General features: G+C 67.7%; 55 protein-coding genes and 2 pseudogenes (2 of these 57 only partly in view). 19 read left to right on the top strand and 38 right to left on the bottom strand.

Going from position 1 to position 55903, the window contains the following annotated elements:
• The 3 genes in view from ACFMRZ_RS16585 to glpX are tightly spaced (at most 50 nt apart) and all read right to left on the bottom strand, a layout consistent with a single transcriptional unit that may run on beyond the window.
• Positions 1 to 137, bottom strand: partial view of a zf-TFIIB domain-containing protein gene (locus ACFMRZ_RS16585; RefSeq protein ID WP_280272653.1) — the 5' portion only. 109 nt of this gene lie to the left of the window's left edge; only the first 137 of its 246 coding nucleotides appear in the window; the start codon lies at positions 135 to 137; its stop codon lies off the left edge, out of view.
• A 50-nt stretch (positions 138 to 187) separates the two neighbouring features.
• Entirely contained in the window at positions 188 to 1129 is a 942-nt protein-coding gene (locus ACFMRZ_RS16580; RefSeq protein ID WP_400179850.1) for a phosphotransferase family protein, read from the bottom strand.
• A 10-nt stretch (positions 1130 to 1139) separates the two neighbouring features.
• Positions 1140 to 2183 carry a class II fructose-bisphosphatase gene (gene glpX, locus ACFMRZ_RS16575; RefSeq protein ID WP_280272655.1) on the bottom strand — a complete coding sequence of 348 codons (1044 nt, stop codon included), beginning with the start codon at positions 2181 to 2183 and terminating at the stop codon, positions 1140 to 1142.
• Between the two features lie 286 nt (positions 2184 to 2469).
• Between glpX and ACFMRZ_RS16570 the strand changes: the two genes are divergently transcribed.
• Together ACFMRZ_RS16570 and ACFMRZ_RS16565 are read left to right on the top strand one after the other, a co-directional pair.
• The gene (locus ACFMRZ_RS16570; RefSeq protein ID WP_400179849.1) at positions 2470 to 3036 is read left to right on the top strand and encodes a DUF4245 domain-containing protein; all 567 of its coding nucleotides are present in this window, start codon (positions 2470 to 2472) and stop codon (positions 3034 to 3036) included.
• Between the two features lie 321 nt (positions 3037 to 3357).
• Complete coding sequence (locus tag ACFMRZ_RS16565; RefSeq protein WP_400179848.1) at positions 3358 to 4245, top strand: phosphotransferase family protein; 888 nt, start codon at positions 3358 to 3360, stop codon at positions 4243 to 4245.
• A gap of 15 nt (positions 4246 to 4260) precedes the next feature.
• On the opposite strand, the gene ACFMRZ_RS16560 is transcribed toward ACFMRZ_RS16565, so the two are convergent.
• From ACFMRZ_RS16560 to ACFMRZ_RS16545, 4 genes are read right to left on the bottom strand one after another with little or no spacing between them, the layout of a single operon-like run.
• Positions 4261 to 4605, bottom strand: a complete 345-nt coding sequence (locus ACFMRZ_RS16560; RefSeq protein ID WP_280272658.1) for a VOC family protein — start codon at positions 4603 to 4605, stop codon at positions 4261 to 4263.
• Complete coding sequence (locus tag ACFMRZ_RS16555; protein ID WP_280272659.1) at positions 4602 to 4835, bottom strand: exodeoxyribonuclease VII small subunit; 234 nt, start codon at positions 4833 to 4835, stop codon at positions 4602 to 4604. Before ACFMRZ_RS16555 ends, ACFMRZ_RS16560 begins: the two co-directional genes overlap by 4 nt.
• A complete protein-coding gene (gene xseA, locus ACFMRZ_RS16550) occupies positions 4822 to 6117 on the bottom strand; it encodes an exodeoxyribonuclease VII large subunit (protein ID WP_400179847.1) in 1296 nt (431 codons plus the stop codon). The genes ACFMRZ_RS16555 and xseA overlap by 14 nt, the downstream gene beginning before the upstream one ends.
• Positions 6114 to 6782, bottom strand: a complete 669-nt coding sequence (locus ACFMRZ_RS16545; RefSeq protein ID WP_400179846.1) for a lipid droplet-associated protein — start codon at positions 6780 to 6782, stop codon at positions 6114 to 6116. The genes xseA and ACFMRZ_RS16545 overlap by 4 nt, the downstream gene beginning before the upstream one ends.
• Before the next feature lie 208 nt (positions 6783 to 6990).
• On the opposite strand from ACFMRZ_RS16545, the gene ACFMRZ_RS16540 reads away from it, so the two are divergent.
• Positions 6991 to 7995, top strand: coding sequence for a 4-hydroxy-3-methylbut-2-enyl diphosphate reductase (locus ACFMRZ_RS16540; RefSeq protein ID WP_400179845.1), 1005 nt, complete (start codon positions 6991 to 6993; stop codon positions 7993 to 7995).
• A gap of 161 nt (positions 7996 to 8156) precedes the next feature.
• Here the strand turns inward: ACFMRZ_RS16540 and ACFMRZ_RS16535 are convergent, their stop codons facing one another.
• Positions 8157 to 8960, bottom strand: a complete 804-nt coding sequence (locus ACFMRZ_RS16535) for a DUF6542 domain-containing protein (RefSeq protein WP_400179844.1) — start codon at positions 8958 to 8960, stop codon at positions 8157 to 8159.
• 58 nt (positions 8961 to 9018) lie between these two features.
• Positions 9019 to 10155 (bottom strand): DNA recombination protein RmuC, encoded by a 1137-nt coding sequence (locus ACFMRZ_RS16530; RefSeq protein ID WP_280272666.1) that lies wholly within the window; start codon positions 10153 to 10155, stop codon positions 9019 to 9021.
• Positions 10156 to 10299: 144 nt separating this feature from the next.
• Here ACFMRZ_RS16530 and ACFMRZ_RS16525 point away from each other — a divergent pair, with 144 nt between their 5' ends.
• The 4 genes from ACFMRZ_RS16525 to ACFMRZ_RS16510 all read left to right on the top strand — a co-directional run bounded on the left by ACFMRZ_RS16525 (position 10300) and on the right by ACFMRZ_RS16510 (position 16310).
• Positions 10300 to 11475: an exonuclease SbcCD subunit D gene (locus ACFMRZ_RS16525; protein ID WP_280365581.1), complete on the top strand. Its 1176-nt coding sequence runs from the start codon at positions 10300 to 10302 to the stop codon at positions 11473 to 11475.
• A complete protein-coding gene (locus ACFMRZ_RS16520; protein ID WP_400179843.1) occupies positions 11472 to 11708 on the top strand; it encodes an AAA family ATPase in 237 nt (78 codons plus the stop codon). The genes ACFMRZ_RS16525 and ACFMRZ_RS16520 overlap by 4 nt, the downstream gene beginning before the upstream one ends.
• Positions 11708 to 15424 carry an SbcC/MukB-like Walker B domain-containing protein gene (locus ACFMRZ_RS16515; protein ID WP_400179842.1) on the top strand — a complete coding sequence of 1239 codons (3717 nt, stop codon included), beginning with the start codon at positions 11708 to 11710 and terminating at the stop codon, positions 15422 to 15424. Before ACFMRZ_RS16520 ends, ACFMRZ_RS16515 begins: the two co-directional genes overlap by 1 nt.
• A 349-nt stretch (positions 15425 to 15773) precedes the next feature.
• Entirely contained in the window at positions 15774 to 16310 is a 537-nt protein-coding gene (locus ACFMRZ_RS16510) for an NUDIX domain-containing protein (protein WP_400179841.1), read from the top strand.
• Between the two features lie 226 nt (positions 16311 to 16536).
• Here ACFMRZ_RS16510 and ACFMRZ_RS16505 read toward each other — a convergent pair whose 3' ends face one another.
• The 9 genes and pseudogenes from ACFMRZ_RS16505 to ACFMRZ_RS16465 form a co-directional block, all read right to left on the bottom strand.
• Positions 16537 to 17046: a methylated-DNA--[protein]-cysteine S-methyltransferase gene (locus ACFMRZ_RS16505; RefSeq protein ID WP_280272670.1), complete on the bottom strand. Its 510-nt coding sequence runs from the start codon at positions 17044 to 17046 to the stop codon at positions 16537 to 16539.
• Entirely contained in the window at positions 17043 to 18542 is a 1500-nt protein-coding gene (locus ACFMRZ_RS16500) for a DNA-3-methyladenine glycosylase 2 family protein (protein ID WP_400179840.1), read from the bottom strand. Before ACFMRZ_RS16500 ends, ACFMRZ_RS16505 begins: the two co-directional genes overlap by 4 nt.
• A gap of 102 nt (positions 18543 to 18644) precedes the next feature.
• Positions 18645 to 18884: a YbdD/YjiX family protein gene (locus ACFMRZ_RS16495; protein ID WP_400179839.1), complete on the bottom strand. Its 240-nt coding sequence runs from the start codon at positions 18882 to 18884 to the stop codon at positions 18645 to 18647.
• Positions 18881 to 21175: a carbon starvation CstA family protein gene (locus ACFMRZ_RS16490; protein WP_400179838.1), complete on the bottom strand. Its 2295-nt coding sequence runs from the start codon at positions 21173 to 21175 to the stop codon at positions 18881 to 18883. The genes ACFMRZ_RS16495 and ACFMRZ_RS16490 overlap by 4 nt, the downstream gene beginning before the upstream one ends.
• Positions 21176 to 21463: 288 nt before the next feature.
• Positions 21464 to 23116 carry a tetratricopeptide repeat protein gene (locus ACFMRZ_RS16485; protein WP_400179837.1) on the bottom strand — a complete coding sequence of 551 codons (1653 nt, stop codon included), beginning with the start codon at positions 23114 to 23116 and terminating at the stop codon, positions 21464 to 21466.
• Positions 23117 to 23341: 225 nt separating this feature from the next.
• Positions 23342 to 23713 (bottom strand): annotated as a pseudogene (locus ACFMRZ_RS16480) (hypothetical protein).
• An 11-nt stretch (positions 23714 to 23724) separates the two neighbouring features.
• Complete coding sequence (locus ACFMRZ_RS16475) at positions 23725 to 24216, bottom strand: roadblock/LC7 domain-containing protein (protein ID WP_280272676.1); 492 nt, start codon at positions 24214 to 24216, stop codon at positions 23725 to 23727.
• Entirely contained in the window at positions 24213 to 25001 is a 789-nt protein-coding gene (locus tag ACFMRZ_RS16470) for a hypothetical protein (protein ID WP_400179836.1), read from the bottom strand. Before ACFMRZ_RS16470 ends, ACFMRZ_RS16475 begins: the two co-directional genes overlap by 4 nt.
• On the bottom strand, positions 24991 to 25467 hold the full coding sequence (locus ACFMRZ_RS16465; RefSeq protein ID WP_400179835.1) for a hypothetical protein: 477 nt from the start codon (positions 25465 to 25467) through the stop codon (positions 24991 to 24993). Before ACFMRZ_RS16465 ends, ACFMRZ_RS16470 begins: the two co-directional genes overlap by 11 nt.
• Before the next feature lie 649 nt (positions 25468 to 26116).
• Here ACFMRZ_RS16465 and ACFMRZ_RS16460 point away from each other — a divergent pair.
• The gene (locus ACFMRZ_RS16460) at positions 26117 to 26353 is read left to right on the top strand and encodes a hypothetical protein (RefSeq protein WP_400179834.1); all 237 of its coding nucleotides are present in this window, start codon (positions 26117 to 26119) and stop codon (positions 26351 to 26353) included.
• Positions 26354 to 26397: 44 nt separating this feature from the next.
• Here the strand turns inward: ACFMRZ_RS16460 and ACFMRZ_RS16455 are convergent, their stop codons facing one another.
• Positions 26398 to 26853 carry a PaaI family thioesterase gene (locus tag ACFMRZ_RS16455; protein WP_400179833.1) on the bottom strand — a complete coding sequence of 152 codons (456 nt, stop codon included), beginning with the start codon at positions 26851 to 26853 and terminating at the stop codon, positions 26398 to 26400.
• 349 nt (positions 26854 to 27202) lie between these two features.
• Between ACFMRZ_RS16455 and ACFMRZ_RS16450 the strand changes: the two genes are divergently transcribed.
• From ACFMRZ_RS16450 to ACFMRZ_RS16435, 4 genes are all read left to right on the top strand, one after another.
• A complete protein-coding gene (locus ACFMRZ_RS16450) occupies positions 27203 to 28435 on the top strand; it encodes an SGNH/GDSL hydrolase family protein (protein WP_400179832.1) in 1233 nt (410 codons plus the stop codon).
• Between the two features lie 12 nt (positions 28436 to 28447).
• Positions 28448 to 29527 carry a redox-regulated ATPase YchF gene (ychF, locus tag ACFMRZ_RS16445; protein ID WP_400179831.1) on the top strand — a complete coding sequence of 360 codons (1080 nt, stop codon included), beginning with the start codon at positions 28448 to 28450 and terminating at the stop codon, positions 29525 to 29527.
• A 327-nt stretch (positions 29528 to 29854) separates the two neighbouring features.
• Positions 29855 to 30457, top strand: coding sequence for a Fic family protein (locus tag ACFMRZ_RS16440; protein ID WP_400179830.1), 603 nt, complete (start codon positions 29855 to 29857; stop codon positions 30455 to 30457).
• Between the two features lie 163 nt (positions 30458 to 30620).
• Positions 30621 to 31505 (top strand): hypothetical protein, encoded by an 885-nt coding sequence (locus ACFMRZ_RS16435; RefSeq protein WP_400179829.1) that lies wholly within the window; start codon positions 30621 to 30623, stop codon positions 31503 to 31505.
• Between the two features lie 310 nt (positions 31506 to 31815).
• On the opposite strand, the gene ACFMRZ_RS16430 is transcribed toward ACFMRZ_RS16435, so the two are convergent.
• The 7 genes from ACFMRZ_RS16430 to ACFMRZ_RS16400 form a co-directional block, all read right to left on the bottom strand.
• Positions 31816 to 32433 carry a hypothetical protein gene (locus ACFMRZ_RS16430; RefSeq protein ID WP_400179828.1) on the bottom strand — a complete coding sequence of 206 codons (618 nt, stop codon included), beginning with the start codon at positions 32431 to 32433 and terminating at the stop codon, positions 31816 to 31818.
• A gap of 118 nt (positions 32434 to 32551) precedes the next feature.
• Positions 32552 to 33469, bottom strand: a complete 918-nt coding sequence (locus ACFMRZ_RS16425; protein WP_400177742.1) for an IS3 family transposase — start codon at positions 33467 to 33469, stop codon at positions 32552 to 32554.
• On the bottom strand, positions 33469 to 33792 hold the full coding sequence (locus ACFMRZ_RS16420; protein WP_280330709.1) for a transposase: 324 nt from the start codon (positions 33790 to 33792) through the stop codon (positions 33469 to 33471). The genes ACFMRZ_RS16425 and ACFMRZ_RS16420 overlap by 1 nt, the downstream gene beginning before the upstream one ends.
• 170 nt (positions 33793 to 33962) lie before the next feature.
• Positions 33963 to 34778 carry an IS21-like element helper ATPase IstB gene (gene istB / locus ACFMRZ_RS16415; RefSeq protein ID WP_400178805.1) on the bottom strand — a complete coding sequence of 272 codons (816 nt, stop codon included), beginning with the start codon at positions 34776 to 34778 and terminating at the stop codon, positions 33963 to 33965.
• Positions 34778 to 36019: an IS21 family transposase gene (istA, locus tag ACFMRZ_RS16410; RefSeq protein WP_400178804.1), complete on the bottom strand. Its 1242-nt coding sequence runs from the start codon at positions 36017 to 36019 to the stop codon at positions 34778 to 34780. The genes istB and istA overlap by 1 nt, the downstream gene beginning before the upstream one ends.
• Before the next feature lie 75 nt (positions 36020 to 36094).
• On the bottom strand, positions 36095 to 36367 hold the full coding sequence (locus ACFMRZ_RS16405; protein WP_400179827.1) for an exonuclease domain-containing protein: 273 nt from the start codon (positions 36365 to 36367) through the stop codon (positions 36095 to 36097).
• A complete protein-coding gene (locus ACFMRZ_RS16400; protein WP_400179826.1) occupies positions 36367 to 36849 on the bottom strand; it encodes a hypothetical protein in 483 nt (160 codons plus the stop codon). Before ACFMRZ_RS16400 ends, ACFMRZ_RS16405 begins: the two co-directional genes overlap by 1 nt.
• A gap of 1353 nt (positions 36850 to 38202) precedes the next feature.
• Between ACFMRZ_RS16400 and ACFMRZ_RS16395 the strand changes: the two genes are divergently transcribed.
• Positions 38203 to 39132 carry an alpha/beta fold hydrolase gene (locus tag ACFMRZ_RS16395; protein WP_400179825.1) on the top strand — a complete coding sequence of 310 codons (930 nt, stop codon included), beginning with the start codon at positions 38203 to 38205 and terminating at the stop codon, positions 39130 to 39132.
• Between the two features lie 128 nt (positions 39133 to 39260).
• Positions 39261 to 40481: an FAD-dependent monooxygenase gene (locus ACFMRZ_RS16390; protein ID WP_400179824.1), complete on the top strand. Its 1221-nt coding sequence runs from the start codon at positions 39261 to 39263 to the stop codon at positions 40479 to 40481.
• Here ACFMRZ_RS16390 and ACFMRZ_RS16385 read toward each other — a convergent pair.
• Together ACFMRZ_RS16385 and ACFMRZ_RS16380 are read right to left on the bottom strand one after the other, a co-directional pair.
• The gene (locus tag ACFMRZ_RS16385; RefSeq protein WP_400179823.1) at positions 40478 to 40906 is read right to left on the bottom strand and encodes an SRPBCC family protein; all 429 of its coding nucleotides are present in this window, start codon (positions 40904 to 40906) and stop codon (positions 40478 to 40480) included. The two genes, ACFMRZ_RS16390 and ACFMRZ_RS16385, sit on opposite strands and share 4 nt — an antisense overlap.
• A gap of 40 nt (positions 40907 to 40946) precedes the next feature.
• The gene (locus ACFMRZ_RS16380; protein WP_400179822.1) at positions 40947 to 41624 is read right to left on the bottom strand and encodes a DUF2306 domain-containing protein; all 678 of its coding nucleotides are present in this window, start codon (positions 41622 to 41624) and stop codon (positions 40947 to 40949) included.
• Positions 41625 to 41705: 81 nt separating this feature from the next.
• On the opposite strand from ACFMRZ_RS16380, the gene ACFMRZ_RS16375 reads away from it, so the two are divergent.
• Positions 41706 to 42431 (top strand): TetR/AcrR family transcriptional regulator, encoded by a 726-nt coding sequence (locus tag ACFMRZ_RS16375; RefSeq protein WP_280360748.1) that lies wholly within the window; start codon positions 41706 to 41708, stop codon positions 42429 to 42431.
• Here ACFMRZ_RS16375 and ACFMRZ_RS16370 read toward each other — a convergent pair.
• The 3 genes from ACFMRZ_RS16370 to ACFMRZ_RS16360 all read right to left on the bottom strand — a co-directional run bounded on the left by ACFMRZ_RS16370 (position 42396) and on the right by ACFMRZ_RS16360 (position 45419).
• Positions 42396 to 43112 carry an MBL fold metallo-hydrolase gene (locus ACFMRZ_RS16370; protein ID WP_400179821.1) on the bottom strand — a complete coding sequence of 239 codons (717 nt, stop codon included), beginning with the start codon at positions 43110 to 43112 and terminating at the stop codon, positions 42396 to 42398. The genes ACFMRZ_RS16375 and ACFMRZ_RS16370 overlap by 36 nt on opposite strands.
• A gap of 94 nt (positions 43113 to 43206) precedes the next feature.
• Entirely contained in the window at positions 43207 to 44529 is a 1323-nt protein-coding gene (locus ACFMRZ_RS16365; RefSeq protein ID WP_280273071.1) for a helix-turn-helix domain-containing protein, read from the bottom strand.
• Positions 44530 to 44789: 260 nt separating this feature from the next.
• Positions 44790 to 45419, bottom strand: a complete 630-nt coding sequence (locus ACFMRZ_RS16360; RefSeq protein WP_280273070.1) for a TetR/AcrR family transcriptional regulator — start codon at positions 45417 to 45419, stop codon at positions 44790 to 44792.
• A gap of 197 nt (positions 45420 to 45616) precedes the next feature.
• Here ACFMRZ_RS16360 and ACFMRZ_RS16355 point away from each other — a divergent pair, with 197 nt between their 5' ends.
• Positions 45617 to 46987 (top strand): ABC1 kinase family protein, encoded by a 1371-nt coding sequence (locus ACFMRZ_RS16355; protein ID WP_400179820.1) that lies wholly within the window; start codon positions 45617 to 45619, stop codon positions 46985 to 46987.
• Here the strand turns inward: ACFMRZ_RS16355 and ACFMRZ_RS16350 are convergent.
• A complete protein-coding gene (locus ACFMRZ_RS16350; protein WP_400179819.1) occupies positions 46984 to 47682 on the bottom strand; it encodes a respiratory nitrate reductase subunit gamma in 699 nt (232 codons plus the stop codon). The genes ACFMRZ_RS16355 and ACFMRZ_RS16350 overlap by 4 nt on opposite strands.
• A 219-nt stretch (positions 47683 to 47901) precedes the next feature.
• On the opposite strand from ACFMRZ_RS16350, the gene ACFMRZ_RS16345 reads away from it, so the two are divergent.
• The gene (locus ACFMRZ_RS16345; RefSeq protein WP_280273068.1) at positions 47902 to 48417 is read left to right on the top strand and encodes a hypothetical protein; all 516 of its coding nucleotides are present in this window, start codon (positions 47902 to 47904) and stop codon (positions 48415 to 48417) included.
• Between the two features lie 4 nt (positions 48418 to 48421).
• On the opposite strand, the gene ACFMRZ_RS16340 is transcribed toward ACFMRZ_RS16345, so the two are convergent.
• The 5 genes and pseudogenes from ACFMRZ_RS16340 to ACFMRZ_RS16320 form a co-directional block, all read right to left on the bottom strand.
• Positions 48422 to 49144, bottom strand: a complete 723-nt coding sequence (locus ACFMRZ_RS16340; RefSeq protein ID WP_400179818.1) for a helix-turn-helix domain-containing protein — start codon at positions 49142 to 49144, stop codon at positions 48422 to 48424.
• 32 nt (positions 49145 to 49176) lie between these two features.
• A complete protein-coding gene (locus tag ACFMRZ_RS16335; RefSeq protein WP_400179817.1) occupies positions 49177 to 50190 on the bottom strand; it encodes a glycine betaine ABC transporter substrate-binding protein in 1014 nt (337 codons plus the stop codon).
• Positions 50187 to 50945 carry an ABC transporter permease gene (locus tag ACFMRZ_RS16330; RefSeq protein ID WP_280273065.1) on the bottom strand — a complete coding sequence of 253 codons (759 nt, stop codon included), beginning with the start codon at positions 50943 to 50945 and terminating at the stop codon, positions 50187 to 50189. The genes ACFMRZ_RS16335 and ACFMRZ_RS16330 overlap by 4 nt, the downstream gene beginning before the upstream one ends.
• Positions 50942 to 52125 (bottom strand): annotated as a pseudogene (locus tag ACFMRZ_RS16325) (ABC transporter ATP-binding protein). The gene ACFMRZ_RS16330 and the pseudogene ACFMRZ_RS16325 overlap by 4 nt, the downstream one beginning before the upstream one ends.
• Positions 52118 to 52768 (bottom strand): ABC transporter permease, encoded by a 651-nt coding sequence (locus ACFMRZ_RS16320; RefSeq protein WP_400182883.1) that lies wholly within the window; start codon positions 52766 to 52768, stop codon positions 52118 to 52120. Before ACFMRZ_RS16320 ends, ACFMRZ_RS16325 begins: the two are co-directional and overlap by 8 nt.
• A 475-nt stretch (positions 52769 to 53243) precedes the next feature.
• On the opposite strand from ACFMRZ_RS16320, the gene ACFMRZ_RS16315 reads away from it, so the two are divergent.
• Positions 53244 to 53834 carry a CHAP domain-containing protein gene (locus tag ACFMRZ_RS16315; protein ID WP_400179816.1) on the top strand — a complete coding sequence of 197 codons (591 nt, stop codon included), beginning with the start codon at positions 53244 to 53246 and terminating at the stop codon, positions 53832 to 53834.
• 167 nt (positions 53835 to 54001) lie between these two features.
• Positions 54002 to 55126 (top strand): hypothetical protein, encoded by a 1125-nt coding sequence (locus ACFMRZ_RS16310; RefSeq protein WP_400179815.1) that lies wholly within the window; start codon positions 54002 to 54004, stop codon positions 55124 to 55126.
• Between the two features lie 63 nt (positions 55127 to 55189).
• Here the strand turns inward: ACFMRZ_RS16310 and ACFMRZ_RS16305 are convergent, their stop codons facing one another.
• Positions 55190 to 55903, bottom strand: partial view of a hypothetical protein gene (locus tag ACFMRZ_RS16305; RefSeq protein ID WP_400179814.1) — the 3' portion only. Its footprint extends 246 nt past the window's final position; 714 of the gene's 960 nt are visible here — the last part of the coding sequence; its start codon lies beyond the right edge, outside the window; the stop codon is at positions 55190 to 55192.

Genomic DNA, 55903 nt, shown 5'->3' with positions numbered 1-55903 from the left:
AAGCCGGAGCCGAGGCTGGTCAGATGCTCGAGTTCACCGTAGTCCAAGAAGATGCCGCGGCAGTTGGTGCACTGTTCGATCTGCACACCGCTGCGGTTGTAGGTCTGCATGAAACCGTGACATTTCGGGCATTGCATCCCATTCGCTCCCTAGCTTCGCGGCACGTATGCGGGCCGTGCCATATGCGTCACCCACCATACGGGAGCGCCGTCATACGCACGCACGCATTGATCAACGCGAGGTCGAGATCGTCCAGGCCCGCAGGGGACTTCGCCACCGCGAGGGCGGCGGCCTGCACCACCAGCGCCCGCGCCGGAACGTCGAGCGCCGCCCACTCGTCTCCGCGCGGCGGCACCGCCGGACCGCCGCCACGCCGATAGGCGTTCAGGAACCGCTGCCAGGCAAGGGGTTCGAGAATGCCCGCGGCGAAGTAGCCCGCGGGCCTCGCCAGATCCCACGCCGGGTCACCCACGCCCAAGTCGTCGACATCGATGAGCCGCCAACGGTTTTCGTCCAGACGTACCAGCTGGCCTAAGTGGAAGTCGCCGTGTACCAGCGTCTTCGGTGCGTTGTCCAGGGGCGGGAGGGTGTCGAAGGCGCGTAGCACGGCTTTGGTGGCGGCCGAGTCGGCGTGAGCGGCGCGCAGCCGGGCGATGGCACGGTGCACGCGGGCGGGCGCACCGGCTATCTGGGAACAGTGGGGCCGGTGCTCTGGATGCCCGGCGTTCTGTGGGTTTTCGTCGTCTACTCGTGTTCGGGTGAGTGCGATGCGGTGCAGGCGGGCGAGCAGGGTCGCGCTCTGCTCCCAGGGAGCGGAATCCGGGTCGCCGGGATCGACGGGGATGCCGTGGGGCCAAGCTGTGACCGGGCGTTCGTGGACGAAGCACAGCAGGTCACCGTGGATCGTCAGCGGTGCTACGAGGATGCTGCGTAACGGTGCGGCGCTTGCCGTTCGGAGCCGGGCGCGCAGGGCGAGCGGGTCGGTGTCGGCGGGGTGCGCCTTGACGACCAGCGCGCCTACGCGGACCACCTGGCCGTCGGCCCGGTCGGACAGCACCTCGGGAATCCCCTCGGCCCCGGCCTCCCGGGCCACGCGGATCAGTTCGGCGAACAGATCGCCCGTCGTCATCGCGGAGGGGTCAGGGCATCGGCGGGACGGCGTCCTCGTCGCCGCTGAAGTTGACCGAGGAGTATTCGCGCAGCTTGGTCAGGCGGTGGTAGGCGTCGATCATGCGGACCGTGCCCGACTTCGAGCGCATCACGATGGACTGGGTGGACGCGCCGCCGCTGAAGTAGCGCACGCCGCGCAGCAGGTCGCCGTCGGTGACGCCGGTGGCGCAGAAGAAGACGTTGTCGCCCGACACCAGGTCCTCGGTGGTCAGGATGCGGTCCAGGTCGTGGCCGGCGTCGAGCGCCTTCTGCCGCTCCTCGTCGTCCTTCGGCGCCAGCTGAGCCTGCAGTTCGCCGCCCATGCAGCGCATCGCGGCGGCGGCGATGATGCCCTCGGGCGTGCCGCCGACGCCGATCAGCATGTCGGTACCGGAGTCGGGGCGCGCGGTGGCGATGGCGCCGGCGACGTCACCGTCGGAGATCAGGCGGATGCGGGCGCCGGCGTCGCGCACCTCCTGGATGTGCCGGGCGTGCCGCGGCCGGTCCAGCACGCACACGGTCAGGTCCGACACCGAGGAGTTCTTGGCCTTGGCCACCCGGCGCAGGTTCTCCGCGATCGGGGCGGACAGATCGATCACGTCGGCGGCGTCCGGCCCGACCGCGATCTTCTCCATGTAGAACACGGCCGACGGGTCGAACATCGAACCCCGCTCGGCCACCGCCAGCACCGCGATCGCCCCGGGCGAGCCCTTCGACATCAGCGTGGTGCCGTCGATCGGATCCACGGCGAAGTCGACCTCGGGCCCCGTGCCGTCGCCGACCGCCTCGCCGTTGTACAGCATGGGCGCCTCGTCCTTCTCGCCCTCGCCGATCACGACGATGCCGCGCATCGACACCGTGGCCACGAGCTGCCGCATCGCGTCCACCGCGGCACCGTCGCCGCCCTCCTTGTCACCGCGGCCGACCCAGCGCCCCGCCGCCATCGCCCCGGCCTCGGTCACCCGGACCAATTCCAGCGCGAGGTTACGGTCCGGGGCCTCACGGCGGCTGGATGCGGGCGTAGGTGCCGTCATGTGGGATGCCTCCTAGAGTTGTGTCCTGCGCCCTGAATTGTCGCAGACCCCTCGAGCAAGAGTTCAGGTACTAGCGTCCAAGTGTCCGATGCCTCGACACGCGGGTCGCCACGGAGTGCCCATCCCTCTCTTTGCGGGTAACGACACAGGGGCGCGGCCCGGCTCGTTTCTGGACTGACGGAGCGGGGGAGCGAAGCGGAGGAGCGGAGGAGGGAAGAAGCGAGCCGAAGGGGCCGCGCCCCCGCCGGAGCGAAGCGGAGGCCGACAACACTGCATACTGGGGGGCGTGTCTTATCAGAAGCCGCGGATCATGCAGGACTATCGGGACTTGTTCTGGTCGCTGATTCCGCTGGTGCTGATCTGCCTGGTGATCGCCGCGATCGCCAGCCAGTGCAGTTTCTCCGCGGACGGTCCGACGCCGGGGAAGATTCCGAACTTCGACGTGCATGCCGCGTTGCGGGACGATGCGGGCACGCTGCCGTTCCCGATTCGCGAACCAGCCCTGCCGGAGGGCTGGCAACCGAACTCGGGCAGCCGTGACACGGTGTCGGGGAACGGTGGGGGAGCCGCCAGCACGGTCGGTTACATCACACCGCAGGGCACGTACATGCAGCTGACCCAATCCGCCGCCACCGCCGACGCGCTCGCCAACCACCTGTTGGGTACTCGGGCTCGCGGCGGCACCCAGCAGATCGGTGATCGGTCGTGGACGGTGTACCACGTCGAGGGCAGCGAGCCCGCCTGGGTTTCCGACTTCGGCGCGGTCCGAGTGCTGGTCAAGGGTGCGGGTAACCAAGAGGCGTACAAGACGCTGGCCGGCGCTGCCGGTGCGGCACAGCCTATCTCGCCTTAGTGCACCAGGTAGGTTGCGGCGCTAACCCCTTCGTGGTTCCGGCACGAAACCGTCCCTGCCATTCGGGCATGACCCCTTCCCGTCATTCCGGCATGTTCTTGGCCGGAACCCATCTGCATGGGTGTGGATCCCGGCCAAGAACATGCCGGGATGACGACGATTTCGCGAGGATGCTCTCCCTAAACGGTCGGCTCTTGCATTGGCGCCCAACCTTTTTCGCGCACCCGCAGCGGCCACCGGCACTGGGACGGCGCGGATCGGGACTGTCGCTCGGCACAGTTTCGTAGCGTCGGGAGGGGTACGCCCGCTAACGTCAGGCAAGTGGAACGCGCGGACGTCGGCTGGCTGGAGCGGGCAGTGGGTCAGCCTGTCAGCGAAGCAATGCCGGCCGAGTGGGGTGTTCAGAACCGCACCGAGCTGGTGACCCTCGCCGACGAAACCCGTGTGGTCCTGCAGCGTTACAGACGCCGCGCCGACGCCGAGCGCCGCGTACGGATCATGGAGGCCTTACGCGAACCCGCCGCGGACAAGGGCATTCCGATCCCGGTCATCCGCCGCTCCGACCTGGACGCCGACCCGCCGTGGGCCGTGTTCGAGGCACTACCGGGAGTCCCGGTGCCGGACAGCCCGGAGACCGGCCCGAAGAGCCCGCGGTTCCCCCTGGTGGCTTGGTCGATGGGCGCCCTGCTCGCCGATTTCTCCGAATTGCCCGGCGACGACCTGGATCTCGACGATTCCTGGGCCCGCCCGCGCTACCTCTCCGCCCGCGCCGACGCCTGGGCCGAATGCCTGGCCCCCGCGCTCTCGTCCCAGCAGAGCGACACCTTGGAAGAGGTGCTGGCCGACCTGCCCGAACTGTTCGACGGCCGCCCGACGGTGCTGGCGCACGGCGATTTCGCGCCGGTGAACGTGCTCGTCGAGGGCACCTCCATCACCGGCCTGCTCGACTTCGAATCGGTGCGGCTGGCCGACCCGCTCTACGACGTGGCCTGGTGGGCCTGGTCGGTGAGCTTCTCCGGCCCCGCCGTATTCACCGCCGCCTGGCCCGCCTTCCTGGACGGTGTGGGTATCGACCCGCGCGAACCCGGTCTGGTGCCGCGCGTTCGAGCCCTCCAGATGGTGTGCATGCTGGAGATGCTCGCCGAGCACGACCTCGGCCCCGACCTCTGGCGCACCGTGCACGAACGACTCGTGCGCATGCTGAGCTGAACCGGGCGGCTCCGGTCAGCGGTGGCTCACCACATTGACGACGGTGCCGTCCGGGTCGCGGACGAAAAACCGGCGCACGCCCCACGGTTCGTCGCGCAGCGCGTAGACGATCTCGGCATCGGCGGCGACCATCGCGGCGTGCGCGGCATCGACATCGTCGACCTCGACGCTGATATCCGGTTGCGGGCCTTCGGCATTCGCCCCGATGAGCAGGATCTGCGCGGTCGGGTTCGACGGCGACGCGAGCGTGACGACCCAGCCGAGGTCCATCACCTCCTCGAAGCCGAGCTGCCGATAGAAGACCCGGGTGCGTTCCAGGTCGGCGGGGCGCAGGTCCGGGACCACCCGGCGGATGCTCACGACTGCCCGCCCTCGGCGTCGCGGCGGGACAGGGCGTCCTCGACCCGCTTGCGGGCGCCGGCGAGATGCTCCTCGCAGCGGTTCGCCAGCGCCTCGCCGCGCTCCCACAGCGCCAGCGAGTCGTCCAGGTCCATGCCGCCCTGTTCCAGCATCTTCACGACGTTGACCAGTTCGTCGCGGGCGCGCTCGTAGCCGAACGTCTCGATTTCGGCGAGGTCACTGTCGGTCATTCTCGGCCTCCTTCGTCTTACCACCCAACCCTTGGCTGCCCAGTGCGGCCGCGTTGATCGCCCCGTCGGCGACCCGGATCCGCAGCTGGCTGCCGGGCGGTGCGTCGGCGACGGCGCGGATCACGTGTCGCTCCGTGCCCGAAACGCGCTGCACCACAGCGTATCCGCGGGCCATCGTGGCGGCGGGCCCGACGGCGGTGAGCTTGTCGCGCAGGTGCCGGGTGGTGGTGGACTGGGCGTCGAGGCAGTGTTCGACGGCCCGCCGCGCGGCGGTGCGCAATCGCTCGGCCTCGTCGTGCCGCTGTTCGAGCAGCCGCAGCGGATCGGCCAGCACGGGCCGGGAACGCAGCTGGCTCAGGGCGCGCGACTCCCGCTCGACCCAGCCGCGCAGCGCCGCCGCCGATCGCTCTCGCAGCTCCCGCACCAGCGCCAGTTCGGCGGCGGCGTCGGGAACGACGCGTTTGGCGGCATCGGTCGGGGTGGCCGCGCGCAGGTCGGCGACGTGGTCGGAGATCGGGTTGTCCGGCTCGTGGCCGATCGCGCTCACGATCGGCGTGGTCGCGGACACGATGGCGCGGCACAGGGCCTCGTCGGAGAACGGCAGCAGATCCTCCACGCTGCCGCCGCCGCGGGCCAGCACGATCACCTCGACATCGGGGTCGCGGTCGAGTTCGGCCAGCGCGTCCAAGATCTGGGGGACCGCGGTCGGTCCCTGCACCGCGGTGTTGCGCACCTCGAACCGGACCGCGGGCCAGCGCTCCCGCGCCACCGTCAGCACATCGTGTTCGGCGGCACTCGCCCGGCCGGTGACCAGGCCGATCACCTTGGGCAGGAACGGTATCGGGCGCTTCAAACGCGGATCGAACAGTCCCTCGGCGGCCAGCAGCGCCTTCAGCCGCTCGATCCGGGCGAGCAGTTCGCCGATGCCGACCGGGCGAATCTCGGTGACGCGCAACGAGATCGTGCCACGGCCGGTGAAATAGGTGAGCTTCCCGTACACCACGACCCGGCTGCCCTCCTGCAACGGCACCGCCGAACCGCGCAGCAACTGCGGATCGCAGCTCACCGACAGCGACATGTCGGCGGCCGGATCACGCAACACCAGAAACGCGGTGCGGGTGCCGGGGCGCAAGGAGATCTGGGTGATCTGCCCCTCCACCCAGATGCTGCCGAGCCGGTCGATCCACTGCGCGACCTTGACGGCGATGCTGCGCACCGGCCACGGGTGCTCGGGCGAGGCGCCGGGGCGGTCGCCGTCGGGCGTCGTCCGGGGTTCGGTCACTTCGCCCGCACGGTGGCGATCCGGTTCGTCAGCATGGTCACGAACGGCGCCCGGTCGCGGGTCTGCTGCTCGTAGTCGAGCAGGGCGGTGAGATCTTCGACACTGAACACGCGCAGGCGGGCGCGCAGCTGCGCCAGCGTCATGTTGGTGTAGTCGTAGCGGGTGGCGACCTCCGGTTCGATCACCTCGACCGCGCCGTTGCTGGAAGCCGTTGCGGCGAGCGTTGTTTCGGGCTCGGGCTCGGGCTCCGGTGTCACCGCCGCCTGCGCCGGGGCCGTTTCGTCCGCCGGTTCCGCGACTGTTTCGTCCGCCGGTGCGGCGGTCGCTTCGGGAGCAGTTTCCGGCTCCGGTTCGGAATACCGATCGAACGCGCTCACCCGGGCGGCCTCGGCGATATCGCGAAAGGTTTGCTCGAACTCGGTGTCCTCGTCGAAAGTGGCCCACTCGGGCTGTTCGACCGGACGGTTGGCGAGGCGGTCGAACACGGCGTCGCCCTTGAGAGCGAGGCTGGTCACGAACTGCTGCGCGTGCATCGTGGTCTGCAGCAGCTGACTGATCGCGGTGATCGGGAAATTCGCTGCCGCCGTGGGTAGCCGACGGGTTTCTTCGATGGCGTACACGGCGGCCCCGGCAGCGACACGGGCGAGAAACGGCGGTCGAAACATGCTCATAGCGTGCCCGAAACGCGGTGTGATGCAAAGAGTGGGGCCGCGTGAGTTACCCATGTGACCACTTAATCAGCCGATGTGACGGGTAGTGCCGCCGGGGTGCGCCCGGCCGCGCGGCCGATGCCCTCGTCGGCGGGCGTGTCGTACCCGCGTGGCGGTGCCGTCGCCTGGGCGCGTCGTTTTGCACGCACGTAAGCTGTGGGGCATGTCCTCGGCTATCCCGTTGAATGTCGGAATCGCCCGGTCGGCCGGCTCCGGCGCGTCCGGTGCGGCCAAGCGCGTGCTGCTCGCCGAGCCGCGCGGCTACTGCGCCGGGGTGGATCGCGCGGTGGAGACCGTGGAGCGCACGCTGGACAAGCACGGCGCGCCGGTCTACGTCCGCAAGGAGATCGTGCACAACCGGCACGTGGTGGAGACACTGCGCGAGCGCGGCGTGATCTTCGTCGACGAGACCGACGAGGTGCCCGAGGGCGCCGTCGTGGTCTTCTCCGCGCACGGCGTGTCCCCGGCGGTGCACAAGGCCGCCGCCGAACGCAGCCTGCACACCATCGACGCCACCTGCCCGCTGGTCACCAAGGTGCACCAGGAGGCCAAGCGCTTCGCCCGCGACGATTTCGACATCCTGCTCATCGGCCACGAGGGCCACGAGGAGGTGGAGGGCACCGCCGGCGAGGCCCCCGACCACGTGCAGCTGGTCGACGGTCCCGACGCCGTGGACACCGTCACCGTCCGCGACGAGAACAAGGTGATCTGGCTGTCGCAGACCACCCTCTCGGTCGACGAGACCATGGAGACGGTCCAGCGGCTGCGCGAGCGCTTCCCCAAGCTGCAGGATCCGCCGTCGGACGACATCTGCTACGCCACGTCCAACCGTCAGACCGCGGTGAAGGCCATGGCGCCGGAGTGCGATCTGGTGATCGTGGTCGGCTCGCGCAACTCCTCCAACTCCAAGCGCCTCGTCGAGGTCGCCCTGAACGCCGGCGCCCGCGCCTCCTACCTGGTCGACTTCGCCGCCGAGATGGACCCGGCCTGGTTCGAGGGCGTCCGCACCGTCGGCGTCACCTCCGGCGCCTCGGTCCCGGAGATCCTCGTCCGCGGCGTCCTGGACCTGCTCGCCGAGCACGGCTACGGCGAGGTCCAGCCGGTCACCACCGCCAACGAAACCTTGGTCTTCGCCCTCCCGCGCGAACTGCGCGCGGCCCGCAGCTGAGTGGGGTCGTAGCTGAGTGGGGGCGCCGCCGTCAATCTGACCGGGTGCGGCTCAGTGGTGACCAATCGGGTTGGTAGGTAACGACTTCGGAGGTCGCCGCGATTGCTGTGGCGTGGGGACGAAGCATGCGGGCGTTGTCGCGGGGCGCGGTGTGCCCGTCGTCAGCGCTCGATGCGCCCGGAGTCGCGGTAGCGCACGTTCGGGCGCGGGTGGGGCGGGACATCTCCGTTGCGCTGTGCTCGGGATCGGCGCGCGGCCGGGTCGGGCGTGGCGCGGTCCGAATTGGCGCGCGGATACGCCGCTTTGGCGGGGGAGACGCGCGGCGGCCGTTCCGCCACACGACCCGAGGCGCGACGGCTCGCGCGTGGCGCAGGTTCCGGGTCGGCATCGGCGGCCGACGAACGGGCTCGGCGACGCAGGGTGTCCGACGAACTCGCGGCCCGGCTACGGCGCGTGCGTTCACCCGACCGCGGATTCCGGCTCCGGGACGAGGATTTACGGGTCCGATCGCCACCGGTACGCGCGGCCTCCTGCCGGTGCATCAATACGCGACCCCCGCCGATCAGCAGCACCAGCACCGTGGCCACCGCCATCGTCGGAAACCTGTTCACCAGCGGGATCGCCAGATTCAGCAGCACGTCCTTCACCGACGTGGAACTACGGCCGAGCAGTTGCTGATACGCCAGCGGGACCGACACGAACAACAGCAGCGGCGGCGTCACCATCGTGGTGAACAGACCGCGATAACGCACGACCAGCGCGGCCAGCACGCACCCCACGACGTAGCAGATCGCGAAGGTGCCGGTCAGCTCCTTGCCGCTGCTGCCTGCATCGATGAAGAACCCGATGAACGTACACGCCACCGCGATCAGCACCGCCGCACCGGCGGCAACGCCGGGCACCGATGGAATGATCGAGCGGTGCGATGCCGGTACCTCGGATCGCTCGCGTTGGGTAGCTGCCACGTAAAGCACACTATCTGCCCCGGCCGAGACGTGTCTCGAGGCCGGGCGGATGGGCACGTTACTCGCTGGTTTCGACCAGTCCGACGGCCCGCGGCCAGGACTCCACCCGGGCGATTGCCGGGACCTCCCGGTCGCCGATGTCCAGCTCGTGCAGTCGGCGGGCGGTCACCATCACCCGGGACTCCACCGCGGCGACGGTGTGGTTGAAAGCATCCACGGCCTTTCCCAGTTGAGCGCCGAGGCGGTCCAGGTGGCGACCGGTGGTGCCCAGCCTCGTATACAACTCCCGCCCCAATTGCTGCACCGTTGCCATATCTCGTGACAGGGCCTCCTGCCGCCAGCCGAAGGCGACCGTGCGCAGCAGCGCGATCAGCGTCGTCGGCGTGGCGAGAATCACATTCCGGCCGAAGGCATATTCCAACAGCCCGGAGTCCGCGGTGAGCGCGGCGTCCAGGAACGGGTCACCCGGCACGAACAGCACCACGAATTCCGGCGACGGGTCGAATGCCGTCCAATACGCCTTGTCGGCCAGTTGGTCGACATGCGCGCGTAGGTGTTTGGCGTGCCGGGCGAGATGTTCGCCGCGCGGTCGCGGCTCGGTCTCTGCGGTGGCGTCCAGGTAGGCGGTCAGCGGGACCTTGGCGTCGACGACGATCTGACGGCCGCCGGCCATTCGCACCACAAGGTCCGGGCGCACGCCGCCGTCCTGACCGGACGCGCTGACCTGGGTGTCGAAATCGCAGTGCCGCGACATCCCGGCCAGCTCCACCACCCGTTCCAACTGGATCTCGCCCCAGCGCCCGCGGACCTGCGGCGCCCGCAGCGCCGACACCAGTTGGCCGGTCTGCGTGGACAACTGGTGCGACACCCGCTGCATCCCCGCCACCTGCTCCCGCAGTCCGGAATAGGCGTCGACGCGGTTGTGCTCGACCTGCCGCAGATGCTGATTCAGCGCGCCCACCGCCTCGCGCAGCGGGTCCACCAGACTGCCCACGGCCTGCGAATTGCGCCGCGCCGCATCCTCGTTCGCGGCGCCGAGCGACTGCCGGAGCAGTCTCTCGTTGTCGCGCAGCGCGGCCAGCTGGGCCTCGGCGGCCGCCGCACGCCGCCCCGATCGCGCGGCATGCCCCAGCCACCCGAGCCCGGCTCCGGCGGCGAATACCAACAACAACGCACACAGCATCGATGCGGTCATGGGTGCAGATAGTGCCCCATGCCACCGACAACTACGGGAATCCGGGCAATCCGCCCGCGCCGCGTCGGGTCCGGTGGCGTTTCAGGGACATCTTCGGCCAGCCGGTTTCGGATCTGTCGGTGGGAGCGTCTACGGTTGCGCGGCATGCGGATGCTGCATACGTCGGACTGGCACATAGGGCGCACGTTCCACGGCGTGGATCTGCTTGCCGACCAGGCACGTTCGCTGGAATCGATCGCCGAGATCGTGGCCGCCGAGGGCGTCGAGGCGGTGCTCCTGCCGGGCGATGTGTACGACCGATCGATTCCGAGTGCCGACGCGATCGCGGTGTGCAATCGGGGATTCGAGGCGATCCGGGCGGCCGGCGCGGTGATCGTGGCAACCTCCGGCAACCACGATTCGCCCACCCGTCTGGGCGCGCTGGGCAGCTTCGCCGCCGCGGGCGGGCTGCATCTGCGCACCACCGTCGCCGACGTCGAGCGGCCGGTGCTGCTCTCCGACGAGTTCGGTGAGATCGCCTGCTACGGCATCCCGTATCTGGAACCGGAGATCACCCGCGCCGAGCTGGAGGTGCCGCAGGCACGGTCGCACGCGGAGATCCTGGACGCGGCGATGGCGCGCATCCGCGCCGATGTCGAGCGACGCGGGCGTCCGCGGTCGGTGGTGCTGGCGCACGCCTTCGTCGTGGGCGGCGAGGCGACCGGTTCGGAGCGGACCATCTCGGTCGGCGGCGTCGAGACGGTGCCGATGGGCGCCTTCGACGGCATCGATTACGTGGCGCTGGGACACCTGCATTCGCCGCAGGCGCTGTCGGATTCGGTGCGTTATTCCGGTTCGCCGCTGCCGTACTCGTTCGCCGAGCGTTCGCATCGCAAGGCGGTGTGGATCGTCGACATGGACGCCGATGGGCTGAAAGACGTGGTACGGCGAGATCTTCCGCGGGTGCGCGGCCTCACCCACCTCACGGGCGCACTCGAGGAACTGCTCGACGACCCGGCGCACGCCGCGGCCGAGGACGACTACGTCTCGGCGACCCTGACCGACCATGCCCGTCCGGTCGACGCGCTACGGCGGCTGCGCGGCCGATTCCGACACGCCGTGCACGTGGAATGGGTTCGCCCCGAAGGTAATCCGGAGTTGCGCTACCGTGAGCGGGTGCAGGGCCGACGCGACACCGACGTAGCGCGCAGCTTCCTCGCCGACGTCCGCGGCGAGCCGTCGCCGGGCGAGCTGCAGTGGATGGAGCGCGCCCTCGCCGCGGCCGTCGCCGAACGAGAGACCGAGGCCGTGGCAGCCGCCGCCGACGAGCTGACGGCATGAGGCTGCACCGGCTGGAGATGACGGCCTTCGGGCCCTTCGCCGAGACGGCGACAGTCGATTTCGACGAACTCGGCGCCGACGGACTGTTCCTGCTGCACGGGCAGACGGGCGCCGGAAAAACCACGGTGCTCGACGCGATCGCGTTCGCGCTCTACGGGCGGGTGCCGGGCGCGCGGGGGAGAGCAAGCGGCTGCATTCCGATCACGCCGACCCGCAACTCCCGCCGCGAGTGATGTTGGAGGCCACGCTCGGCGGTCGGCGGCTGCGCCTGATCCGCTCCCCGGAATTCCAGCGCCCGAAGAAGCGCGGCACCGGATGGGCCACCGAACAAGCCGCCGCGACATTGGAATGGCTGGACGGGCGCGGCCACGCCAACCTCTCCCGCATACCGGATATCGGCGACGAGATACTCCGCCTGCTCGGCATGAGCGCCGACCAGTTCTTCCAGGTGGTGCTGCTGCCACAGGGCGATTTCGCGCGTTTCCTGCGCGCGGACAACGAGGATCGCGAGAAGCTGCTCGAAAAGCTTTTCGACACCGAACGTTTCGGCACCGCCGAGCAGTGGCTCGCGCAGCGCCGCCGCGAGAGCGGCGCCGATCTGGAGACGCAGCGCCAGCACATCGACAGGCTGATCGCACAGGTGGGCGGCGCCGCCGGACTCGGCGCCACCGAAACCGTCGCTCCGCTGGAGTCGGTCGACTGGTCGCAGCGACTCCTGACCACCGCCCGCACCGACCTCACCACCGCGACCTCGGAACTCCAACGCTGCCAGCAGGTTTCGGCCCGCGCCCAGACCGCGGCCGAGGAGCAGCGCCGCCTGCGCGACCTGCACCGCCGCCTGTCCGCCGCCCGCACCCAACTCGACGAGTACGCCGCGGCCGCCGACCACCGCGCCCAGCTCACCGCCGAACTGGACCGCGCCCGCCGCGCCGAACCGGTAGCCGCGGCCTTGACCGAGGCCCGCTCGGCCGCCGTGGCACTGCGCCGCCGCACCGACGAGACCCGCGCCACGGCCGAACGCCTGGCGACCCGCCTACTCGACCCACCCAGCGCCGAACTCCCCGGAACTCCTTGGGCAGCAGCAGATCTCGCCACCGCCGAACTGGCAGACACCGACCTGGCAACCGACCTGACCGAGCTGATCCCCGCCCCGCCGCAGGATCCCGAGTCCTGTAACGAAACCCCGGACTCGGATCGACCCGCGGGAGCAGCAGCCCAGTCCGGCGAACATGTACTGCGCTCGGCCGATCCGATAGACCCCGATGAGATCTTGTCGCCTGCGGCCGAATCGGTGGACACCGATGAGCCTGCCCAGGTGGACTCACCCGAAGCCCCGTTGTCCGTTGCCGACTCGCACGAGTCCGAGGAACTGGAGTTGTTCTCGATCGACAGCTTCCTCACTCCGAGTGCGAAAGGCCAGGCTCGGAAAGCGGCCGAGTCGGCAGCTGAAAGGCAATCCGAGTCGGCTCCCGGGAAGCAATCCGAGTCCGCTCCTGGGAAGCGGTCGGGGTCGGCGACCGGTAGGCGGCTCGAGTCCGTAGCCGGACAGCGTTCCGAGTCCACTCCCGAGAATCGGCCCGCGTCGTCGCGTGCGGAGCGGTCCGGATCCCTGGCGGGTGACCGACACGGAACTCCCACCGGGGACAGTCGGAAGATGCCGGACGGCGAGCGGAACCATGGGCAGGTTCATGGTGCGCGGTCTGAGGGGCAGGCTCATGGCCGGGACGAGGCTCAGGTTCATGAGCGGTCCGTAGGGCAGGCTCATGAGCGGTTCGAGGGGCAGGCTCACGAGCGGTTCGAGGCGCAGGCCCATGAGTGGTCTGAGGGGCAGGTTCATGAGCGGGACGAGGCTCAGGTTCATGAGCGGTCCGAAGGTTCGGCCGGGGACAGGTCGTTGGTCGAACGCTCCGGGGATTCGGCTGAGATGCGCTCCGGGGAAACGGCCGGTGGGATCGAGGCGGCTGTGCGGGGGTGGTCGGCGCAGATCGGGGTGCTGGACGAGGTCCGGGCGGATGCTGAGTCGGCAAAGTCGCTGACGGCCGAATTGGCCGGGCTGCGTACCGAATACGCGAATTTGACCGGACGTGCCGAGAAACTCGAATTGCGACGGGCTGAACTGCCCGAGTCCATCCGGACCGCCGAGGTGAGATTGCGAGCGGCCGCTGATGCCATGGCCGGACTGGCGGGGCTGGCAGCTGAATGTGAGCGGTTGCGGGCAGCGGCGACCGCCGCGGTGGATCTGGTGCGGTGCCGTGTCGAGGCCGCGCGGGCCCGCGAGGAGTACGAGACCGCCCGAACCGCGCATACCGATGCTCGTGAACACACGCTGGATGTGCGCGAGCGCCGCCTCGCGGGCATGGCCGCGGAGCTGGCGGGCGCGCTGGCGGACGGTACGCCGTGCGCGGTGTGCGGCGCCACCGAGCATCCCGAACCGGCCCGGCCGACCGCCGCGGCCGCCACCCGGCGCGACGAGGAGCGGGCGGTCGCGGCCGAACGCGCCGCCGAGTCGGCCCGCGATCGCGCACTGGCCCGCAGTACCGAGCTGGAGCGCCGGATCGAGGTGCTCGTGGAGCGCGGCGGCGACGGCGACAAGGCGGAGCTGGCCGCCGCCCTGAGGGCCGCCACCGAAGGCTACGAGGCGGCGGGCCGCGCGGCCGCCCAGCACGACGATCTCACCGTGGAACTGGCCCGCCTGCGCACCGCCGAGACGCAGCTGCACGACGAACTGCGCGAACTCGAATCACAGTGCAGCGCAGTGCAGGAACGCCTGCTGGCCGCCGACCGCCGCCTGGCCGAACTCACCGAACGCCTGCGGGAGGCGGCGGGCGCCGACGGTACGGTGGACCGCCGCCGAGCCCGGCTGGAGGCCTTGGTCCGCGACGCCACCGAACTGCGCGACGCACGTGTCGAAGCCGCCGCCGCTCGAGACCGGGTGACCGCGCTCTCCGCCCGCGTCGAGCAACTGGCACGCGCTGCGGGCCTGGTGCCGCGGTCGAAGAACACTGCGGCCGAAGGTGTTTCGGACTCGGAGCGGCCCAATGCCGCTACCCGTTCCGAGACAGGGAACCACGACTTCGCCGTGCTGGCGTCCTACGCCAAAGTCGTGGACGCCGCCACTCGTACCGCCGAGCAGCAGTCGGAGATGGAGGCCGCGCTGGTCTCCGCCGACCGCGCCCGCGCGCACGCGGAGGCTGTGCTAGCGGAGCCGGAGATCCGCGCTGCCGCCGACATCGAGTCCGTCGACCTCGACGAGCTGGAAACCGCTGTCGCACAAGCACGCACCTGTCTGGACGCGGCGGTCGGCACCCACGCCGAGGCCGCCCGCCGGGTGGCGCGGATGGAGGAACTCGGCGGTCAGCTATGGGCGGCGGTGGACCGCATCGCCCCGATGCAGCAGGCCCACGACGAGCTGGCCGGGCTGGCCGAGGTGGTGGCCGGTCGCGGCGAGAACAACCGCCGCATGCCGCTGCGCTCCTACGTCCTGGCCGCGCGACTGGAGGAGGTGGCACTGGCGGGCTCCGTGCGGTTGCGCCGGATGTCCGGCGGCCGTTACGAATTCGTGCACACCGACGCGGCCGGTCCGCGCGGCCGCCGGGGCGGCCTGGGCCTGGACGTCCGCGACGACTACACCGGCGCCATCCGTCCCGCCAAAACCCTCTCCGGCGGCGAAACCTTCATGGCCTCACTGGCATTGGCGCTCGGCCTGGCCGACGTGGTAGCCGCGGAATCCGGCGGCCTGGTGCTGGACACCCTGTTCATCGACGAGGGCTTCGGCAGCCTCGACGCCGACACCCTCGACTCGGTCATGGGCGTACTCGACGAACTCCGTTCCGGCGGCAGGGTAGTCGGCGTCGTCAGCCACGTAGACGAAATGCGCCAACGCATCCCCAGCCGCCTACACGTAATCCGCGAACCCACCGGCTCCCGCCTCCAAACAATCGTCGCCTGAACCCCTCGCCGCGCAGAGTTGGGCCCGGACCCACCGTCGCCTGACGCTTCGCTGAGTTCGCATCGCGTTGTAACTGGTGCCACGTCCAGGAACGTCCATCCGTATTCGTCGCCGTCATCCCGGCATGTTCTCGGGATCCACACCCACACAGCTGTCTTCGCCGACGGCCGGGTCGCGTACTCGTGGCAGGCATGCCCGACCGTCGGACATGGCGGGCACCGTACCCACGCTTGCCTGGGAATGCGGAGAGGTGGTCTATGCGCTCGAGCGGGTGCCCCACTGCGACCACGATGTGTTCGGTCGGCGGGAAAGGGCAGGCCTGAACCGAGCGCGCGCTACCGTCGAGGGGGTGAAGCGCACTCAGTGGAAGATCCACGGCGAGCACCTCGTCGACGAGAACCGACACATCCGCTTGTCGACTGTCGACGTCGAGCTGCCCGACGGAGTGAAGTTCACCCAGTACGTAGCGCGCATGCCACACTGCGCGATGACGTTGGTGCTCAACGAGAACCGCGAAGCGCTACTCATGTACCGGCACCGGTTCATCATCGACAAGTGGGTTTGGGAACTGCCCGGCGGTTACGTCGACGGTGCCGAGGATGTCGCCGCAGCGGCGGCCCGCGAGGTCGAGGAAGAGACCGGGTGGCGGCCCCGGACCATGGACCACCTGGTCACCTATCAGCCTGCTATCGGCACACTCGACCAGCCGCAGGAGATCTACCTCGCTCGTGGTGCCGACCTCACCGACACTGCACCGGACATCAACGAAGCCGAGGATCTCCGCTGGGTTCCGCTCGACGAGGCGATCGCGATGGTCGGCCGCGGCGAGATCGTCGGCGCCGCAACTGTGGTTGCGCTCTACCGAGCTCTCAGTCTCGACGTGTAGTCAGCTCGCGCACCCGCTGCCGAAATCGGCGACCTCGGGGATATGCGTGTGCGGATCGAGTCGGCGACGCAAGTCGCGCAGGTACGCGTAGCCATCCGACATTACGGCCAATTTGACATGCACGGCCTGCTTCGACAGCTGAAGACGGCTGTGTAAGAACCGCTTTCGCAACACGTCCAAAACACCGTCCGCACGACACCTCCAGCAACGCACGCGACGGCGTGCGTCAGGCTGCCCCAGACCCCTCATGGTCCAGTAGCCAGCGTTTGACCGGGAGCCCCCAGCGGAAGCCGCCGAGGGAGCCGTCCGTGCGCAGGACGCGATGGCAGGGGACGAAGAGGGCGGCGGCGTTGCGGGCGCAGGCGTTGGCGGCCGCGCGGATGGCCTCGGGGCGGCCGGACAGGTCGGCGAAAGCGGTATAGGTCACCGGGTTTCCGGCGGGGACCTTGCGCAGTACCTCCCAGGCGTGCACGAGGAACGGGCCCGAGAGCTGCCGCACGGCGATGTCGTCGATCGCGAAAACGTCACCGGCGTGGAACTTTTCGACGGCTCGGGTGACCGCGCCGAGCGACGGTCGCTGCCGCAGCTCGGCGGGGCGCAGGCGCGGGTGGATCAGCACGCGCAGTTCCTCGGCGTCGCCGGTCCAGCCCGCGGCCAGGACGGCGCCGTCGGGATCGACCAGCGTGGTGAACGGTCCGACCGGCGTCGAGGTCGTCGCGTACTCGGCGGTTGTCATTGCCGCACACTCACTTTCGCGGAACCGTTGGTGGCGCGGGCGGGCGCGGTGCGTTCTGCCAGCGCGCGCTTCCACAGATGCATGGACAGGTAGGACCGCCACGGCGCCCACCGGGCGGTGTCGGTGAGGTCGATGCCGAACAGCGCCGCGCCCTGCCGCACCACCAGATCGGTGTGCAGCAAGATGTCGGGGTCGGCGAGCAGCCGCATCGTGACGTAGTCGGCGGTCCACGGCCCTACCCCGTCCAGCGCCAGCAGATCGCGGCGCACATCGCCGGCGGTGCGCCCGGCGTGCAGGGACAGTTCGCCGGAGGCGAGTGCGCGCGCGGCCGACAGGATCGACGCCGTGCGCCGCGCCGGACCGGTGAGCACCTCGGCGCCGCGCTCGGCGATGGTCTCCGCGGTCGGGAACAGCCGCGGCACCGGCCCGTTGACATTGTCGCCGAGCGCCTCGACCAGCCGCGCGGTGTGCGTGGCCGCGGCCGACACCGAGATCTGCTGCCCGATCATGGTGCGCAGCAACAGTTCCGGGCCGTCCAGGCAGCCCGGCACCCGGATGCCCGGGGTGATCGCCGGGCCGCGGAATCCGGCCGCGAGCGATTCGTCGATCCCGATCGGATCGGCGTCGAGGTCGAGCAGATGCCGCAGTCGCGCCACCGTCGGCGCCAGGTCCCGCATGTCGTGCAGCGCCAGGCCCGCGCGCACATGCCCCGCTTGGACGCTCAGTCGCACCGTCGCGTGCCCGTGGGGAGTGCGCAGGCTGCGTGTGTAGGTACCGTCCTCCCACAGCTCCAGCCCCGGCACCGCGTGCGACGACAGGAACCACTCCAACCAGGATCGATCGAGCGGTTCGCGATACGGCAGTCGCAGGGTGAGCATGCCGTTGGTGGCCGGCAGGGTGTCGCCGCGCAGCCGCCGCGCCTCTTCCCGCAGTGTCGTGGGGCTGACCGCGAACACCTCGCGGACCGTGTCGTTGAACTGCCGGATGCTGGCGAAACCGGCGGCAAAAGCGATGTCGGACATCGGCATTCGGGTCGTCTGAATCAGCAGCCGGGCGGTGTGCGCGCGATGGGCGCGCGCCAGCGCCAGCGGCCCGGCGCCGAGTTCGGCGGTGAGCACCCGGGTCAGTTGCCGCTGCGAGTAGCCCAGCGCACCGGCGAGCGCCGGCACCCCGCCGCGTTCGATGGTGCCGTCGGCGATCAGCCGCATCGCGCGGGCGGCCAGGTCGGCGCGGGTGTTCCACAGCGGCGACCCGGGCGCGGCGTCGGGCAGGCAGCGACGGCAGGCCCGGAACCCGGATTGCTGCGCGGCCGCGGCCGTCGGTAGGAAGGTGACGTTGGTGCGCTTCGGAGTGATAGCAGGACACGATGGGCGGCAATAGATTCCGGTCGTCCGCACCGCGGTGACGAAGTGACCGTCGAATCGCACATCACGGGTCGCTACGGCACGATAACAGCGCTCGAAGTCCAGACCGTTCGCACTCACGCCGTCCACCATGTCAGTCCGAGCCGATCCGCGCTAGCGGAAATCTGCCACCTTCCCCTACGGCTCGAATGTTGCATAGCGATGCACGATGACTATTACTTCGGTTGGCCCAGCTCAGCAACATCTGGTGCCCGGATTGCGGGCCGCCGCGTCGTGCCGGTCCCGCCAGTACTCCCGCTCGCTCGGAATCGGCCGATCGGGATGGTTGCGCCGCAGATGCTCGACGTACCGCGCGTAGTCCTGGCCACCGAGAATCGAGTTCATGTACCAGACGACGGCGCGCGCGCCACGCAGGACGGCCCACCCGGGACCGCTCCGCGTGGCGCACGGTGTGTCGATGCCCGGCTCGGTCACTCCGGCGCCACGGCGGAGGCGGCTCCGGGTTCGTCGGTCCTGCCCGTCTTCGCCTGTTCTTCCCATTTCCGCTGCACCTCCTTCTCGGCCTTCGAGGTGAGAAATCCGCTGGGCCCGAAGATCTTCGACGGCGACTCCGGCGATTCGGTGGTCGGCCCGCCGCCCTTGCGCAGCGCCTGCACGCAGACGATCAGCCCCACCGCCGCCACGATAAGCACCAGCACCGCGAAGATGATCGACAGCGTGCCCTGGATGAAGGTGTTGCGCACCACCTTGTCCATGTCCGCCATGGTCTTCGCGGGCGCCACGATCTTGCCGGCCTGCTGCGCGTCGCTGTAGATGCTGTGCTGCTTCCAGTATCCGATGTTCTTGTCGGCGGAGAAGATCTTCTGCCAGGAGGCCGTCATGGTGACGATGAGATCCCAGATCAGCGGCAGCGCGGGAATCCAGGCCCACTTGACCAGGCCCTTCTTCACCACGATGACGAGCACGACGGTCAGCGCCACCGCGGCCAGCAGCTGGTTGGCGATACCGAACAGCGGATACAGCGTGTAGATGCCGCCCAGCGGATCGGTGACGCCCATCAGCAGCACCGAACCCCACGCTGCGACCACGACGAACGAGCACAGGAAAACACCCGGCCACCAAGACGGATTCTTGAACTTGGCGGCCGGGCCGCCGAAGTTGCCGAGGGTGTCCGACAGCATGAACCGCGCGACACGGGTACCCGCGTCGATCGTGGTGAGAATGAACAGCGCCTCGAACATGATCGCGAAGTGGTACCAGAACGATTTGAGCCCGGTGCCGCCGATGAACTTGTGCATCACCTCGGCCATGCCGACGGCCAGCGTCGGCGCGCCGCCGGTGCGCGAGACGATGCTCTCCTCGCCGACATCCTTTGCGGCCTGGTTCAATTCGGCCGCGGTCATCGGATCGCCGCCGAGGCCCAGGCTGTTGGTGTAGGTCGCCGCCTTCTCCGCGGTGCCCCCGGTCGCGCCCGCGCCCGCGTTCATGGCGAAGTACAGATGCTGGTCGAGGATGCTGGCGGCGATGAGCGCCATCACCGCGACGAACGACTCCATCAGCATGCCGCCGTAGCCGATCATCCGCGCTTGCGACTGCTTCTCCAGCAACTTCGGCGTGGTGCCCGAGGCCACCAGCGCGTGGAATCCGGACAGCGCGCCGCAGGCGATGGTGATGAACAGGAACGGGAACAGGCTGCCGGCGAACGACGGACCGCTGCTGTTACTCGCGAACTGCGAGATGGCCGGAGCCTTCAGCACCGGCATGGTGACCACCACGCCGACCGCGAGCAGCACGATGGTGCCGACCTTCATGAACGTCGACAGATAGTCGCGCGGGGCCAGCAGCAGCCACACCGGCAGCACCGAGGCGATGAAGCCGTAGACGATCAGCAGCCAGGCGATGGTGGTGCCGGACAGCGTGAACAGGTCGCGGCCCCAACCGGATTCGGAGACCCAGCGGCCGGAGATGATGGCCAGCAGCAACAGCGCGAAGCCGACGATCGAGATCTCGCCGACCTTCCCCGGCCGCACATAGCGCAGGTACAGGCCCATCAGCAGAGCGATCGGGATGGTCATCGAGATGGAGAACACGCCCCACGGGCTCCCGCCGTGCAGCTGCCCGTCCGCGCCCTTGGTGGCTGCCAGCGCGTTCACCACGACGATGCCGAGCACGGCCAGCAGGATCACCATGATGACCAGCACCGCGATCAGCGCCGCCGCGCCGCCGACGACGCCGAGTTCGTCGCGGGCCATCTGGCCGAGACTGCGCCCGCGGCGTTTGGTCGACGCCCACAGCACGAGGTAGTCCTGCACCGCCCCGGCCAGCACCACGCCGACCACGATCCACAGCACGCCCGGCAGGTAGCCCATCTGCGCGGCGAGCACGGGGCCGACCAGCGGGCCCGCACCGGCGATCGCGGCGAAGTGGTGACCGAACAGGACCCGCCGGTCCATCGGCATGTAGTCCTTGCCGTTCTCCATCTCCTCGGCGGGAGTGGCGACCCGGTCGTCCGGCTTGGTGATCTTCCATTCGATCAGCCGCGCATAGAACTGGTAGGCGATGATGTAGGTGCAGACCGCGGCGACCACGATCCACACCGCGTTCACATTCTCGCCGCGGGCGATGCCGAGCACGGCCCACGCCGCCGCGCCGAGCACGGCGATGGCGAGGAAGATCCCCTTCTTGGCGGGCGTGATCGGGGAACGGTCCACGACTCCCACGGGAGGTAGGTCGGGGTCTGTTCGGAGGGCTTCGATGGTCGCCATGCGAGCTACTCTCCCGTGCGTCAATGCTGGTCATGCGGAAACGGACACAACGTAGCCGAACCCGGGCGCGTTCGAGTTCGACTTAAGAAAGTCCGAACATATCGATCGGTACGTTCCTGTATCCGACTGTATGTTGTCACGCCGATCTCACATACTGCACGGTTGCTTCCGCTACTCGAGATGCGCGGCTACGCGGGTTACGCGCGTGTCATCCCGACCGCGCGGCGGTAACCTTCTTCGTCCAGGCGCACCTCGTCGCGCAGTCCGGACTCGGCGGGCGATGAAGGCTCACTTCCGGTTCGCGGGCGGGGCGCCCGCCGCCTCGGCTTGCAGCGTCGCCCGGTGCGCGAGGGCGAGATGTTCGCGGGTCTTCACCGTGTCGGGATGGTCCGGGCCGAGGACCCGCTCGCGATCGGCGAGAGTGCGGGTGAACTCGTCGACCGCGTCGGCGTAGCGGTCCGCCTCGAAGTACGAGCAGGCCAGGTTGCTGCGGGCGAGGATGGTGAGCGGATGCCCGTCGCCCAGCAGCCGCTGCCGGTCGGTGAGCACGCGGAGATAGAGTTCGATGGATTCGTCGCGCCGGCCCAGCCGCTCGTAGGCGAGCGCCAGATTGCCGCGGGCGCGCAGCGTCGCCGGATGGTCCGTGCCCAGCGCCCGTTCCGCGGTGTCGACCGCCTGCTCGGAGAGTTCGGCGGCCTCGGCGACCCGTCCGGCCTCCAGGTGATCGTCGGCCACCGCCGCCAGCGAGTCGATCGTCTCCGGATGGTCGGCGCCGAGCGTGCGCTCGCGGACGGCGAGGCTGTGCTGGTTCAGCTCGGCGGCCTCCTCGACGCGGCCCGCCTCGCGCATCGCGAGGGCCAGGCTGTCGTAGGTGGCCAGAGTGTCCGGGTCCTCCGCGCCGAGCACGCGTTCGGAGTCGGCGAGGGTGCGCTTGTAGAGGGCGATCGCCTCCGGCAGCCGGTCCGCCTGGCGGTAGGCCATGGCCAGATTGTGCCGGGCCGCAAGGGTATTGCGATGTTCGTACCCGAAGACCCGCTCACTGTCGGTGAGCGTGCGCTCGTACAGGTCGATCGCCTCGCGCAGACGGCCGACGCGGCGGTATCCGCGGGCCAGCTTGGTGCGGAAGTTGAGCGTGTCGACGTCGTCGGAGCCCAGCACGCTCTCGCCGTCGGCGAGCACCCGCTCATAGAGGTCGTTGGACTCTGTCACCCGGCCCGCGTCGTAGTAGGCGCGGGCGAGATCGCCCGCGGCGACCAGAGTGTCGCGGTGCGACGGCCCGTGTGCCCGTTCCCGGTCGGCGACGATGCGCTCGTGCAGGGCGATGAGTCCGGCGTGCCGCCCGATGACCGTCTCCGCGGCCGACGCGTCGCCTGCGGCCTGATGCTCGATGGTAGAAGCGGGTTCGTCCGATGCCGCATCAGTGCTGGAGGTGTTGTCGGATGCCGTACCCGTGTTGGAGGTCGCGTCGGATGCCGTACCCGTGCTGGAGGTCGCGTCGAATGCCGTACCCGCGCTGGACGTCGCATCGGATGCCGCACTCGTGCTGAGGGTTTCGTTGTCGGCGGGTGTTGCCGGGGCGGTGCTGATGGCGTGCGGGATGGGCTCGGTCGGTGTCTCCTCGGTGACCGGCTTCGGCTCCGCGGCCGCGGGTCGCCCAGGTGCGTCCCCCGCCACCGCTGCCCCTGCCGCCGGGGACAGCGTGAGTTTCACTGTGTGCGTGGTGGTTCCGCCCGGCAGCAGGGTGTTTGCTCCGACCACCCAGAAGCGCGGTTCGCGGTTGTCGGCGTCGGTATCGATCAACAGTTGACACGTCAGGTCGATGGCGGTGGGCTCGAAATCGATGGCCTCGAACGGACGTATCGCTGCCAGCTGGGTCGACAGTGCGGCAACGACGTCGGTGAGCGGCAGTGCTCCGACGAGCCCTTTTCCGCTGTCCGGCATGGTGATTCCCCTCGGGAGCGCGTATGAACCACCGCCGCGAGGCGGCTCCTCCGATCGTACGGTTCCCCGCCGGCACTTCCACACGGTAGTGGTGAGCGTGGCACCGGAGGGGCAGTATACGGGCAGCGCGCCGTGAAACATCTTGCCCCGCAGGGCCATGCGCAGTTGCCCGGCCCCGGGAAAGCCGTCGGTAACGAGAAGCCGGGCAATCACCTGCGGTCGGGATCAGACCTCCAGGCTCTCCTCGATGTTCTTGAGCCGATGCCGGGCCATCGCGAGATTCGCCCGCCCCCGGTCCAGCGCGAGATAGAGGAACAGGCCCTTGGATTTACGGCCGGTCATCGGCCGGATGATGTGGTACTGGGCGGTCAGCGAGATGAGGATGTCCTAGATCTCCTCGTTGAGTTCGAGCTGCTCGATGGTGCGCATCTTGGCGCGGACCACCTCGGTGTTGCCGGCCGCGGCGACCTGCAGGTCCAAACTCTTGGAGCTGCCCAGCATGCCGAGCGGCATACCGCTGTTGTAGTCGACGACCGCGGCGCCGACCGCACCGTCGATCACCATCATGTCCTTCAGCGCGAGATCCAGATTGGACACGTTCGTTCCTTTCACTCGGTGTTGAACGCCTCGTGGTTGCCGAGGTCGTTCGTTGTCGCCGCCAGATGGTCGGCGATCGCGCGGGCGACCGGCCGCGACTCCAGATGGAGACGGCCGACATTCACCTCCGGGCCCGCGAGCACTGTCAACGCCGTCCAGCTCGCCGCGTAGATCACCACGTATCCGCTGGTGCCGTGCAGCACGACCTCGCGGAAACCGCCACCGTGCGCGGTGGTGACCATCCGGTACGACAGCGCCAGTTGTGAGGCCGACAGCGCGGCCATTCCGCTCGGCTCGATCTCCGCGGGCAATGCGTGTGCGATCAGTAGTCCGTCGCCCGAGGCCACCAGCGCGCCGGTCAGCCGGGGGACGCGGTCGCACAGCCCCTTCAATTCGGTTTGCACCAGCGCGTTCGGCTCGGGTCCGGACATCCCCGCCTTGGTCATCCCCACCTTGGTCAACCTTCCAATCACATTGCCGAGCAGTCTTTTCCGCACGGTCACGCAAGCTCCTCCAACGCCGCCCGTAGCCGGACGAGTACGTCTCGGTCGACCGGTTGCCAGCGGTCCCGGGCGGCGACCGTGGCGTTGGACGGCACGCGGCGCCGCAGCGGCGGCGCGTGCCGGGGCGGATCCTGACGCGGTGGTTCGGGCGCCGGTTCGGCGACCATGACCGGCGGCTCGACCAGTCCGGCCGCGGTCAGCTCGCGCACCGCCGTCAGGCATCCGAAGGTGGTGCGGCCGAGGTCGCGGGCGATCGCGCAGACGTGCCGCCGGGTGTCCGCGGCGGCCAGCACCTCGATCTGCCCGGCGGTCAGCACGACCCGCCGCCGGCGGACGTGGCGGACCGGAACCACGGGGTAGCTGTCGACCCACCCGGCCGGCCACGGGCCGATATCCGGATCACCGCGGCGCTCCACCTCGTGCACCAGCGCCCCCGGCGTGATGCGGCAGACCGGGGCGAGCCAATGTGGCGGCGCCGGACGGAATTTGGCGACGGTCGGCGCCGCCAGCAGGAAGTAGGCGGCGTCGAACACCGACAGCAGGGCCAGCACCTCCAACCGCGGAAGTTTCAGCAGCCGTGCGGGATCACCGGATTCGGCGGCGTGCCAGTCCGCCGCGGTGGCGCCCGACTCCGCCAGCAGCCGGTCCAGGCCGGTCGTGCGCCGGCAGGCGGCGTACGTCACGCAGCCCTCGGTGAGATGGAACGCGTCGTCACCGACTCGCAGCACCCCGGTTCGCTTCTCCTTCTCCAATTGCCTTAGTACGACTGCGAGTTCAACACTCATGCCCGGTGAGTTCCGCGAGAATGCCGCGCAGCCGGAAGCGCGCCATGGCCAGGTTCCCGGTCTCGTCGTCGAACCGGACGTGTACGAACAGCCGTCCGTCGAAGTCACCGTCTACCAAATTCAGCAGGTGATACCCGCGCGGGCCGCAGACGACGAGTTCGGTGATGTCGTCGTCGTGGCCGTCGGCCAGTGCCGGGCATTCGAGTACGGCGCGCACCACGTCGGTGGTGGCCGCGGCGTTCTCGTGCTCGTCCAGTCGGCCGTGCCGGCCGGCCGCGGCGATCGCCAGGCCGCTCGCGCCGTCCACCAGCGTCACGCCTATGGCGCCAGGAATGCCGATGATTTTTTCCAGGCAGCCCTCAATACCGACCAACGTGCCACCGATTGTCAGATTGGATTCAGGAATCTCGACGCTACACAGCGTCACTGTGGGTTGTACAGAAGAATCGTGGAAAATATTCAGCAAATCAGAAGGTCGATAATGGTACCTATCGGTATTCATTGCTGTGTGGAGTTCTCGTGCAGTCGGTGGAGTGTCGGAGTGTGATGTCCGTGCGGAAGATTGTTTCAATTTTGACGGTGTAATAGATCCGTGGCGGTCGGTTGTTTTACGGCGTGTCGAATCGCCGTGTGGTCGCCCGGTCGGTTGGTCGATGTGTGCGGTCGTGGCAGGCGCTGTCGGTTCTCCGCGTAACGGACCGGTCGGCTCGGCGTTGTCTGCAACGCGGCAGGTTAAGCGCACTTGACTCGGAAAGTCGCAGGTGCGGGGGCACGCCGGATAGCGTTGGGCTCGCTCATCAGGGCCGGATGCGGGTGCTCGGCGCGCGATTCGAGCGAAGGCTGCGGGAATTTTGCGCATGAGGTTGCTCTAAATGTTTCGGACTGTCAGGATGTGGGTGTGCGCCGACCGGGTTGGACGGGTCGTCGTAGCTCAGTGTGAATTCGAAAGGCATTCGACTATTCCAGGAACACTATTGCCATCCCTATGTGAAATCCGGCGACTATTACCCTGCTCCGGCTGCCTCCCGGCAAATCGCTGAAACTCAACCGGAGAAAAATCTCAGCAGTCACGACCACGCCGGATGAACGGTCCGGCGGGTCGTGATTCTGCTGCCATGGGATTGCGCAATGTCGTGATGATCGAGGAGATCTGGAAGGAGCGCCGGGGAGTCCGCAGCGATGCGCACTACTTCCAGGAGATCCTGGTCAACAGTGACAATCTCGCGCACCTGTTCGTCCGCGTCGAGGGCCGTGACGACGTCGTGGTGGTGGTCGTGTGCCGCAAGTCCGCCAACGTGGGAATGCTGATGGCCCAGGCCAGAAGGGTCGTGCGGGACGTCGGGCGATTGTGAGGAGCGGAGTGCGGGTGGTCTCGTGGCCGCCCGCATCCGCGTACTCAGCCGACGCCGTTCCCGATCGGCGCGACGATCACCGACTTGGTGACCTGGCTGGTGGCGATCACCGTCGAGGGCGAATCGTCCAGTGCCGCAGTGGCAGTCACGAAGGCGACGGTGCGGCCGCGCTTCACCAGTTCGCCATAGACGAGCACCCACACGTCGCGGGGCGCCGCCCGGACGAACTGGGTGGAGATGGCATGGGTCACGGCATGCTCACCGGGCCCGAGCGTCGGTGCCACCGCCAGATATCCGGCGAGTTCGATGATGGCGTTGAGCGCCCCGGCGTGCAGGGTGCCCGCGGGAGTCACCGCCAGGCCACGCACTGGAAACCGCACGCCCGCAGTCGGATCCTCGGCATCGATCAGCTCGGCGCCGAGCGCGTGTTGCAGGCCGACCAGCAGCGCGGCGTCCGCCCGCGCCCGCAGCTCACCGTCATCGACGACGTCGGAAGACACGGCCGCAGCCTAACGCGAACCTAGGGTCCGTGAGTTGAACATTTCGGGAAGGGGGTGCGAGCGTTGGGAGAACGGGCTCGCCTGCTCGGCACGTTGCCTCGCGCGGAGGTACTTGCGGGTTGCCGAGTAGACGGCGGCGGGTAATCAGGTCAGGCCCGCGCCACCGCCATCGCAGCGAGACCGAGGTTGTTGGGCACTGCGGATAACATCGGCGCGAGGCATCTCGACCGGCGACGTCCGCAACAGGCGAATGCGCCGATTCGTACCGGGAATGCACGGGCGCGACGCCGGGTTGGTGAGTTCATATCCGGGCGGCTCGGGCCGTACGGCTGACGAAGGGATCGCACCCGTGCGTGCTGTGAGTGTTGTCGCCGCGATCATCGCGGTCGTACTGGGACTGTCCGGAGGGGCGACGGCCGCACCGGCAGCGGGCTGGGAAGCGGTGTGGGCGACCGCGCCGATGCGCGCGTCGGAGAGCTTCGCGCCCAACTGGTCCGAACAGGGATTCGCGAATCAGACTGTGCGGCAGGAGATCCGGGTAAGCAGCGGCGGCCCGGCACTGCGGGTCCGGCTGTCGAACGCGTACGGCACGCAGCCGCTGGAAGTGACCGGAGCGACCCTCGCCCGGACCGCCGGCGCCGCCTCGGTGCGGCCGGAAACCTTGCAGCACTTGACCGTTGGTTTAAATCGCACATTCACCGTCGCCCCCGGCGCGGAAATCGCCACCGACCCTCTGGTATTCGCGGTCTCGCCGCTGGAATCACTGACCGTTACTCTGTATTTCGCCCGGCCGACCGGCCCGGCCACCTACCACGCGCAGGCGTTGAACACCACGTACCGCGCGAACGGCGACCACCGCGCCGACGGCCCGGCCGATGCGTTCGCCGAGACCTCACAGTCCTACTACTACCTCTCCGGGGTGGAGACCGCCGCGCTCCCGCGCAGCTCGGGCGTGGCCCTGTTCGGTGACTCGATCACCGACGGCTACGGCGCGACGCCGGATGCGCGCAACACCTACCCCGACGAGCTCGCCGAGCGACTCACCGCACACGGCACCCCGCGCCCGCTGCTGAACCTGGGCATCGGCGGCAACCGCGTGACGGTCGACTCGCCGCGCCTGGGCGACAGCGCGCTGACCCGGTTCCACCGCGACGTGCTCGCCCAGCCGGGCGTTGGCACGGTCGTAATCCTGGAGGGCATCAACGACATCGGTCTCAGCGGCGGCGGTGACCCGGTCGGCGCGCCCTTCCCGGTCGTGTCCGCCGAGCAACTTATCGACGGCCACCGGGAGTTGATCCGGCAGGCCAAAGCCGGGGGCATCCGGGTGATCGGCACTACCCTGCTGCCGTTCGCGGGCTCGGACTACTACACCGCTGACCGCGAAGCCGTCCGCCAGGCCGTCAACGCCTGGATCCGGACCTCAGGGGAGTACGACGCAGTCGTGGACCTCGACGCCGCCCTCGCCGACCCGGCCGACCCCGCCCGCCTGGATCCCCGCTTCGACGTCGGTGACCATCTGCATCCCAACGACGCCGGATACGCGGCAATGGCCGACGCCATCGGCCCGCGCCTGCCCGCGTAGACTCTGCTTCTCGTGAGTCTCACCCTCGGTATCGTCGGCCTGCCCAACGTCGGAAAATCGACGCTGTTCAACGCGCTGACCAAGAACGACGTGCTGGCGGCGAACTACCCGTTCGCCACCATCGAGCCGAACGTCGGGGTGGTGCCGCTGCCCGATCCGAGACTGGACAAGCTGGCCGAGATCTTCGGCTCCGCACGCATCCTCCCCGCCACGGTGTCGTTCGTCGACATCGCCGGGATCGTGAAGGGCGCCTCCGAGGGCGCGGGCCTGGGCAACAAGTTCTTGGCCAACATCCGCGAGGCCGACGCCATCTGCCAGGTGGTCCGCGTCTTCGCCGATGACGACGTGGTGCACGTCGACGGCCGCGTCGACCCGCTCGCCGACATCGAGGTCATCGAGACCGAGCTGATTCTCGCCGACCTGCAGACCCTGGAGAAGTCCGTCCCGCGCCTGGAGAAGGAAGCCAAGGTCAAGAAGGACCGCAAGCCGGCCTACGAGGCGGCGAAGGCGGCCCAGGACGTCCTCGACGAGGGCAACACCCTGTTCTCCGTCCGCGACAAACTCGACACCGACCTCCTGCGCGAACTCTCCCTCCTCACCATCAAGCCGTTCCTCTACGTCTTCAACGCCGACGAATCCGTCCTCACCGACGAGGCTCGCGTCACCGAACTCAAAACGGCCGTAGCCCCCGCCGACGCCGTCTTCCTCGACGCCAAGGTAGAAGCCGAACTCCTCGAACTGGACGACGAATCCGCCGCCGAACTCCTCGAATCCATCGGCCAATCCGAACCCGGCCTACACGCCCTCGCCCGAGCAGGCTTCCACACCCTCGGCCTCCAGACCTACCTCACCGCCGGCCCCAAGGAAGCCCGAGCCTGGACCATCCACCAAGGCGACACCGCACCCAAGGCCGCAGGCGTCATCCACACCGACTTCGAGCGCGGATTCATTAAGGCCGAGGTCGTGGGGTACGACGATCTGGTGGCGGCGGGGTCCATGGCCGCGGCAAAGGCAGCGGGGAAGGTGCGGATGGAGGGGAAGGATTACGTGATGTCGGATGGGGATGTGGTGGAGTTCCGGTTCAACGTGTAGCGCCTCGTCGCATCGGAACCCTGCTCCAACTCTTGCGAGGTGTCGCACGGTGTTCTGGCGTTCGATAGCGCGCATACGTATCCTTGGCGGGTAGATCCAGAAAGGGAGGTGTGGAGTCATGGGCGCAGAAGTAGCGATGAAGGTTGCCGCATGGCGAGCGCTCCCGAGGTCGGAGAAGGTTCGCCGCCGTCGCGCTGCCGTAGTCGACCAGGTGGTGGGAAGCATGGCCATGGAAGGCGAACCTGTTTCGGCTGATTGGATCGAGCGCGCGCGTCGACGTCAGTCGATGGGCGTCTGAGGTTGTCTGCACGGCGTAGGCCCTGACTCGTGGAGCCCATTGAAGACGTCAGTCAGACGCGTACCTTCGATACGCCCTTCGGCACGAAAACCTATGCAGAGATTTCTGATCTGATCGCGGAGCCGCTACGTGTCACGATGAATGAGATCGCGAGGGGCGAGTTCAGCGATCTCCCTCTCGATACCGAGCTTATTCGCGGTTTCCACCGAAGGATTTTGCAAGAGGTCATTCCCGACATTGCAGGGAAGTGGCGGCAGTGTGCCGTTCGGGTCGGTAGCCATTATCCTCCAGAACACATTCACGTACCGCGACGCATGCTGGAAATGATCGATCACGTGCACTCTCGGCTCCAATATGCCGACGATAATCTTGACTTTCAGATCGAAGCGCTCGCATACATCGAAGCCGAATTTCTGCACATCCATCCGTTCACGGATTTCAATGGTCGAGCTGTGCGGCTGCTCTTGGCGGAGCTGATGCAGCGCCTCGACCTTCCTGTCGTGCCTCTTTACGTAGAGAAAGACACCGCTGCATTCCGTGCCTACCTGGCTGCGCTCAGAGTGTATGACACCGATAATTCGCTGTTCCCGTTGAAGGATTTCTGGGCCGAATACAGGTTCGGTGTGGCGTAGTCTCTCTACCGCGCAGCCGCAGGGCTGCTTCGAAGGTGGCACCGACGGTGCAACGGCGTGTCGCCGCTTGTTCCGGCAAAGTCACCCGGATCGGGTGAACGGTGCGTCATAATCCTCAATAGCGTTGTGCGACACGGGGTGTGGCTGAGGGAGGGGCGGCGCGGTGGCGGCGGGTACGAACGACTATCTTTCCTTGCTTCCTTCGACACTGCAGTGGGTTTCGGGAAAGCTCGACGCGCTGTCGCCGATCCCTTGGCCGCTGTGGATCGGTGGGCTGTTCCCGATCTATGTCGCTGCGGTATCGGGTGCGCTCTGGTTCTGGCGAGGCTTCTTCTGGCCTGTTCACTGCGCCTATCCGCATACCAGCAAGGGATGGCCGTGCCGTAACTGGGTAGCGGGGGAATGGAGTCGTTGCCGACACCACAACCGCCCCTTCAAGTACCAGTTCGGGCATCAGGTGGAGGTCAAGCTGCAGCGTTGGCAGACAGTGAAACGGGGCAAAATCATCGATAGCCCACGACGCGGGGTCGGAGTGCTGCGACTCCGACCGGCCGGTTCGACACTCCTGTATGAGAAGGGGTTCGCCAGGACACCCGGAGGTGTGCTCAAACTCCTGCCCACCAAGGGGAAGGAGGGAATCCGACGGCTCCAGGAGGCTCGGCTTCGCGCTTCGGAACAACCGAACGAACCCGCCGAGTCCGGCTCGGCGGAGAAGGCCAGGGAACCCCTGGCGCAGCGGACCGATATCGCGCAGGGTCTCGAATATGTTGTTAGGGCCACACAGTTCGCTACTGTCGCGTTCAGCGTGGCGCTCGGACTCACGATCCCCGCGATCGTCGTGCATGATCCGGTTCGGACCGTCCTGCAGTACCTGGCTACGTTGGGCTTCGTTCTAGCCTGGGCAGCAACAGATTCGGGCATCTATCGACGTCGTTCCGATTGGCTGAAGGGCGCTTGCCAGAAGTCGTTGAAGTGGTGGCTCTGGGTATTCCTACCGGTTGGAGTGGCCAATCTCTTCTTCGCGGTGGCCAACAAGTCGCCGACCTGAGCCGTTACCGCATGCCTGGCATTCGGTCAGTTGCCAGTGGTCGGGATGGACGAACGACCCCAATGCTTCGATGCCGCCCTGGCGTTGTATCTCCGCGACGTGCGTATGGCACCACGCCAGGCTTCTTCCGCGTACGGAATGCAGCGGTGTCGGTACAGCCATCTGCGGAACACGTCCAGGTCGCCTTCACTGGCTCGCGCTGGAGCGCTCTCGGCCGCGCTTCACCTTCGGGGGAGTTGGCCGCGGACGGTTCGCCATGGGGACCTTACGAAGGCAACTCGATCTCGGGTACGTATGCGTGGAGCCTCGCTCAAATCACCTCGGACAGGAGAGCCTCTGCGCCGGCGAGTGGTTTCCCACTGAGACAACGGAGGAAGTCGTCCTCAGTCATCACCTCGATCTTCTGGCCTCCTGCCTGAAGTTCGAATGCCCGTCGAGTCCTGCCGGTGACGTTCGAACCAGGGCGGAGGACCGCGGGGTTGATGTCACCGACCACGAGAACGTTGGTTCGTTTCGTTGTGTCCTTCTCGGCCGTTGCGCCGATCCGCGCACATTCCTCCCATGCGATCTGGCGGATCATCGACATGAGGGTGCCGGTGAATACGACCACCCGTCCAAACAGGTAACCGTCCGCATCGGCGTTGAGGTTCAGTGCGGGTTGGACGAGGCGAGAATCTCCACCGCGCGAGATTGCCACACTGCCCTTGTAGATGCCGCGTGCCATCCAACCGACTTGCACTCCAGCCGATCTGGTGAGTTCGTCGAGGCTGCTGGCACCGTTTGCGACGGCGAGACGACCAACGACATCGACAACAGCGCGCGCATCAGCCAAGGGATTGTGGTGGTCGTCTATAGAGCCGCCGAGGTACTCGATGACGTACGGAAGTCGATAGGTCGGTAACGACAGCATCCGCCGCGCGAGGACCATCGTGCAGAGGAACCGCATTTCGGGCCATTCGATGTTGTCCGCCGCGCAGGCATACCGGATAACGCCGACATCGAACCCTGAGGTTCACCCCGGATGGTGGACAGGGGCTTACAGATTTTCAGGCGGCAGCGGTTCGAAGTGAACGCTCGTAGTTGTCGGGGCTTTGGTTCCCGATCGCGGAGTGCCGCCGGGTAGTGTTGTAGTAGTTCATCCACTTGTCAACCGAGACAACGAGTTCGGTCTTCGTCGCGTAGGTGTGCCGGTAGTAGTGCTCGTGTTTGAAACTTGACCACAGCGATTCGGAAGGGCTGTTGTCCCAGCATATTCCGGTCGCTCCCATCGACCGGCGCAGCCCGTGCCGCCGGCAGGCTTGCGCGGTCAGATGCGCGGTGAACTCCCCGCCGCGATCCGAGTGCAGGATCGTGCCCTGGGCTCGGCCGCCGCGCACCGCGACCGCGGCATCGATGGCTTCGGTGACCATATCGGCGCCGATATGATCGGCCAGGCTGTAGCCGAGCACCTTGCGGGTGTGGCCGTCACGGATAGCGCAGAGGAACAGATCCCCGTGACCACAGGTCAGGTAGGTGATATCGGTCGTCCAGACAGCGTCGGGGCGGCCCTGGTCGAAGCAGCGCTTCACCAGATCCGGCGGGAACGACGCCGCCGGATCGGCCACGGTGGTGCGCACTTTGAACGTTCGGGGACTGATCCCTTCGAGCCCGGCGGAGGCCATGATCTTGGCGACGGTCTTGGCTGAGACCCGTTCGCCCTGATCGCGTAGCTCACCGGTGATACGCGGTGATCCGTAGGTGCCGTGCGATTCGCGATGCACCGTGGCGATCTTCGTTTCCAGATCCGCACGCCGCTGCTGCCGGTCGGTGAGAACCGTTGCCGCCCTGCGCTTCACATACGCGTAGTAGCCCGACTTCGACACCTGCAGCAGTCGTGCCATGCGGCGAATCGAAAACCGGTGCCCTGCAGGCTGATCAGTACCAGCAACGCCGGTGACAGTGTCGGGGCCGGCGTACTCGGCCATCAGATCGAACCGGGCCGGTTCGTCTGCATCGCGGCAAAGTACGCCGACGCTTTTTTCAGGAACGCGATGTCTTTGTCCTGGTCAGCGACCTGCCTTCGCAGTCGCTGCAACTCGGCTCGCTCCGCCGCATCGAGGGGTTTTTCACCATGAATCTCGGCGGCAGCGATCCTGCGCCGCTCGTCTTTGACCCACGTCCCCAGCAGACTCTCGTGAATGCCCAGTTCCCGGGCAACTTCGGCGACCGTGCGACCGGAATCGATCACACGATGCGCAGCCTCGACCTTGTACTCGGCCGTGAACGACCGGCGCTTACGAGGAGGCATGCAGACATCCTTTCAACAGGATCAGTGATCCTGTCAACTCGGTGTCCACAACCCGGGGTGAACCTCACCCGGCGTTATGGGCGATGACCACATCATTATGTCAACAGAACGCCAATCCGGACCATCTGACGGAACGCCAATTTGGATCATCTGGTCGCTTGGTTGATGGTTCAGTCTTCAGTTGTGCCGGCGGTGGGGACGCGGCCGAGGTCGCGGTCCTTGAGCCGGTAGCTGTCGCCTTTCAATGCGATGACCTCGGCGTGGTGGACGAGGCGGTCGATCATCGCGGCGGCGACGACGTCGTCGCCGAAGACTTCTCCCCAGCGGCCGAAGACCTTGTTGCTGGTCACGATCAGCGAGGCGCGTTCGTAACGGGACGAGACCAGCTGGAAGAACAGGTTGGCGGCCTCGTTCTCGAACGGGATGTAGCCGACCTCGTCGACGACCAGAAGCGGGTAGCGGCCGAGCTTGATCAGCTCGGCTTGCAACCGTCCCGCGTGGTGGGCTTCGGCAAGGCGGGCGACCCAGTCGGCGGCGGTGGCGAACGCGACACGGTGTCCGGCCTGACACGCTCGGATCGCCAATCCGATGGCCAGGTGGGTTTTGCCGGTGCCGGGCGGGCCCAGGAACACCACGTTCTCCTTCGCGGTGACGAAATCGAGAGTGCCCAGGTGGGCGATCACGTCCCGTTTGAGACCGCGAGCGTGTCCGAAGTCGAACTCCTCCAATGACTTCCGGTAGGGGAATCGGGCGGAGCGGATGCGGCCCTCTCCGCCGTGGGACTCGCGAGCGGAGACCTCGCGTTGCAGGCAGGCGACGAGGAATTCCTCGTGAGTCCAGTTCTCGGCGCGAGCGCGTTCGGGCAGCCGCTCCGCGGCTTCCCGCAGCGACGGCGCCTTCAATGCCCGGGTGAGGAAGGTCAGCTCGGCCGTGAAATCCCTTGTCGTGGTAGATGTTTTCGCGATAGTTCGAGCCCGTGGAGGCATCAGGCCACCCCGCCTTCGATATCGACGCCGAGCGCGGCGTCGTAATCGGTCAGGCAACGCTGCTCAACCTCGGGTTCAGGCGCTGGCCGCAGGACACCGATCCGGCCGCGCCGCAACGCTTTCGCTGCTTCGACATGGTCCGGGGCGGACAGGGTTTGATGCCAGGCCCAGATCCGTTCGTGATCGGCCACGATCCGGCCGCCGGAGAACACCCGGACCCGGTTCAGGTCGGCGAGGACCTCGATCCGGCGCCCGATCACCGCCGGATGCACCGAATAGTCGTTGGAGTCCAGGCGAATGTAGTGATCACGCGGCAGCCGGCCCGAGCGCCGCCACCCGGTCTCCGGCGCCACCGGCGGCAACGCCAGCATCGCGTGACGATCAGCGGTGACCCGATCGGTCGGCGCGCAACCCAATGCCCGCCGCGTCCGGCGATTCACCAACTCCAGCCACTCCTCGAGCTGAGTATTGAAATCGGTTGGGCCGCTGAATGATCGACCCGGCAGGAACGAACGCTCGAGATAGTCGTGGGCTCGTTCGATCATGCCCTTGGCTTCCGGATCAGCGGGCTTGCAGACCAGCACTTTCGTGCCCAGGGTTCCCCGGAATGCCTGGCATTCGGCGGTCAGCTCGCTGCGGCCGCCACGCCAGCGCCCGATCGCTCCTTCGCCGTCCCAGACCAAAACCTTTGGCACTGAACCCAATCGGTGAATATGGGCCCACCAGCCTGCGAACAGGTCCTCGGCATGCCGCGACGGGATCAGCATCGCCATCAGCCATCTCGAATACCCCAAAACCATCGTCAGCACAGGCAGCTGTTTGGGGCCTCGGACCTGGCCGAACCCGACCGGCAACTCGATCGGCGGGAACCAGAAATCGCACTGCGCGATCTCTCCGGCCATATACGTCGTTCGCGATGCCGGGTCCGGCGGCAGATACGCCGGCCGCAACTCCGCGACCCGGCCCGAGAGCACCCGGACCGACCGGGTCCAGCCGATCCGCTCGGCGATCACCGTCGACGGCATCGTCGGATACGTCTTCAGCAACTCGCGGATCTGCGGCTCGACAGCGTCCACGATCGACCCCTTCTCCGGGCGCTCGTATTTCGGTGGCCTGTCCGAGGCCAGGGCCCGCTTCACGGTGTTGCGGGACACGCCCATCGTCCGGGCGATCGCCTGGATCGGCATGCCTTCTGACCGGCGCAAACGACGAATCTCGGCCCAATCCTCCACAGCAAGCATCCCTTCGGTCCTCCCTGGCTCGGATAGAGCCAGGGTCACCGACCAGGTGGTCCATTTTGAGTTGCCGCGCGGTGGTCATTTTTCACGTGCTGCCGACACATTACCGATGAAATTGATGATCGCGGGCAGTATGTCCTTCCAACGTGGCTGATCTGCCACCATCTCCTTGGTGATGCCGTGAATGCGCGTGTTCCAGGAGTCGAAATAGTCCACACGCTCGGGCGGCCTGATCAGCCAATGGCATTGTTCGACCGGGATGCCTTCCCGGACTCGGACGAGCCCGACAGCGCATGGTGATCCGCGATAGGAGTTCGCTGTCTCGAAGTCGATAGCGGTGTAGTTCAGCATCAGGCGACCGGCTCCGGACGCAACCGCTTTGCGAACTCCGAAGGGAACATTGCAAGGTTTGGTTCGCCGAGTTCCTCGGGCATTATCCATGGGCTGGATCCGGTTCGTGGTTCGATGGTTCGACGTACTCGTTGCTCGTCGGTCAGGATCCATGCTGACCACACATCCGCGATGTAGTTGGCAGTCGACCATGCTCGATACGCGGGTTCGTCCCGTTTGTCGATTGCGAACTTGGGAGCCGCTGGGAAGTTGGGACTGACCAGGTTCCGGTTGTGAGTACGTGACGCATACTCCGCTACCGCCTGTGTGATGCGTTGCTGATGACGGGCCGTTTCGGTGAGCAAGCCATCGAATTCGCCGATGAGGAGCGCATGCGCGAACTCCATGCATGGCGCGGTACCGGTTGTCAGGACGACCGCACGGTCGGCGGTGAGAGCGCGGACCTTGGCGTCGTAGCGTTCGTCGTCGTGTTCGATGACCACGGCGTTGGTGTGCCGGATCCGTGCTCCATCGTGGGACGTGTGCCAGACGGCCGTTACGTCCGCATGCGGTTGACAGTCAACGATTGCGAATCCAAGCATTTTCCCACCTAGCCGACCGTTTCGGGTCGCTCTCGCTGTGACAAGATCCCGGTGGTCGACAACTGGCACTGTGCTCCTCGGCAGCGTCGACTCGTTCCCCTGATCGATCGGCCTGACCTGCGTGCGGTCGAGGTCACGACGGATCCAATAGGATGATCGGCTGAGGGCGGGTGCCGTTACCACATTGCTGGACCCCCTTCTTTTCCTCGGGAAATGGCCCTGTGAAACAGGTTTCGCCGAACCACCGGATTGGGACTTGGGCTATCATCGGTGCGCGGACGAGCGCATGCCGCGCCAGTGACTGGAACGCCTTCGCGGGCAGGCAGTTTGGCGACGTTGTCGGGATGTGTTTCGGTTACGGCGTATGGATGGTCTTGCCGACTTTCGCGTCGCTCCAGCGCTCGGTGTGCTTCGGTCGCTGCGTCGAGAGGCAAGGTCGGGCTGATCACGGGCTGTGGGCCACTGGTCATGGCGGAGAGCCGTGGTGCTACATGCGCTTGCCGATCAGTCCTCGGCCGTATGGCACCGGCGTAGCCGATGACAGACGCGTTGCCGGACAACAACTTTGGCCTGCGCGGCGCGCTGTTTTCAGCCGTGTGACGTGGGTGGGAGCTTCTGGTCAGTCATCCAGGCGTTCAGCGGTTCTCGTGCTTCGGTTTTGGCACGTTCCGCATCGCGGGCGGACTCGAGCAGGCGGGCTCCACCGTGGGTGGTGAGGACGTGGTTCGTCTTGCCGGTTGAGTTGATGTTGAGACAGCTTGTCCGCGTTTGTCTTTCAATCGGTGGGCAGTGGGGAGGGTTGGTTGATGAGTGGATGGGTTGTGTTGGGGCTTACTGTCGCGGTGGTTATTCCGGCGGTGGGTTTCGGGGTGGCGTTGTTCTGGCCGGAGAAGCCGCCAATAGCGCCGTCGGTGAACGACATTCGGCGTCGGGTCGAGGCTGAGGACTGTCGTGGAGGCCACGAGGAAGCGTTGTAGGTGGTGCGGGGGAGTGGTCGGTCGAGTGAGTCGAGACGTCGGTGGACCTGGATTGTCGGGTGCTTGATGTCAGCCGTGTTCAGTTTCTCGTGCTGTTCAACAAAATTGAACAGCACCAAATATTGAACACGGGAGGGATGCGATCAGTCGTGTGGAGTAGCGAGTCCGCGGCCTGGGCTGAACGGTGGCGGGAGCGGCTGCGCTGACTCTTCTACAAGACACGGGGCGTTGTCGCTGGGCAGGGTTGGGGTGTTGCGGGACGAAGGAAGGGATTCCGATGGGTGACACCATTGCTGGGCCGGTGATGGGGCGGCGGCGGATCAGGTTGATGGGGGCTGCGGTGTTGGTCGCCCTGATGGTCGGTGGGGCGGAGGGTGTTGCGGGGGCTGGGCCGGAGGGGGCGCAGGAGCGGATGGTGGTGCTGCCTGGTGGGGATGTTCATGTCGTGACGGAGGGGGAAGCGAAGGACGATGTGGTGGTGCTTCTGCATGGGCTGGGTGGGTCGACGGGCTGGTGGGATCCGGTGATGCCTGCGCTGCGGGGGAAGTATGTGGTGCGGATCGATTTGCTCGGGCATGGTGGGTCGGCGAAGCCTGAGGATGGTTACAGCATTGGCGCGCAAGGGGATCGGGTCGGGGAAGTGCTGGATCGGCTCGGTGTGCGGCGGGCGGTTGTCTTCGGGCATTCCACCGGCGGGTACGTGGCTACTTCGCTGGCCGAGCAGCGGCCGGGACTTGTCGCCGCGCTCGGGCTGATCGATTCGGGTCCACGGCTGGACGCGTTCACCGACAACGGTCCCGCGGGAGAGTTGCTGCTCAATCCGGCGATCGGGCAACCGTTGTGGCCGCTGCTGCCCGAGGCCGTGCTTCGGTATTCCATGAGCAGTGCTCTTACCCGCGACGTACCGATTCCCGATCAGTTGGTCGCCGACTTCAAGGGAATGACGTATCGCAGCCTCACCGCGACCTCGAACGCGTCGGACGAGTATCTGCGGGAGCGGGCCGAACCGGACCGGCTCAGCGACCTACGCCTGCCGACTATGGTGGTTTACGGATTGCGGGACAAGCGTTGGCCCGCAGCGTCTTTCGAGGAGTATCGCCGCGTTCCGAATGTGCGGCTCGAATCCCTCGATTGCGGCCACACCCCGATGCTCGAGGATCCCGTCCCCACCGGCACCCTCATCCGCGACTTCGCCGAGCATCACTGAGCCAGCTCCACCAACCACCACTGACCACATCTTCCTCTGAGCATCGCTGCGCAGAGCTTGCCCATCCACCTCTGACCAGACTCCGCCCAACACCACCGACCACCCCGAACAGGCAAACGGAGGCACGCATGCGGATCCTGATCTCCGGCGCCAGCATCGCCGGACCGGTGCTTGCGTACTGGCTTGCGCGGCACAACTTTTCGGTCACGGTGGTCGAGCGGGCAGCGGCTCCGCGGAAGACCGGCGGTCACGCGGTCGACTTGTTCCGGCCGGCGATGGACATCTCGGAGAAGATGGGTGTGCTGGCACGCATCGAGGCGCGGACGACCGGTACGAGCCGGCTGGCACTCGTTCCGGAAGGCGGGCGGCCTGTCCGGGTGGACCTGTCCACGATCTTCGGCGCCGCGTCGGATCGGCACGCCGAGATCATGCGTGATGATCTGAGCGAGATCTACTACGAGGCCGCCCGTGACGACGTCGAGTACCTGTTCGGCGACTCGATCACCGCGATTTCACCCGATGGCGACGTGCGGTTCGAACGAGCCGCGCCGCGTCGCTTCGATGTGATCGTCGGCGCGGACGGCCTGCATTCCACTGTGCGCCGCTTGGTCTTCGGTGACGAGACCCGCTTCAGCACAAGCACGGGGGCCTACCTCGCGGTGCTCACGCTGCCGGACATGACGGGGGTCGACGGAGAACTCCGCATCCATGTCGGCGTCGGGCGCACCGCCGGGATGTACCGCGCGCAGCACCTCGGTGACGCGCGGGCACTGTTCCTGTTCCGTAGCGAACACCCACTCGACTATCACCACCACGACGTACCCCGGCAGAAAGAACTGCTGCGCGCCGCATTCACCGGCGTGAATCCCGAGGTGCAGCACTGGCTCGACGCCCTCGACGGCACCGGCCCCTTCTACTTCGACTCCATCACCCAACTCCGCATGGACACCTGGTCGCGGGGGAGGGTGACGCTCGTCGGCGACGCGGGTTACTGCCCCGGCCCGGCGGTCGGTGGCAGCACGAGTCTCGCTGTCGTGGGCGCGTATGTCCTGGCGGGTGAGCTGGCACGGGCGGGCGGCGATCCCGAACGCGCGTTTCCCGCCTACGAGCGTGCGATGGCCGAGCACGTGCGGGGCAGTCACGCGGTCGGGCTGAGTGCGGCGAAGACCCTCATCCCAGCCTCCCGCCTCGGTGTGCGCGGGCTGGCCCAGGGCACTCGCCTCCTCTCTGCCCTGCCGCCGGGACTCGGTCGAGTCTTCCTCCGCCTCACTACCAAAAGCGCGCGCTTCCACAACTCCATGACGGTCGACGACTATCCATCCCCACCGAGGCAGCGGAGCACCGCCTAGGCCTCGAGCAGTTTTCGCAAGGTGTCAAGGTTGGCTGCGACCGCCGACTTGACCTTGACTGTCACGACCGGGCCGGCCAGTCGCAACGGTCCACGTAGTTCCAATTCGACGGTGTTGCGTAGTCGTGTTCCGGTGGGGATGGACTCGAGGTCGTAGGACACCACGGCCGGGAAGGGACCGATCTGACCACGGACCTGTAGCCGTCGCAGGGGCTGAAATTCGCTGACTTCGAACTCTTCGGTGGCGGGTTCGGGGATCGAGCGGGTCTGGCGATAACGGGTGCCGACCCCGACCGGACCGTCGGAGGTCTGCGTAGTCTCGGTGATCGCGTAATTCCAGACCGGCACGTTCTCGAAGTGGGCCAGGTAGTCGAACACGTCGGCGATCGGACGGTTGATGGTCAGCGTGTTCTCGAACGTGGTCATGCGGCCAGTAAACACCCCAATCGGTCCAGGAACCGCCGCTTCACAACCTGCGCTCCAACCACCACTCCGCCACCAGCAGCGAGGAGGTCCACCCCAGCCACGTACCGATCCCCGCGATCGTCTGCGTCATCAACTGCTCGTCGCCGTGAAATGTCGTGTGCAACTGGGGACTCAGCGCCACGATGAGGACGCCGCCGAGCAGCCGGTTGAGGATGATCGACAGGGTGAGGGCGAAGCTGCGGATCATCCAGCGTCGATGGTCGGGGAAGCGGCGGTGGCGGGCCGCTCGCCATCCGGTGATCGTGACGGCGAGCCACAGCAGCGCCAGCATGACGTTGCTGACCTGGGCGACCGCACCGAACGGGCTGGTCGCGCCGATCACTACGCCCGCGAGCCCGGCGGGCAGCACACCGGCGAAGACGTACCAGCGGCCCATCCGCCGATGCACCGCCGGATACCTGCCGCGAAACCACGGCCACACCTGGAAGCCGCAGAGCAGGATCGCGATCGAGCCGCACACCACGTGCACGACGAGCAGCGGATAGTGCGGCGCGAAGCCGGGATCCGGCACTCGCGACAGCGCCGGATCCAGTGTCAGATACGGCGGCAGGGAGAAAGCGACGAAGGCGACGACGAGCACCAGCAGCGGGCCGACCCAGGGCCGCTGCCACCAGGCTGAACTCTTCGGACGCGCGGCTTGCCTGGTCGGTACTGCCATGATGGACCACCCCGAGATGTCGGAACAACTACTGCGTAGGATATACGCAAAGCGTAGCGCATACGCAGTAGAGGAGGAATAGTGGCCGAGGAGCTACCGCGCGTGGCACGCCTGCTGTGGGAGGGCAATCGGTGGTCCGGGCGCGGGCCGCGACCGGCGCTCAGTCTCGAGCGCATCGTCGCCGAAGCCATCGCGATCGCCGACGAGGAGGGCATCGGCGCGGTATCGATGCAGCGCGTGGCCAAGCAGCTCGGCGCGGCGACCATGTCGCTGTACCGGTACGTGCCGAGCAAGGACGAACTGGTTGCGCTGATGTTCGACACGACCATGTCCGACCCGCCGGACCTGTCCCGGCACGGATGGCGCGCGGCGCTCGAGCAGTGGTCGCGGCAGTCCCGGGAGCTGTATCTGCGGCATCCGTGGATGCTTGCGATCGGGGCGAACAATCGCTGGATGGGACCCAACGAGGCCGCGTGGGGCGAGGCCGCGATCGGCGCGGTGACGGCGGTCGGGTTGCCGCCGGACACCGTCGCCGATGTCATCTTCTCCGTCAACGCCTTCGTCGGCGGCATCGTCCGCCTGGAGATCGATCCGACCCTGGGCCGCGACCAGGCCGGGCATGTCGGCCCCGCTCTCGATCCCGCGGCGCTCGAACGATACGGTCGCCCGGAGCGCTTCCCGGCCCTGCTGGCCATGTTGTCCGCCGACCCCGGTGACGACTACGGCACCCGGGACCTCGCCGCATCCGTCTTCGAATTCGGCCTCGGCCGACTACTCGACGGTATCGCCACCCACCTCGCCCTCTGATTGATTCCGCCAGGCGCGCAATGCTTCTCCCGCGAGCACATCCCCGTGCCCCACGCAGACGGTGTCCACATCCAGGTCCGTGAGGTGGTGAGCGGCGGCCTCGACGGCGTCGCTGTCGAGGTTGAACACGCCCGGCATGGTGGCGCCGCGGAAGTTGGCGAGAGTGTCGCCGGTGAACAGCACGCGGTGGCGTGGCAGGTGCAGGGCGATGCTGCCCGACGTGTGGCCCGGGACGGCGAGAACCGTTGCGCCGCCACCGAAGTCGAGTACTTCGCCGGCGTGCAGTTCACGGTGGACCGGGGCCGGGCGCGGAGGCGTCACCTGCGGCAGGCCCGCGAAGATCGGGCGTTCCCAGTCGCGCAGCACGGGGTCGGGCTGTGGGCGCTCGCCCCGGACGATATCGGCCTCGGTGTGATGAGCCCAGATCTCGGCGCCCCGGTCTGCCAGGTCGGCGGCCGAGCCGAGATGGTCGATATGGGCATGGGTGATGATCACTCGCCGCACCTGACCGGGGGCGAAACCCAATGTGCGAAGGCCGTTCTCGATTGCTCCGGCGGCACCGGGCAAGCCGCTGTCGATCAACGTCACCGTGGCGCCGTCGTTCCAGACGTACACATTGACGTCGTTCACCTCGGCAAACCGCAGGGCGCTCAGCTGCGGCAGCACGGATACGATCTCCATACCGCGAACCTACCGACAACGGACCCGGCTGCCCGGGAAATCTGCTCTGAGCAGAGAAACGCGGGCGCCGCCCGATCGGCGGCGCCCGCACGGCTCATGCCCTGTCGCGCAACGGCGTTCGGCCACCGGCCAATTCGGCCGTGAACGATTGGGTGTGCCGGTAACTGCGGGCCACGAGTGCGCTGCGCAGGTACCACAGCCCGCTGGCCTGAGTCGGGTCGCAGCCGGTCAGGGTGGCGATGCGTTTGAGCCGGTAATCGACCGTGTTGGTGTGGATGTGCAGGGCGTGCGCGGTGCGCTGGCGGTTCAGGTTGTTGCTGATGTGCCGTTGCAGGGTGTCCAGCAGCTCGGGATGCGGATCGAGCGGGTCGAGCAGCGTGCCCAGGTGCTCGCGGCCGGGACCGGGCCGGGTGAGCTGGTACTCGAGCGCCAGATCGTCGAACCGGTACAGGCCGCGCACCAGCCGGAGCCGGTGCACCATGTCGAGCAGCTGATGGGCACGGTCGGCCGCGGCCGGGATGTCGTGGGTGTCGGACGTGACGACGGTCGCGGTGATCGCCACCTGCGCCGCCTGCGACAGCGCGTCGACCAGCTGATCGAGATCGGTCTCCCGGGTGGCGGGGATGAGCAGCGTGCCGCCGTCGACGCTCAGCAGCGACAGCGGGGCGTCGCCGTTCAGGCCGGTGGCGAGCGCGGCCTGGATGCGCCGCAGCTTGCGGCGCGCGACCACCGCGCCGTCCAGCATCGGGTTGTTCTCCTCGGGATGCGGCGGCACCGCCAAGGCCAGCACGTGGTACTGCTCGGCGATCTCGATGCCGGATTCGCGAGCCATGGTCGAGGTGGGCCGCCCGCCGAGCAGCGCCGAGGTGAGCGTGTGCACCGCGGTGTGGTGCTCGCTGACCACCGAGCGCAGTTCGCGCACATAGGCTTTCGAGACCGCCGTGGTCATGGTGTCGAGCATGTCGACGACCATCTTGGCGGCGCCGACGAGATTGTCGTAGTCGTCGCGCCGCAGCGCCAGCATCTGCTCCTCGCCGTCGACCGTGCGCCGGTAGCTGTTGGTGGCGCTGGTGATGACGAGATCGAGGCCGAGGCGGAAACCCTCGTGGATGGCGTGGTGGATGGTATCGATCGGCACGCCTTCGCGCGCCCACTGCGCGGCGGTGTCCTCCAGTTTCCGGGTCTTCTCCGGCACGTCGGCACCGTCGAGCATGCTGACCGCCAGCTCCAGGCACAGCCGGGTGATGGAGGTGACGTCACCGTGGATCGCGTCGCCGGGCAGGGTTCGGCACGGTGCGACGGTTTCCACGAAGTGCCCCACCATCTGACGCGACAGGGCCCGCACGTCCTTCAACGGCGTGGAGAACGGCGTCCCGGAATACGTCAGGCCGGGACTGTTGGACATGTCGGCTTTCATCGGCGACCTTCCTTCCACCTTTGGTAAGACGAGGTGGGTATCACCCGCTTGTTGCTCTGCCACAAACGGTAAGCCGAGCTTCGGCTCACCTTCTACTCCTCTTTGAAGATTGTTCGGCAGCCGTAAAAATCCCGATTGATCAGGCAAAACAGCGGTCGACGGCGTGCGTCGAGGAGTGCTCCGCGGGGAGATAGTTGGCCACGGGCTCACTTTTGGGCCGCCGATCCATACGCTGCGGTACGTTCGTGCTCGTCCGCGGCTCAGGCCGCTCGGGAGTTGATCTCCGCCTCGGCCATCGCGGTGATCATGCGCGCGGTCATCGCGATGGCCTCCTTGCGCTGCTGGGCGTCGACGTCCAGGGCCGACACGCGCAGTACCGCGGCGAAACCGGTGTTGATCAGCACGAAGGTCATCACGTCGTACTCGTGGTCGTCGCCCGGCCCGAGCATCTGGATGACCAGCACCTTGACCAGCAGACGCAGCCGGGGTTCGAACTCGGGAATGCCGCTGCTGTAGAACTGCACGCCGGCCACCAGGGCGCGCACCAGTTGCGCGTTGTCCACCAGCTCGTCGCTGATGACCTCGAGGATGCCGGTGACCATGTCCAGGGTCGGCTTGTCCGACATGCCGAAAACCCGCTGTGTGAAACGTCTTTCGACGTTCTCCAGCAGCCGGCCGAGCAGTTCCTCGACGATGACCGAACGGTCGGAGAAATATCGGTAGACCGTGCCGATGCTGACCCCGGCCTCCGCTGCGATCCGGTTCGTCGAGGTGTTGGCGATGCCGCGCTCACCGAAGAGTTGCGCGGCGGTGTCCAGGATGTGTTCCCTGGTCGCCTTGGCACGGTCCTGTCTCGGGCGACGACGCTGTCCCGCGGTCTTAGGCGGCATCGCGCTCTCCTGCCTGCTGTCGATAGAAGATGAGCGTCGCTCAGTTTAAGCGCAGTGCGCGCCGCACCGTGGCGGAATCCGCACCGAGAACCTGTTGGTCGGTTCGCCGTACTTGCCGATTCCCGGCCCCGTGCCGCCTCGATGGGGTGGAATGTGGGTGAACGGGAACAGGCAGCGTTGCCAGTGGAGGTGCGGTAGTGGCCGGTCGAGTGCCCAAGGGGCGTTTCGTGCGGGGGAGCAGAATGGGCCGGCTCGCGGCCGGGCAGGCCGTCCGCGGGGTCGGGACCCGGCTGTCCATGATCGGACGTCCCGAGCAGGCCCGGCAGGTTCTCGCCGAACGGGCCACGCTGCAGGCGGCGCAGCAATTCGTCACGGTGCTCGGCGCGATGAAGGGCGCGGCGATGAAATTGGGGCAGATGCTCTCCGTGCTCGACGTCGATCTGCTGCCGGAATCGCATCGCGAGATGTTCCGCGTCAAACTCGCCGAACTCCGCGACCAGGCGCCGACGGTGCCGTTCGAGCAGATGCGGGCGGTGCTCGAGGCCGATCTCGGGCCGCTCGGACGGGTTTTCGCCGATTTCGACGAGACCCCGGTCGCGGCCGCCTCGATCGGCCAGGTATATCGGGCCACGCTGCGCGACGGCCGCACGGTCGCGGTCAAGGTGAAGTATCCGGGCGTGGACGAGGCCGTCGAATCGGATATGCGCAATCTGGCCATGATCAGCAGGTTGTGGAAGTCCATTCTGCCGAGCGCGGCCGACGAGGACGTGCTGGACGAGATCGCGCGCAATATCGGCACCGAACTCGACTACGTGCGCGAGGCCCGGACGCAGCACCGGGTGGCGACGCGCTACCGGGATCATCCGTTCATCACCGTTCCCGACAGCGTCGAGGAATGCTGTGGGCCGCACGTACTCGTGACGGAATTCGTCGCGGGCAAATCGTTTTCGGAGATGCGGCAATTGCCGGAGGCCGACCGGGACCGGATCGGTGAGTTGATCTATCGCTTCTACATCACGCCCATCTTCGCCGACTACGAATTCTGCGGCGATCCGCATCCCGGCAATATCCTGCTCGCCGCCGACGGCCGGCTCGCCTTCGTGGATTTCGGGCTCTACAACACCATGGACGGGGTATTCGTGGAGGCCGAGCGCACGGCCATGCGCACGGCGTGCGAACAACGGGCCTCGGACCTGTACGACATGTGGGTCGGCCGCGGCATCATCGACCCGGACGCGGGCGTGTCCCCGCAGGAATGCATGGAGTACGTCTGGGCCGCGGCCGGCTGGCACCTGCTCGACGAGGAGATCACCATCACCCCCGAACTCGCCACCGGCGCAGTGGTTCTCGCCATCGACCCGCGCGCGGCCAGTTTCCGCGGCATGCGCCGGCAGCACCTGCCCGCCGAGCACGTCTTCTCCCGCCGCGCCGACCTGTTCACCTTCGCCGCCCTCGGCCAACTCGTCTGCACCAATAATTGGCACCGCCTGGCCCGTGAATGGCTCTACCACGAACCCCCGTCGACCGAAATCGGTCGCGTCACCGCCCAGTGGCGGGCGAGCCGCTAGCCGCGGCTTCGGAAGCCGATGCCCGAATTGCCGGGTAGGGGCACGAGCCGGGCGAGGTCGGCGCGGCGTCTGCCGGCGTAACGGACCACCGGGCCCGCGAAGATTCCGGCGAGGCGGGTGTAGGGCCAGATACCGATCAGCAGGAGCACGATCAGGGCTCGGAACTGGTACAGGGCGGAAGCGTGGGCCATCGCCGCGGGGTTCGGGTGCAGGGTGAAAAGCGAACGGGCCCAAGGGAACAGGGTTTCCGCGAGACGGTAATTGCCGCTGGTGTAATTCGGGTCGACGCGGACCAGGATGCCGGACAGCGCGACCGCGGTGAGGACCGGGAGCGTCAGCCGGTCCAGTGGGGTGACCGGAGCGCGATGGGCGCCGGCGATCATCGGCGGCAGGAACACCAAGACGGCCCCGGCCGCGGCGATCGGCCCCGCCACCATCTCGACCACGACGAGGATTCCGTGCAGGGCGCCGCGCGGATGGTCGTGCGGTCCGGAGGCGATGACATCGGTGGCGCGGGCGGCCAGCACGAGGACCGTCCCGAGGCGAAAGGCGTCGGCGCCGTAGCGTTCCATCCGGTCGATGTCCGGTCCGCAACCCGCCGGCTGGAATCGGTCGTAGCGATATCGCCACACATTGCCGAGTACGAAAGACAGAAGGGCGCCGTAGGGCAGGACGATCCAGAACAGAACCGGCACGGTCCGTCATCGCCTTCCGGAGTGAGGGGAACTGGTGCACACGCTCGCAGAGGAGCAAACCCCGAGCTAGGGACCAAAGACACCTACCGGCGCGTGCCATCGGCACACCCTGACCCCCAATCGCCGCAGGAATGCCCACTCCGGCGAATCCGCGCTGGTGCCGGTGGAATTGTGGCACCATTCGAAGTGGGTAACGGCCCTCGTCCCCAGGAGCCCGCTATGTCGGATCCGTCGCACACCAGAATCTGTCTGACCGGGTCGGCGTCCCGTGCGCCGATGATCAGCCTGTTCCTCGTCCCCGAGCCGCGCGTGCGCGGGGCCTGCATGCTGCACCTGCTGGAGCAGGCGCCGGTCGACGACGCGCCCCGCCCGGATCCGGAACTGATCGCGTCGGTCGAGGCGCGGCACCTGCCCGGCGCCCGGCCCCGGCTGCTCGAATTCGACTCCGCCCACGCGTCCGCTCCCGGACTGCGCACCGTGTACCACGACCACTACATCGCCGACGGCCCGCTCGGGCTGGACACCGGTGATCCGGCCGAACTGGCGCGACTATCGATGCTGCCCGAACATCCGATCGGCCCGCGCCGCATCGACGACTTCGAGGATTACTCGGTCCGGCAGGCGATGCTGGCCGTGTACCGCTATTTCGGTGTGGACCAACGCATTCCGCTGATGTACCACGGATTCGCCGAGCCGGGCGGCGGCTGGCTGGCGCTGCGCACGGCCGTCGCCTGAGGGCTCACTCGTCGGGCACCAGCGAATAGATCCACCACGGCCGCCGGGGCAGCTCGAACTTGAGCAGGTGTACGTGCATGAACCGCACCGTCTCGGAACCGGGTGAGCGCAGCGGGACCGGTGCGCGGGGAATGTCCTCCGGCGGCACCTCCGCGGCCCACAGCCGCTCCCACTCCGGCGCCTTGCGGCACACCCGCACGATCTCCTCGATGCGCGCCGGGTCGACCAGTCCGGGCGCCATCACCCGGAACGAGTAGACCATCAGCCCGGCCTCGCGCTCCCAGCTCGGCATCACCTGCCGGGCAACGGGATCGAGCATCATCCACATGATGATGTTGGATCCCGGCTCCAGGCCGGGGAACACGTCCCGGTAGGCGTCGTTCACGGCGATCAGCTCGTGGCCGGGGATGGTCTGGAAGCAGGCCGGGTACGGCAGGCTGTGCAGGAAGGTGAGATCCGCGGGTTCGGGTGTCTCGCAGCCGGGTTCGGTGCCGGTGAGATCCTTCCGCAGTAGATACAGCACGTGATCGCGCATCTGCGCCGGCACGCGCAGCACGTCGAAGATGGCGCCCAGGGCGGTCGAGGTCGGCGCTCGGGTGCCCTGCTCGATCTTTTGGATCAGCGCCGCGGACAGGCCCGCTCGCTGGGCCAGCTCGGCGCGGGTCAGAGCGGCCGCTTCTCGGCGTTCACGCAAGTAGGCGGCGATCGCCGAATGTGCTGCGGCCACTGACACCTCCTCCGCCGGGCAGCGAATCGTTTTCAGCGTGCGGTGACGAACCCCTGCGCGACCAGCCAGTCGCGGGCGACGTCGGCCGGCTCCTGGCCCTCGACGTCCACCTTGCGATTGAGCTCGGTGATGCTCTCGTTGGTCAGCAGTCGCGTTATCGGGGCCATGACCTCGGCGACCTGCGGATGTGCGGTGGCGAAGGACTCCCGCATCACCAGCGCAGCGTTGTACTTCGGGAAGAACTTCAGGTCGTCGTCGAGCAGTTTCAGGTCCAGTGCCGGGATGCGGCCGTCGGTGGCCGCCACCGAACCGAACTGGCAGGTGCCGCCGGCCGTCGCCGGGTACACCAGCGAATCCTGCATGACCTGCTTGTGCACCTTGCCCGTATCGACGCCGTACTTGCGGACCAGGCCGGGGAAGCCGTCCTGCCGGACACTGAATTCGGTACCGACGCAGGTGGATCCGGTGCCGGGGTCGGTGTTCACCAGGCGGGCGTAGTCCGACAGGGTGGTGGCGCCGGTCCGCTGCTGGGCCGGGGCGCTGGTGACCAGCGCGTAGGTGTTGTTCATCGGCGCGAGGTCGGCCCACACCATGCCGTGCTCGGTGCGATCCTGGTCGCGCACCGCCTCGAACTGCGCGACCGAGTCGGGGACCGGGTTCTCGTTGCCGAGGTAGTTGATCCAGCCGGTGCCGGTGTAGTCGAACGCGACGTCGACCTGGCCGTGCAGCTGGGCATCGCGCAGGCTGTTGGAACCGGTGATGGCGGTGAGGTCGCGGACCTCCGCGCCGGCGGCGGTGAGGGCGAATTCGATCAGGTAGCCCAGGATGATCTGCTCGGTGAAGTCCTTGGAGCCCACGATGATTCGCACACCGTCGAGTTCCGGGACGGGCTGGATGCTGCCGGGCCCGACCCGCAGCGGCACCGCCCCGCCCGCTTCCAGCCCGCAACCGCACAGCAGCAACCCGACCGCGGCCAGCGCGGCGATCGCCTTGCCCCACACAGAGACAGGCCGCCGTGTCGTCGTGGGCTGGCGCGGAGTGCTCATCGCAGCCCCCTCGGTCCGAGGAATCGTTCCGCGAGGGCGCCGAGCCAGTCCACCAGGAGCGCGAGGGCGACGGCGAGCAGGGCGCCCACCCACAGTGTCACGTTGTCGCGCAGCTTGTAGCCGGTGTCGATCAGGATGCCCAGACCGCCCGCGCTGACCAGGAACGACAGCGTCGCGGTGCCGACCGCCAGCACCAGCGAGGTGCGCAGTCCGGCCAGGATGTAGGGCACCGCGAGCGGAAACTCGATGCGGCGCAACACGGTAACGGCCGACATGCCCTGGCCGCGCCCGGCGTCCACGAGCGTCGGATCCACCTGCTGATAGCCCAGGATGGTGTTGCGCAGCACCGGAAGCAGCGAATACAGCGCGATCGGCCCGACGCCGACCCAGAAGCCGGTCTTCTCGGTCCACAGATAGGTCAGCACGATCAGGCCGATCGTGGGCGCGGCCGAACCCAGATTCGCGATCCCCACGAACAGCGGCGCCACCCGCCGGTACCGGCCGCGGGTCAGCAGCGTGCCCAGCGGCACCGCCACCACCACGACGATCACGATGACGGTCAGGGTGATGACCAGGTGCTGGCGGGTGGCGGTGGCGATATTGTCGGCGTTCATGCTGGCCTGCTGGGTGGCGGTCAGTGTCCGGCCGAATCCCCACCAGAGCACGCCGACGGCCAGCGCGAGCGCCAGCACCGGCTGGGCGAACAAGCGGATGCGTTCGGCCCGTCGCTCCGGGTGGCGAGTGGCGACGCTCATGGTTGCGGGCCCGGTTCGGTGGTGGCGCTGGTGTGTTCGGCGCGCATCTCGGACAGGTGCGCCACCAGGGTGTCGATGGTGATCAGGCCCGCGTATTCGCCGCGGCGGCCGGTCACGACGGCGTGGGCGTTGCTCTCGGCCAGCAGCACCTCGAGCGCCCCTGCAGCGACGAGCGCAGCGCGACCGTGCCGGTGACGGGCAGCCCGACCGCCTGCAGCGATGTGGCCTGGGCCAGCAGCGCGTCCGAGACCCACCGCAGCGGGCGGCGCTGGGCGTCGAGTACGAGGCCCCATTTCCACTCCCGCGCGGCGAGCGCTTCGCGCAGCGGTTCCACGTCGTCCGTCTCGACGGCGGTGGGGCACTGCCCGAGATCGACGTCCTGCACCCGGACCAGCGTGAGCTGCTTGAGTGCGGCGTCGGCGCCGACGAATCCGGCCACGGTCTCGTCGGCCGGTTCGGCCAGGACGGCGGCGGGGGTGTCGTACTGGAGGATCCGAGATTGATTGCCCAGCACCGCGATCCGGTCGCCGAGCTTGACCGCCTCGTTGAAATCGTGGGTGACGAACACGATCGTCTTGTGCAGTTCGGCCTGCAGGCGCAGCAGCTCGTCCTGCAGCAGGCCGCGGGTGATCGGGTCGACGGCGCCGAACGGCTCGTCCATCAGCAGCACCGGCGGGTCGGCGGCCAGGGCGCGGGCCACGCCGACGCGCTGCTGCTGCCCGCCGGACAGCTGGCGCGGATAGCGGTTGCGGAAGGTGCCGGGGTCCAGCCCGACCAGTTCGAGCATCTCGTCGACGCGGGCGGCGATCCGGGCGCGATTCCAGCCGAGCAGTCCGGGCACCGTCGCGATATTGCGCGCCACCGTCATGTGTGGGAACAGCCCGGCCTGCTGGATCGAGTAGCCGACCTGCCGGCGCAGCTGGTCGGCGTTCACCGCGGTCACGTCGCGCCCGGCGATGGTGATGGTGCCGGACGTCGGCTCGATGAGCCGGTTGATCATGCGCATGGTGGTGGTCTTGCCGCAGCCCGACGGGCCCACGAACACCACGATCTCCCCGGCGGGAATGGTGAGCGAGATGTTGTCCACGGCCGGGTCGGGTTGTCCCGGATAGTGTTTGGTCACCGAGTCGAGCACGATCTCGGCGGGGGGATGCTCGGCGGCGGGCGCGGTATCAGTCACGGATTCCCCTCGGAGTGGTGAGACGGCCGACGAGGACGAGTACGGCGTCGAGCACCAGCGCCAGCACGATGATCAGCACCGTGCCGGTCAGCGCCATCGGCACCGCGGTCGGGCTGCCGAGCCGGGCCAGGCCGGAGAAGATCAGGTTGCCCAGGCCCGGGCCCTTGGCGTAGGCGGCCATGGCGAGAATGCCCATGCTCAACTGGGTGCTGACTCGGATGCCGGCCAGGATCGACGGCCAGGCCAGCGGCAACTCGATGCGGGCCAGGATGCGCAGGCGATTCATGCCCACGCCGCGTGCGGCGTCGGCGACGGCCGGGTCGACGCCGGCCAGGCCGATGATGGTGTTGCGCAGGATCGGCAGCAGGGCGTACAGCACCAAGGCCACGATGGTCGGCGCGACGCCCAGGCCGAGGGCGGGAATGAGCAGGCCCAGCAGGGCGAACGAGGGAACCGTCAGGATGATGCTGGCGGCCGCCGTGGACAGCGCCGAACCCCACGGACTGCGATGCACCGCGATGCCGACCAGCACGGCCACCACGGTGGCGAGCAGCACCGACTGCACGACCGCGGAGATATGCAGGTAGGAGTCGGTCAGCAGTTGGTTTCGATGGTCGACGACGAAGGTCCACAGCGTGTCCAGGGTTTAGCCCTCCCGCATCCTCGACGTCCGGGCAGAGTGTAGCGACACAGCAGGGACGGTATGGCATTTCCGAGGGTTTGTCGCGGTAGCGCCACCCGGTCCGGACGCTCTCGGGTACCGCGGCGAATTGGGCTGCGGCCCTGGTCGATCCGTCGGCGGGCGCCGGATGATGGCGCAACCGGGACAAATTGGGACAGCTTTGCCCCTTGACGGTCGGCCCGGCGGCTCGGGATGCTCACCTGGCCGTCCTACGCAGTGCGGCCAGTGGTGCCCGGCGGGGACGGCACGAGCAGACGACCGCATCATGCCGGTGCGGACGGCACGTGCCGATAGGGTGTGCGGCCGCTCCGGCGGCAGCGGGCCGGCGGTCGATGCGCTCTCACCGACCGCCGGTTTCGTTCACTGTCACCGCATCGGGAACCTCGGCGCTCTCTCCGTCGTCTTACTCTGTGACGGCCTTGGGGAGGGAGCGGAGATGACAGGACGCACGCGATCGCGGTGGCTCGTGGCGGGGGTGGTGTTCGTGCTCGCCGTTGTCGCGGCGGGTGGGGCGGTGTGGTGGCAGCAGAGTTCGAGCCCGCGGCCGATCGCCGGTGAGCAGCTCACGGACTTTCCCGATATCGACTCCTCCGGGTTGGACCCCGGCCGGGCTCGGATCGTCGCCGTGGCGCGCGCCGAGTACGCCCACCCCGGCGACGGGCGCAAATACGCCGAAGGCGTCGAGGAGGCATGGTGCGCCGACTTCGTCAGCTGGGTGCTCCGGGAGGCCGGAATGCCGCTGGCGAACCCGAACTCGGGGTCGTGGCGCATACCCGGCGTCTACACACTCCAGGAGTATTACGAGTCCGAGCAGCGGTTCGCACCCGCCGATTCCGGCTACCTGCCCCGCACCGGCGATGTGGTGCTCTACGACGGCAGCAGCCCGTTCGGTCAGCACACCAACATCGTGCTCGCCGCCGACGCCACCACCCTCACCACGATCGGGGGAAACGAGCAGGGCGATATCAGGATTCACCATTACGTCCGGGCCGAGGTACCGGGTATGGTCGGGTTCGGTCGTTCATGAAACGTTTCCGCCCGCGGGGGCTATTACCGACTGGTGGGTGAGGTGCATCGCGCACACCTCGGCCTACGATGAACCCGGCGGTGCCCGGCAGCGCCGCCGTCGCGGTCCCTGTCCTGCTGTCCCCTCATCGGCAGGGCGGGGATCTGCATCGCACGGCGAGGGAGCTCATGCGACAGTCCATTCGGCAAGACCCATCCACCTGGATCGATTACGCGGAGTTCGGTGAGCGTTTCGTCCGGCACGCGGTGACGCGGGCGCGCATCGAGGCCGCGGTGTCCGGGATGGCCGGGCGCGGGATGACGATCGGGCCGTTCTCGGTCGGTCCCGCCGGGCTGGCCGGGTTCGTCGCCGAGGGCAGCGTGGGCAAACCGGTCATCGCGCGCAGCGGGCCGCAGGTCACCTTCGAGGTGCGGGTACCGGTATCGCTGCACGTCACCATTACCCTGGGCGGCCAGCGGCTGCGGCTGGAGGCGATCGTCGAGATCGACCTGACGTTGCACGCCCGCACCGCGGCGCCGCTGCTGATCGTCATCGACATTCCACGGGTCAGCGCGCGCGACGTCAGCTTCGTGGTGCGGGCCCAGGCCATCGGCGCGGCTTTCGAACTGCTGCTGGATCCGATCGCGGTGCTGGTGCAGCGCGAGGTCGCCAACCGGCTCAACGCCATCCTCGCCGACCCCGCCGCGCGGCGCGGACGGGTGTTCGATGTCGAGGCGATCATGAACGGCACGCGGTCCGAGCATCTGGCGCGCGAGAGCTTCGACTGGATCGGCTACGACGAGTTCGGTCGGCGGTTCTTCCCGCTCATCGTTACCGCGAGGCGGGTGCGCGAGGTGGTGGATCGGCTCGCCGGTCGGGCCATCGAGATCGGGCCGTTGCGCACCGGGCCGCGCGAGGCGGCGACGGTGGAGGTGAAGGGCGCGGTTCGGGTGCCGCGTCTGGCAGAGCGGGAGGGCGTGGATCCGGTGTCGTTCGATCTGGTGATCCCCGTGGGGTTGGACATCACCGTCGACGTCCTCAAAGCCAACCGCTACCGGGCCGAGGTGGAAATCCCGCTCGTCCTCGTAGCCCGCGCCGCCGACCCCCTGCTGATCGTCATCGACACTTCCGCCCCCGACCCCGACACCATCTCCGTCGACCTGCGGGCCGAGGGGTGGCGGGCCAAGGCGCTGGGCCGGGTCGGGCACATCCGACAGCAGATCGCTACGCAGGTCGCGGCGGTTATCCGGGGCGAGTTGGCTGACCCTGCCGGGCGCACCATCGACGTGGAGAGTCGTATCGACTCTGTGTAGGGCGGCGTGGGAAGCGAGGCCCTTCGGATCAGCTCCGCAGGTTTCTGCTGCGCCCGAGTTCCCCTACCTGCCCCGTCCACGTTCCTGGCCGCGCTCTCGGCCACGACACTCCCGCCCACCGCGATGCTGACTGGCCTGTGGTGGTTCGCGGTGCGGTGATTCGGTGCCGGGCGTGGGTCGGCTGACCCGCATCATGTCGGCTATTTCACGGACCATCTCGCCCGGTTGGCCCTTGGCTGCCGCTTCTCGGGCGCGCTGTGCGTGCTCCGCGAGCCGATCGGCCGCTTCACGCTGTTTTTGTCTCGCTCTTTCGTCGGCCTGGTCACGCTCCCTTTGCCTCGACCTCTCGGCTACCTCAGCTTCCTCCCGCGCCCGTGCAGAATTCTTCTCGGCTTCCTCCCGACCCTGGTACAGCAACGCCCTGTACTTGTCCGCGAACTCCCGCGCCACTCGGTCGGCCGCTTCCTTCTGAACCCGTGCCCGTTCCTCCCGCTCGCGTTCCTCCCGCGCCTTCGCCCGTTGCCGTGCCCGTTGTTGGCGGGCTCTCTCTCCGACGCCGGGCAATTCGAGCTGCCGGCCCGGTTCCCGCGCCATGCCACGAGCGAGAATCTCGCGGGCTACATGACGCGGAATAACCTGCTCGGTGAAACGGTCCGGGAAGTCGCGTTTCAAACCGTCGATGAGTTCCCGCGCACCTTTTTCGACTCGCTCACCGTCGACTCTCCGCAACGTGTGATGCTGAATCTCTCCTCTTTCCAACATTTCTCGAGCGACCCG

The sequence above is a fragment of the Nocardia sp. N2S4-5 genome (assembly GCF_044628355.1).
In the GTDB taxonomy this organism is placed as follows: Bacteria; Actinomycetota; Actinomycetes; order Mycobacteriales; family Mycobacteriaceae; genus Nocardia; species Nocardia wallacei_B.
This window is presented reverse-complemented; position numbering and strand designations above follow the sequence as displayed.

What these genes read in the sequence shown, in the direction of transcription:
- ACFMRZ_RS16580 (WP_400179850.1), bottom strand. Translation starts at nt 1,129, where the DNA reads ATGACGACGGGCGATCTGTTCGCCGAACTGATCCGCGTGGCCCGGGAG.
- glpX (WP_280272655.1), bottom strand. Translation starts at nt 2,183, where the DNA reads ATGACGGCACCTACGCCCGCATCCAGCCGCCGTGAGGCCCCGGACCGT.
- ACFMRZ_RS16555 (WP_280272659.1), bottom strand. Translation starts at nt 4,835, where the DNA reads ATGACCGACAGTGACCTCGCCGAAATCGAGACGTTCGGCTACGAGCGC.
- ACFMRZ_RS16545 (WP_400179846.1), bottom strand. Translation starts at nt 6,782, where the DNA reads ATGTTTCGACCGCCGTTTCTCGCCCGTGTCGCTGCCGGGGCCGCCGTG.
- ACFMRZ_RS16540 (WP_400179845.1), top strand. Translation starts at nt 6,991, where the DNA reads ATGTCCTCGGCTATCCCGTTGAATGTCGGAATCGCCCGGTCGGCCGGC.
- ACFMRZ_RS16530 (WP_280272666.1), bottom strand. Translation starts at nt 10,155, where the DNA reads ATGACCGCATCGATGCTGTGTGCGTTGTTGTTGGTATTCGCCGCCGGA.
- ACFMRZ_RS16525 (WP_280365581.1), top strand. Translation starts at nt 10,300, where the DNA reads ATGCGGATGCTGCATACGTCGGACTGGCACATAGGGCGCACGTTCCAC.
- ACFMRZ_RS16520 (WP_400179843.1), top strand. Translation starts at nt 11,472, where the DNA reads ATGAGGCTGCACCGGCTGGAGATGACGGCCTTCGGGCCCTTCGCCGAG.
- ACFMRZ_RS16515 (WP_400179842.1), top strand. Translation starts at nt 11,708, where the DNA reads ATGTTGGAGGCCACGCTCGGCGGTCGGCGGCTGCGCCTGATCCGCTCC.
- ACFMRZ_RS16505 (WP_280272670.1), bottom strand. Translation starts at nt 17,046, where the DNA reads ATGACAACCGCCGAGTACGCGACGACCTCGACGCCGGTCGGACCGTTC.
- ACFMRZ_RS16500 (WP_400179840.1), bottom strand. Translation starts at nt 18,542, where the DNA reads ATGGTGGACGGCGTGAGTGCGAACGGTCTGGACTTCGAGCGCTGTTAT.
- ACFMRZ_RS16490 (WP_400179838.1), bottom strand. Translation starts at nt 21,175, where the DNA reads ATGGCGACCATCGAAGCCCTCCGAACAGACCCCGACCTACCTCCCGTG.
- ACFMRZ_RS16485 (WP_400179837.1), bottom strand. Translation starts at nt 23,116, where the DNA reads ATGCCGGACAGCGGAAAAGGGCTCGTCGGAGCACTGCCGCTCACCGAC.
- ACFMRZ_RS16470 (WP_400179836.1), bottom strand. Translation starts at nt 25,001, where the DNA reads ATGAGTGTTGAACTCGCAGTCGTACTAAGGCAATTGGAGAAGGAGAAG.
- ACFMRZ_RS16460 (WP_400179834.1), top strand. Translation starts at nt 26,117, where the DNA reads ATGGGATTGCGCAATGTCGTGATGATCGAGGAGATCTGGAAGGAGCGC.
- ACFMRZ_RS16430 (WP_400179828.1), bottom strand. Translation starts at nt 32,433, where the DNA reads ATGGTCCTCGCGCGGCGGATGCTGTCGTTACCGACCTATCGACTTCCG.
- ACFMRZ_RS16425 (WP_400177742.1), bottom strand. Translation starts at nt 33,469, where the DNA reads ATGGCCGAGTACGCCGGCCCCGACACTGTCACCGGCGTTGCTGGTACT.
- ACFMRZ_RS16420 (WP_280330709.1), bottom strand. Translation starts at nt 33,792, where the DNA reads ATGCCTCCTCGTAAGCGCCGGTCGTTCACGGCCGAGTACAAGGTCGAG.
- istB (WP_400178805.1), bottom strand. Translation starts at nt 34,778, where the DNA reads ATGCCTCCACGGGCTCGAACTATCGCGAAAACATCTACCACGACAAGG.
- istA (WP_400178804.1), bottom strand. Translation starts at nt 36,019, where the DNA reads ATGCTTGCTGTGGAGGATTGGGCCGAGATTCGTCGTTTGCGCCGGTCA.
- ACFMRZ_RS16405 (WP_400179827.1), bottom strand. Translation starts at nt 36,367, where the DNA reads ATGCTGAACTACACCGCTATCGACTTCGAGACAGCGAACTCCTATCGC.
- ACFMRZ_RS16395 (WP_400179825.1), top strand. Translation starts at nt 38,203, where the DNA reads ATGGGTGACACCATTGCTGGGCCGGTGATGGGGCGGCGGCGGATCAGG.
- ACFMRZ_RS16390 (WP_400179824.1), top strand. Translation starts at nt 39,261, where the DNA reads ATGCGGATCCTGATCTCCGGCGCCAGCATCGCCGGACCGGTGCTTGCG.
- ACFMRZ_RS16385 (WP_400179823.1), bottom strand. Translation starts at nt 40,906, where the DNA reads ATGACCACGTTCGAGAACACGCTGACCATCAACCGTCCGATCGCCGAC.
- ACFMRZ_RS16380 (WP_400179822.1), bottom strand. Translation starts at nt 41,624, where the DNA reads ATGGCAGTACCGACCAGGCAAGCCGCGCGTCCGAAGAGTTCAGCCTGG.
- ACFMRZ_RS16370 (WP_400179821.1), bottom strand. Translation starts at nt 43,112, where the DNA reads ATGGAGATCGTATCCGTGCTGCCGCAGCTGAGCGCCCTGCGGTTTGCC.
- ACFMRZ_RS16365 (WP_280273071.1), bottom strand. Translation starts at nt 44,529, where the DNA reads ATGAAAGCCGACATGTCCAACAGTCCCGGCCTGACGTATTCCGGGACG.
- ACFMRZ_RS16360 (WP_280273070.1), bottom strand. Translation starts at nt 45,419, where the DNA reads ATGCCGCCTAAGACCGCGGGACAGCGTCGTCGCCCGAGACAGGACCGT.
- ACFMRZ_RS16345 (WP_280273068.1), top strand. Translation starts at nt 47,902, where the DNA reads ATGTCGGATCCGTCGCACACCAGAATCTGTCTGACCGGGTCGGCGTCC.
- ACFMRZ_RS16335 (WP_400179817.1), bottom strand. Translation starts at nt 50,190, where the DNA reads ATGAGCACTCCGCGCCAGCCCACGACGACACGGCGGCCTGTCTCTGTG.
- ACFMRZ_RS16330 (WP_280273065.1), bottom strand. Translation starts at nt 50,945, where the DNA reads ATGAGCGTCGCCACTCGCCACCCGGAGCGACGGGCCGAACGCATCCGC.
- ACFMRZ_RS16315 (WP_400179816.1), top strand. Translation starts at nt 53,244, where the DNA reads ATGACAGGACGCACGCGATCGCGGTGGCTCGTGGCGGGGGTGGTGTTC.
- ACFMRZ_RS16310 (WP_400179815.1), top strand. Translation starts at nt 54,002, where the DNA reads ATGCGACAGTCCATTCGGCAAGACCCATCCACCTGGATCGATTACGCG.